55 protein-coding genes (2 of these 55 cut by a window edge) are annotated in these 57,671 nt (G+C 43.9%); 39 read left to right on the top strand and 16 right to left on the bottom strand.

Annotated elements, in window-relative coordinates; translation table 11 throughout:
- The 9 genes from V6C11_RS17545 to V6C11_RS17505 all read left to right on the top strand — a co-directional run.
- A protein-coding gene (locus V6C11_RS17545) for a DVU_1551 family NTP transferase (protein WP_333532493.1) crosses the window boundary here: on the top strand, positions 1 to 280 show its end. It extends 830 nt beyond the left edge of the window; only the last 280 of its 1,110 coding nucleotides appear in the window; its start codon lies beyond the left edge, outside the window; the stop codon is at positions 278 to 280.
- A gap of 19 nt (positions 281 to 299) precedes the next feature.
- Entirely contained in the window at positions 300 to 914 is a 615-nt protein-coding gene (cobC, locus tag V6C11_RS17540; protein ID WP_333532492.1) for an alpha-ribazole phosphatase, read from the top strand.
- 230 nt (positions 915 to 1,144) lie between these two features.
- A complete protein-coding gene (gene modA / locus V6C11_RS17535; RefSeq protein WP_333532491.1) occupies positions 1,145 to 1,942 on the top strand; it encodes a molybdate ABC transporter substrate-binding protein in 798 nt (265 codons plus the stop codon).
- 11 nt (positions 1,943 to 1,953) lie between these two features.
- The gene (modB, locus tag V6C11_RS17530; RefSeq protein WP_333532490.1) at positions 1,954 to 2,622 is read left to right on the top strand and encodes a molybdate ABC transporter permease subunit; all 669 of its coding nucleotides are present in this window, start codon (positions 1,954 to 1,956) and stop codon (positions 2,620 to 2,622) included.
- A gap of 11 nt (positions 2,623 to 2,633) precedes the next feature.
- Positions 2,634 to 3,302, top strand: a complete 669-nt coding sequence (locus tag V6C11_RS17525; RefSeq protein WP_333532489.1) for an ABC transporter ATP-binding protein — start codon at positions 2,634 to 2,636, stop codon at positions 3,300 to 3,302.
- 420 nt (positions 3,303 to 3,722) lie between these two features.
- Entirely contained in the window at positions 3,723 to 4,214 is a 492-nt protein-coding gene (locus tag V6C11_RS17520; protein WP_333532488.1) for a TIR domain-containing protein, read from the top strand.
- Between the two features lie 15 nt (positions 4,215 to 4,229).
- Complete coding sequence (locus V6C11_RS17515) at positions 4,230 to 4,637, top strand: hypothetical protein (protein WP_333532487.1); 408 nt, start codon at positions 4,230 to 4,232, stop codon at positions 4,635 to 4,637.
- A gap of 35 nt (positions 4,638 to 4,672) precedes the next feature.
- Positions 4,673 to 5,872 (top strand): toll/interleukin-1 receptor domain-containing protein, encoded by a 1,200-nt coding sequence (locus tag V6C11_RS17510; protein ID WP_333532486.1) that lies wholly within the window; start codon positions 4,673 to 4,675, stop codon positions 5,870 to 5,872.
- 164 nt (positions 5,873 to 6,036) lie between these two features.
- Positions 6,037 to 7,059, top strand: a complete 1,023-nt coding sequence (locus V6C11_RS17505) for a hypothetical protein (protein ID WP_333532485.1) — start codon at positions 6,037 to 6,039, stop codon at positions 7,057 to 7,059.
- A gap of 294 nt (positions 7,060 to 7,353) precedes the next feature.
- Here the strand turns inward: V6C11_RS17505 and V6C11_RS17500 are convergent, their stop codons facing one another.
- Positions 7,354 to 8,319 (bottom strand): ABC transporter substrate-binding protein, encoded by a 966-nt coding sequence (locus tag V6C11_RS17500; protein WP_333532484.1) that lies wholly within the window; start codon positions 8,317 to 8,319, stop codon positions 7,354 to 7,356.
- Positions 8,320 to 8,628: 309 nt separating this feature from the next.
- On the opposite strand from V6C11_RS17500, the gene V6C11_RS17495 reads away from it, so the two are divergent.
- Positions 8,629 to 9,537 (top strand): 1,4-dihydroxy-2-naphthoate polyprenyltransferase, encoded by a 909-nt coding sequence (locus tag V6C11_RS17495; protein WP_333532483.1) that lies wholly within the window; start codon positions 8,629 to 8,631, stop codon positions 9,535 to 9,537.
- Positions 9,538 to 9,539: 2 nt separating this feature from the next.
- On the opposite strand, the gene V6C11_RS17490 is transcribed toward V6C11_RS17495, so the two are convergent.
- The 6 genes from V6C11_RS17490 to asrA all read right to left on the bottom strand — a co-directional run bounded on the left by V6C11_RS17490 (position 9,540) and on the right by asrA (position 14,620).
- A complete protein-coding gene (locus V6C11_RS17490) occupies positions 9,540 to 10,298 on the bottom strand; it encodes an ABC transporter permease (RefSeq protein WP_333532482.1) in 759 nt (252 codons plus the stop codon).
- Positions 10,282 to 11,058, bottom strand: coding sequence for an ABC transporter ATP-binding protein (locus V6C11_RS17485; RefSeq protein WP_333532481.1), 777 nt, complete (start codon positions 11,056 to 11,058; stop codon positions 10,282 to 10,284). The genes V6C11_RS17490 and V6C11_RS17485 overlap by 17 nt, the downstream gene beginning before the upstream one ends.
- A complete protein-coding gene (locus V6C11_RS17480) occupies positions 11,045 to 11,704 on the bottom strand; it encodes a TetR/AcrR family transcriptional regulator (RefSeq protein WP_333532480.1) in 660 nt (219 codons plus the stop codon). The genes V6C11_RS17485 and V6C11_RS17480 overlap by 14 nt, the downstream gene beginning before the upstream one ends.
- 105 nt (positions 11,705 to 11,809) lie before the next feature.
- Complete coding sequence (gene asrC, locus V6C11_RS17475) at positions 11,810 to 12,796, bottom strand: sulfite reductase subunit C (protein ID WP_333532479.1); 987 nt, start codon at positions 12,794 to 12,796, stop codon at positions 11,810 to 11,812.
- Positions 12,797 to 12,810: 14 nt separating this feature from the next.
- Positions 12,811 to 13,614 carry an anaerobic sulfite reductase subunit AsrB gene (gene asrB, locus V6C11_RS17470; RefSeq protein ID WP_333532478.1) on the bottom strand — a complete coding sequence of 268 codons (804 nt, stop codon included), beginning with the start codon at positions 13,612 to 13,614 and terminating at the stop codon, positions 12,811 to 12,813.
- Positions 13,604 to 14,620, bottom strand: coding sequence for an anaerobic sulfite reductase subunit AsrA (gene asrA, locus V6C11_RS17465; RefSeq protein ID WP_333532477.1), 1,017 nt, complete (start codon positions 14,618 to 14,620; stop codon positions 13,604 to 13,606). Before asrA ends, asrB begins: the two co-directional genes overlap by 11 nt.
- Positions 14,621 to 14,926: 306 nt before the next feature.
- Between asrA and V6C11_RS17460 the strand changes: the two genes are divergently transcribed.
- On the top strand, positions 14,927 to 15,307 hold the full coding sequence (locus tag V6C11_RS17460) for a hypothetical protein (RefSeq protein ID WP_333532476.1): 381 nt from the start codon (positions 14,927 to 14,929) through the stop codon (positions 15,305 to 15,307).
- A 212-nt stretch (positions 15,308 to 15,519) separates the two neighbouring features.
- A complete protein-coding gene (locus V6C11_RS17455) occupies positions 15,520 to 16,569 on the top strand; it encodes a YeiH family protein (RefSeq protein WP_333532474.1) in 1,050 nt (349 codons plus the stop codon).
- A 138-nt stretch (positions 16,570 to 16,707) separates the two neighbouring features.
- On the opposite strand, the gene V6C11_RS17450 is transcribed toward V6C11_RS17455, so the two are convergent.
- Complete coding sequence (locus V6C11_RS17450; protein WP_333532473.1) at positions 16,708 to 17,652, bottom strand: selenium metabolism-associated LysR family transcriptional regulator; 945 nt, start codon at positions 17,650 to 17,652, stop codon at positions 16,708 to 16,710.
- Positions 17,653 to 17,845: 193 nt separating this feature from the next.
- On the opposite strand from V6C11_RS17450, the gene V6C11_RS17445 reads away from it, so the two are divergent.
- From V6C11_RS17445 to V6C11_RS17395, 11 genes are all read left to right on the top strand, one after another.
- Positions 17,846 to 18,643 (top strand): electron transfer flavoprotein subunit beta/FixA family protein, encoded by a 798-nt coding sequence (locus V6C11_RS17445; protein ID WP_333532472.1) that lies wholly within the window; start codon positions 17,846 to 17,848, stop codon positions 18,641 to 18,643.
- A gap of 22 nt (positions 18,644 to 18,665) precedes the next feature.
- Positions 18,666 to 19,994 carry an FAD-binding protein gene (locus tag V6C11_RS17440; RefSeq protein ID WP_333532471.1) on the top strand — a complete coding sequence of 443 codons (1,329 nt, stop codon included), beginning with the start codon at positions 18,666 to 18,668 and terminating at the stop codon, positions 19,992 to 19,994.
- Positions 19,987 to 21,282: an FAD-dependent oxidoreductase gene (locus tag V6C11_RS17435; RefSeq protein ID WP_333532470.1), complete on the top strand. Its 1,296-nt coding sequence runs from the start codon at positions 19,987 to 19,989 to the stop codon at positions 21,280 to 21,282. Before V6C11_RS17440 ends, V6C11_RS17435 begins: the two co-directional genes overlap by 8 nt.
- Entirely contained in the window at positions 21,282 to 21,599 is a 318-nt protein-coding gene (locus tag V6C11_RS17430; protein ID WP_333532468.1) for a ferredoxin family protein, read from the top strand. Before V6C11_RS17435 ends, V6C11_RS17430 begins: the two co-directional genes overlap by 1 nt.
- Positions 21,600 to 22,044: 445 nt before the next feature.
- Positions 22,045 to 23,505 carry a sigma-54 interaction domain-containing protein gene (locus V6C11_RS17425; protein WP_333532467.1) on the top strand — a complete coding sequence of 487 codons (1,461 nt, stop codon included), beginning with the start codon at positions 22,045 to 22,047 and terminating at the stop codon, positions 23,503 to 23,505.
- 339 nt (positions 23,506 to 23,844) lie between these two features.
- A complete protein-coding gene (locus V6C11_RS17420; protein ID WP_333532466.1) occupies positions 23,845 to 25,059 on the top strand; it encodes a thiolase family protein in 1,215 nt (404 codons plus the stop codon).
- Positions 25,060 to 25,111: 52 nt separating this feature from the next.
- Positions 25,112 to 26,398, top strand: a complete 1,287-nt coding sequence (locus tag V6C11_RS17415) for a CaiB/BaiF CoA transferase family protein (RefSeq protein ID WP_333532465.1) — start codon at positions 25,112 to 25,114, stop codon at positions 26,396 to 26,398.
- A 68-nt stretch (positions 26,399 to 26,466) separates the two neighbouring features.
- Entirely contained in the window at positions 26,467 to 27,327 is an 861-nt protein-coding gene (locus tag V6C11_RS17410) for a 3-hydroxyacyl-CoA dehydrogenase family protein (protein ID WP_333532464.1), read from the top strand.
- A gap of 134 nt (positions 27,328 to 27,461) precedes the next feature.
- Positions 27,462 to 28,241 carry an enoyl-CoA hydratase/isomerase family protein gene (locus V6C11_RS17405; RefSeq protein ID WP_333532463.1) on the top strand — a complete coding sequence of 260 codons (780 nt, stop codon included), beginning with the start codon at positions 27,462 to 27,464 and terminating at the stop codon, positions 28,239 to 28,241.
- A 70-nt stretch (positions 28,242 to 28,311) separates the two neighbouring features.
- A complete protein-coding gene (locus tag V6C11_RS17400; protein ID WP_333532462.1) occupies positions 28,312 to 30,066 on the top strand; it encodes an acyl-CoA dehydrogenase family protein in 1,755 nt (584 codons plus the stop codon).
- Positions 30,067 to 30,153: 87 nt separating this feature from the next.
- A complete protein-coding gene (locus tag V6C11_RS17395; RefSeq protein WP_333532461.1) occupies positions 30,154 to 30,768 on the top strand; it encodes an acetate uptake transporter family protein in 615 nt (204 codons plus the stop codon).
- Between the two features lie 97 nt (positions 30,769 to 30,865).
- Here V6C11_RS17395 and V6C11_RS17390 read toward each other — a convergent pair whose 3' ends face one another.
- Entirely contained in the window at positions 30,866 to 31,702 is an 837-nt protein-coding gene (locus V6C11_RS17390) for an amidohydrolase family protein (protein WP_333532460.1), read from the bottom strand.
- 156 nt (positions 31,703 to 31,858) lie between these two features.
- Here V6C11_RS17390 and V6C11_RS17385 point away from each other — a divergent pair, with 156 nt between their 5' ends.
- The 4 genes from V6C11_RS17385 to V6C11_RS17370 all read left to right on the top strand — a co-directional run bounded on the left by V6C11_RS17385 (position 31,859) and on the right by V6C11_RS17370 (position 36,793).
- A complete protein-coding gene (locus tag V6C11_RS17385) occupies positions 31,859 to 32,803 on the top strand; it encodes an AAA family ATPase (protein WP_333532459.1) in 945 nt (314 codons plus the stop codon).
- Between the two features lie 2 nt (positions 32,804 to 32,805).
- Positions 32,806 to 33,903 carry a DUF58 domain-containing protein gene (locus V6C11_RS17380; RefSeq protein ID WP_333532458.1) on the top strand — a complete coding sequence of 366 codons (1,098 nt, stop codon included), beginning with the start codon at positions 32,806 to 32,808 and terminating at the stop codon, positions 33,901 to 33,903.
- Positions 33,904 to 33,920: 17 nt separating this feature from the next.
- Positions 33,921 to 35,198, top strand: a complete 1,278-nt coding sequence (locus V6C11_RS17375) for a DUF4129 domain-containing protein (RefSeq protein WP_333532457.1) — start codon at positions 33,921 to 33,923, stop codon at positions 35,196 to 35,198.
- Between the two features lie 197 nt (positions 35,199 to 35,395).
- Positions 35,396 to 36,793, top strand: coding sequence for an MFS transporter (locus tag V6C11_RS17370; RefSeq protein ID WP_333532456.1), 1,398 nt, complete (start codon positions 35,396 to 35,398; stop codon positions 36,791 to 36,793).
- Positions 36,794 to 36,850: 57 nt separating this feature from the next.
- On the opposite strand, the gene V6C11_RS17365 is transcribed toward V6C11_RS17370, so the two are convergent.
- Positions 36,851 to 37,777, bottom strand: a complete 927-nt coding sequence (locus V6C11_RS17365; RefSeq protein ID WP_333532455.1) for a LysR family transcriptional regulator — start codon at positions 37,775 to 37,777, stop codon at positions 36,851 to 36,853.
- A 241-nt stretch (positions 37,778 to 38,018) separates the two neighbouring features.
- On the opposite strand from V6C11_RS17365, the gene gcvH reads away from it, so the two are divergent.
- The 10 genes from gcvH to V6C11_RS17315 all read left to right on the top strand — a co-directional run bounded on the left by gcvH (position 38,019) and on the right by V6C11_RS17315 (position 48,618).
- The gene (gene gcvH, locus V6C11_RS17360) at positions 38,019 to 38,417 is read left to right on the top strand and encodes a glycine cleavage system protein GcvH (RefSeq protein WP_333532454.1); all 399 of its coding nucleotides are present in this window, start codon (positions 38,019 to 38,021) and stop codon (positions 38,415 to 38,417) included.
- Positions 38,418 to 38,462: 45 nt separating this feature from the next.
- Positions 38,463 to 39,311, top strand: coding sequence for a hypothetical protein (locus V6C11_RS17355; RefSeq protein ID WP_333532453.1), 849 nt, complete (start codon positions 38,463 to 38,465; stop codon positions 39,309 to 39,311).
- Between the two features lie 40 nt (positions 39,312 to 39,351).
- A complete protein-coding gene (locus V6C11_RS17350; protein ID WP_333532452.1) occupies positions 39,352 to 40,794 on the top strand; it encodes an aryl-sulfate sulfotransferase in 1,443 nt (480 codons plus the stop codon).
- A 64-nt stretch (positions 40,795 to 40,858) separates the two neighbouring features.
- On the top strand, positions 40,859 to 42,235 hold the full coding sequence (gene lpdA, locus V6C11_RS17345) for a dihydrolipoyl dehydrogenase (protein WP_333532451.1): 1,377 nt from the start codon (positions 40,859 to 40,861) through the stop codon (positions 42,233 to 42,235).
- Positions 42,236 to 42,267: 32 nt separating this feature from the next.
- A complete protein-coding gene (lipB, locus tag V6C11_RS17340) occupies positions 42,268 to 42,963 on the top strand; it encodes a lipoyl(octanoyl) transferase LipB (protein WP_333532450.1) in 696 nt (231 codons plus the stop codon).
- Positions 42,956 to 43,807 (top strand): lipoyl synthase, encoded by an 852-nt coding sequence (gene lipA / locus V6C11_RS17335; protein WP_333532449.1) that lies wholly within the window; start codon positions 42,956 to 42,958, stop codon positions 43,805 to 43,807. Before lipB ends, lipA begins: the two co-directional genes overlap by 8 nt.
- A gap of 152 nt (positions 43,808 to 43,959) precedes the next feature.
- On the top strand, positions 43,960 to 44,607 hold the full coding sequence (locus V6C11_RS17330; protein ID WP_333532448.1) for a Crp/Fnr family transcriptional regulator: 648 nt from the start codon (positions 43,960 to 43,962) through the stop codon (positions 44,605 to 44,607).
- A gap of 220 nt (positions 44,608 to 44,827) precedes the next feature.
- Entirely contained in the window at positions 44,828 to 46,255 is a 1,428-nt protein-coding gene (locus V6C11_RS17325; protein ID WP_333532447.1) for an aryl-sulfate sulfotransferase, read from the top strand.
- A gap of 60 nt (positions 46,256 to 46,315) precedes the next feature.
- Positions 46,316 to 47,704 carry an MFS transporter gene (locus V6C11_RS17320; RefSeq protein WP_333532446.1) on the top strand — a complete coding sequence of 463 codons (1,389 nt, stop codon included), beginning with the start codon at positions 46,316 to 46,318 and terminating at the stop codon, positions 47,702 to 47,704.
- Between the two features lie 209 nt (positions 47,705 to 47,913).
- Positions 47,914 to 48,618 carry a Crp/Fnr family transcriptional regulator gene (locus tag V6C11_RS17315; protein WP_333532445.1) on the top strand — a complete coding sequence of 235 codons (705 nt, stop codon included), beginning with the start codon at positions 47,914 to 47,916 and terminating at the stop codon, positions 48,616 to 48,618.
- Positions 48,619 to 48,734: 116 nt separating this feature from the next.
- Here V6C11_RS17315 and V6C11_RS17310 read toward each other — a convergent pair whose 3' ends face one another.
- The 3 genes from V6C11_RS17310 to V6C11_RS17300 are packed head-to-tail and all read right to left on the bottom strand — an operon-like array spanning position 48,735 to position 52,159.
- A complete protein-coding gene (locus V6C11_RS17310) occupies positions 48,735 to 50,720 on the bottom strand; it encodes a CoB--CoM heterodisulfide reductase iron-sulfur subunit A family protein (protein WP_333532444.1) in 1,986 nt (661 codons plus the stop codon).
- Between the two features lie 19 nt (positions 50,721 to 50,739).
- Positions 50,740 to 51,594, bottom strand: a complete 855-nt coding sequence (locus V6C11_RS17305; RefSeq protein WP_333532443.1) for a CoB--CoM heterodisulfide reductase iron-sulfur subunit B family protein — start codon at positions 51,592 to 51,594, stop codon at positions 50,740 to 50,742.
- Position 51,595: 1 nt separating this feature from the next.
- Positions 51,596 to 52,159, bottom strand: a complete 564-nt coding sequence (locus V6C11_RS17300; RefSeq protein WP_333532442.1) for a 4Fe-4S dicluster domain-containing protein — start codon at positions 52,157 to 52,159, stop codon at positions 51,596 to 51,598.
- A gap of 302 nt (positions 52,160 to 52,461) precedes the next feature.
- Here V6C11_RS17300 and V6C11_RS17295 point away from each other — a divergent pair, with 302 nt between their 5' ends.
- The gene (locus tag V6C11_RS17295; protein WP_333532441.1) at positions 52,462 to 53,229 is read left to right on the top strand and encodes an alpha/beta fold hydrolase; all 768 of its coding nucleotides are present in this window, start codon (positions 52,462 to 52,464) and stop codon (positions 53,227 to 53,229) included.
- A gap of 115 nt (positions 53,230 to 53,344) precedes the next feature.
- On the opposite strand, the gene V6C11_RS17290 is transcribed toward V6C11_RS17295, so the two are convergent.
- The 3 genes from V6C11_RS17290 to dsrA all read right to left on the bottom strand — a co-directional run bounded on the left by V6C11_RS17290 (position 53,345) and on the right by dsrA (position 55,949).
- The gene (locus tag V6C11_RS17290) at positions 53,345 to 53,560 is read right to left on the bottom strand and encodes a hypothetical protein (protein WP_333532440.1); all 216 of its coding nucleotides are present in this window, start codon (positions 53,558 to 53,560) and stop codon (positions 53,345 to 53,347) included.
- Positions 53,561 to 53,627: 67 nt separating this feature from the next.
- Positions 53,628 to 54,692 (bottom strand): dissimilatory-type sulfite reductase subunit beta, encoded by a 1,065-nt coding sequence (gene dsrB, locus V6C11_RS17285; RefSeq protein ID WP_333532439.1) that lies wholly within the window; start codon positions 54,690 to 54,692, stop codon positions 53,628 to 53,630.
- 60 nt (positions 54,693 to 54,752) lie between these two features.
- Positions 54,753 to 55,949 carry a dissimilatory-type sulfite reductase subunit alpha gene (dsrA, locus tag V6C11_RS17280; RefSeq protein WP_333532438.1) on the bottom strand — a complete coding sequence of 399 codons (1,197 nt, stop codon included), beginning with the start codon at positions 55,947 to 55,949 and terminating at the stop codon, positions 54,753 to 54,755.
- A 664-nt stretch (positions 55,950 to 56,613) separates the two neighbouring features.
- Between dsrA and V6C11_RS17275 the strand changes: the two genes are divergently transcribed.
- A protein-coding gene (locus V6C11_RS17275; RefSeq protein WP_333532437.1) for an aminotransferase-like domain-containing protein crosses the window boundary here: on the top strand, positions 56,614 to 57,671 show its 5' portion. Its footprint extends 277 nt past the window's final position; the window shows 1,058 of its 1,335 coding nt (coding positions 1-1,058); the start codon lies at positions 56,614 to 56,616; the stop codon falls past the right edge of the window.

Raw genomic sequence — 57,671 nt, 5'->3', positions numbered from 1 at the left:
ACAACTGGGTTACCCCAGGGTGGCAGAAATCGTGCTGCAGCATATGGAACTCAGTTTAGATGAGGACAACATCAACGAAACCTCCGTTGTTTATCTGGCTGACAAGTTAGTGCAAGAGGATCGACCTGTTTCCCTAGCCCAAAGATTTCGAGATAGTCTGCAAAAGTATGGTTCGGAGGACGCTGCCTTAAATACAGTAATCCGGAGATTGCAGCAGGCCCAAAGGATTGAGCAGGAGATAGAGAAGGTGTTGACCGTTCCATTGGCAAACATCATATGAAATTTAAGGAGTATAAAAGATGGAACAAAGATATATCTATTTAATTAGGCATGGGGCCCTGGAAACGAAAGGGGGAAAAAGGTTCATCGGGCAAATTGATTTGCCCATGAGTGCAGATGGCCTTACCCAAGTGAAACGTTTGGGACAAGAACTTAGTTATGTTCGTTTCAGACAAATCTTCTGCAGTGATTTACAAAGATCTCGTCAAACGGCGGAAATGATTGCGGCTAAACACAAGCTGGCACCGAATGTTTGTCCGGAATTAAGGGAAATACATCTGGGGGAATGGGAAGGTAGGTATTTTGAAGAAATCCGTCGCAGGTTTCCTTCTGAGTTTATTCAAAGGGGTAAGGATATTGCCAATTTCTGTACCCCGGGGGGAGAAAGTTTTAATCAGTGTAACCAGCGGGTCCTAGCTAAGCTTGCAAAGATGGTAAGGACCACCACAGGCAATATCCTCATTGTTGGTCATGCGGGAGTAAACCGCCTCATCCTCTGTCATGTATTGGGCATGCCAATAGAAAACATGTTTCGGATTAGCCAGGATTACGGCTGCTTGAATTTGATTAGTTATAGCAACGAGAAGTACCGAGTAAACGTAATGAACAAACTATACCGGATGATGCCTGTTTAGGTATTGACCTTTAATCAAAAAATTAGTATCCTTGTAAATATATGTATAGGACTGTGTGATGGATTCATTGCTCAGTCACGAGGCTTGGCCGCTGTTCGATGGCAGGCTTTAGCTCGGGCACGAAAGGACACCTGTCCGCAAGGGCAAGGTGAACAAGTGAATATAAGTAATGATAAGTGAAACCGTTGCCTTGGGCAGCGGTTTTAATTTTATTAGGGGAGGATAAAATAATGAAAAAAATGCTGGTTCTACTTAGTCTGTTATTGGTTATGGTGTTTGGTTTAGCTGGTTGTGTCAATGATTCTGCCAAGGAAAAAAGCCCGGCTAAGGTTGAACAGGTTGAGCTTACGGTTTCCGCAGCGGCGAGCTTAAAGGAAGCAGCGGAAGAATTAAAAGTGCTCTATACCAAGCAGCAGCCTGAGGTAAAAATTGCCTATAACTTCGGCGCCTCCGGGACTCTGCAAAAGCAGATAGAAGAAGGGGCACCGGTGGATCTTTTTATTTCGGCAGGGAAGAAACAAATGGATGACCTGGCCGCAAAGGATCTAATTATTGAAAATTCACGGCAGGACCTGTTAGAGAATGAATTGGTACTGGTAGCTCCCAAGGATAGTACCATCCAGGATTTTACCGACCTGGCTGGAGCAGGGATTGGTAAGATTAGTATTGGTACGCCCGAGTCTGTTCCGGCAGGGAAATATGCCCAGGAAGCACTAACCTCTCTTAATTTATGGGATAAGCTGCAACCCAAACTGGTTTTGGCCAAGGACGTCCGGCAGGTATTAAATTATGTGGAAACCGGCAATGTTGATGCGGGACTGGTTTATCGCTCGGATGCTTTGATTGCGAAAGAGAGTAAAATCGTGGCAACCGCTCCGGCTGCATCCCACAAACCCATTGTCTATCCAATGGCCATCATCAAGGACACGAAGCAGCAAGCGGCCGTAGAAGCCTATGCAGATTTCCTGGCCAGTGCTGAGGCCCAAGGGATATTTGAAAAATACGGTTTTAAAATAGCTAAAAAGTAAAGGGAAGTCCTATGTTTGCACTTAACGACTGGTCGCCAGTAATTATTTCACTGCGGGTGGCAATCATTGCGGTAGTTATTGTTACCTGCCTGGGGGTGCCTCTGGCTAGGTTCATGGCTAGGGGTGAGTTTGCCGGCAAAGATTTGGTGGAATCATGCATAACGTTGCCCTTGGTGTTGCCCCCCTCGGTGATTGGCTATGGTTTGCTGATACTGATAGGCAAAAACGGCATGGTGGGCAGGGCATTGGCTGAAGCTGGCATAACCATTATTTTTACCTGGTGGTCCGCTGTGCTGGCAGCCACGGTGGTGTCCTTACCCCTGATGTATCAGAGTGCCAAGGCAGCCTTTAAAAGTGTCGATGTAAGCTTTGAGAAGGCGGCCAGAACCTTAGGGGCCAGTGAACTTAGGATTTTCTTTACCATCAGCCTGCCCCTGGCCTGGCCGGGGCTGTTAGCCGGCCTGGTGTTAGCCTTTGCCAGGGCCTTGGGGGAATTTGGTGCTACCTTAATGGTGGCGGGCAATATACCGGGGCAGACCCAAACGATACCAGTGGCTATTTTCTTTGCTGTGGATGCTGGGGACAACACGACTGCCAGAACCCTCGTGGCAATTGTTACGGTTTTCAGTTTTCTAGTCATTTTTTGGGTTAACCGCTGGGCCAGGCGACAGACATACTAAGGGGTGGGTCTTTGTTAGAAGTAAATTTGGTCAAAAACCTATGGCATTTCAACCTGGAGCTAAAGCTAAAGGCAGCCAATGAAATTGTGGTCCTCTTAGGACCTTCTGGCTCCGGGAAAACAACGGTCTTACAATGCTTGGCCGGGTTACTAAAGCCAAGCGCAGGCAGTATAAAAATTGACGACAAGCTAGTTTTTTCAGCAGAACAGAATATTAATGTGCCCACTCGTCACAGGGATATTGGTTACCTGTTTCAAGACTATGCCCTCTTTCCTCATCTGACGGTGAAAGACAATGTACTATACGGTCCCAAGAGCCGCCGGGCAGGGACTGATCTAGAATTAAACCCAGTGGAATTGCTTGATTCCTTTGGGGTGGGCCATTTGCTAAACCGTTACCCCCGGCAACTCTCCGGCGGCGAAAAACAAAGGGTGGCCCTGGCCAGGGCCTTGGCCACCCGGCCTAAGCTGCTCCTGCTGGATGAACCCTTAAGTGCTTTAGACAGAAACACCAGGCTTTCCCTAAGGCAAGAACTAAAAAACCTGCACAAAAGCTGGCAGGTTCCCTTTGTCTTAGTAACACATGATGAGGAAGAAGCAGAGTATTTGGGTGACCAACTAATCGTTATAGAAAAAGGAAGAGTGCAAGAAATAGCCGTGAGCCATGTTGTTGGAAAATAAAGCTCGATACTAAAAAACCCAGTTGTATACTAGCAAATAAAGCGGGTACTAAAAACCAATCATATTAAATAAAATAAAATGTATCTATACATTTAGAATGACCTCCATCCTTAAGAAAGATTGGAGGTCATTCGTTATTATTAGGATAGGGACTATATAGAGTTGCGTTTATGTTATTCGACACATTTCTCAAACATTTTCATACCCGGGATGATAAAATTCTATTATTAAATTAATATGTTGTTTCTTTTTTAATAATGGCGAATATGTCTATAATGCGAACCTAATACGAAATTCGGGATAATTTGGGTTATAGTAATGAGAAGATGGTGTGTGATTTAGTTATAGATACCAGTTTATACTACTGCAATGGTAAACGAAAAATAAAAAATAGTATAAATATTTTTTTGAAGGTGCACAATGGCACGCAGAGTTTTTTTCAGTTTTCACTATGAAAATGATATCAACAGGTCAATGACAGTTCGAAATAGTTGGGTTACACAAGGAAAAGAAGCCGCGGGTTTTATTGATACGGCTGCTTTTGAACAGATTAAACGCCAAGGTGACAATGCAGTACATGGATGGATTGATAGGCAACTTGAAGGCACATCGGTTACTGTTGTTCTTATTGGAGCCGAAACTCTTAGTCGGCCATTTGTCCAGTATGAGATTTGCCAAAGTTTGCAAAGAGGCAATGCAGTCATCGGTGTTCTAATTAATGGAATTAGAGATATGAACACTCGGACGACTTCAATTAAAGGCAATGTTCATACAATTATTGGTTACTATAACGATAAAACGCCAGCATATTTCGATGATATATGTGACGGTGTTTATGACTATTCAGCGCAAGATGGATATGCAAACTTGGGAATATGGATTGAATCTGCTGCAAAAGCTCGCAATAAGTAACGGGGGGACACTGTTATGGAGAACAAACGGAAACATCTGGAGCTAATACAAAACATCATAAGTAGAATGGCAAGCAACTCTTTTATGTTAAAAGGGTGGGCAGTGACTCTTGTTGCAGGCATTTTTGTGTTAGCTGGCAAAGATACTGATAAACTATACTTTTTGGTCGCATATATTCCAGTAATTGTATTCTGGGGACTTGATGCTTATTATTTGCTACAGGAAAGGTTATATCGTTCATTATATGATAAAGTTCGACATACTGACGAAAACAATATTGATTTTTCACTGAAAGCGACTCCTGAAGAATTTAATAGCTGTAAAAATAGCTTTTGGAATTGCCTGTTCTCAAATACAGAGTTGTGGTTTTATTTACCGTTGGCATTGGTTTGTACCGGAGTCGCTTTTGTTACACATATCTAAACCGTCAAACATCAGTAAAAAGAGAAGGAGATCATATGCCAGGGGTAACAAAACATATTTATAACCATGAAATAAGAGATATTATGACGATGTGGAACCATCAGATAAAATCAATACAATTAGTATTACCAAAATATTATACCGAAGACGATATAGTTTCCACCCTGAAGCACTACTATCCTCATGAGTGGAATTCTGTTGAATTTAAATATTCTTACTATCAAACAAAAGATAACTATTTGAACAACCGTTTTGGAAAAATACGTTTTTGTATGAAGAAACCAGAAATATTGATTCTAAACGTTTCAATATATAAAAAAATTGTGTTGCCTGAATACCGGAAGGTCTACTCGGATAATTATTCAGAAAAAGAACGTGCTTTTGCAGAAGAAAAATTATGGGCAAAAAGAAAACCAAAAATAGGAAAAATAGATCAAAAAATTCAAAAAGCATTAATTAAAACTCAGCAGGTAACGCCATCTTTTATTGACCAGCTGCTTGGCCTATATGAAAGAAAAAATACTAGCCAGAAAGAAAGACTGTATATTCTTTTGGAACTCAAAAAATATTACAGTCCTAAGATTGTTCAATTCTTCTTCAAGCTGAACGATACAGAGCTAAACAAACAATTGCGCGAGGAAACGTTTCATCATTTGCAGAGCTTTAATTATCAGCCACGAGCAAGAAGGCAAAAGTATATGCAAGTGCATACAAAAAACGCTAGAAGAAAAAAGTTTTTAAAAGATGTTTATCCTTATCAAACATACACTATTCCCCAAAATCCAAATGAACTTGAGTACCGAATAGAGAATTCAAAGGATCAAAAGCTTAAGGAGTTCGATTATTTTATTTCACATAGTAGCTACGATAGTGTTTCGGTGCAAGAATTAATAAGGGCTGAAAATCAGCAAGGAAAAAACGTATTCTGTGATTGGATAAATGATGTAGATTATTTAAAACGCCATTTATTATGCAGTGCCACACTAAAGGTTATAGAAAAAAGGTTAGAACAATCAAAAGCTTTGATTTTTGTTTCATCAGAAAATTCCCGAAATTCTATCTGGTGTAAATACGAGTTGAATTATTTTAGGGAGCTTAACAAACCAATGTATACCATTCGGATAGAAGATATTGGTAGTAATATCTTTGATCTTAAACTACTAGAAAGTAGCTCGTACATTGATTCAGCTTATAAGAACCTAGCATTATTAGAAGGTTCACGCGTTATTACATGATCTGCCAAATAATGGTGAGTTTCCAATTATGTTTATACTTGGATGCATTGAACTTCAGATATGGCTAATAATGGGCAGTTCTATAATGGTCTTGTTATAGCAATAATGCGAAATTCGTGTAAGGTTGGCAATGGCTATAACACCGCAGGAAGGGAGCTAATCAGATGAAACATATTGAACATCTTGTAGACAGGTGCTCTGATGATCACACGATAAAGCAAGCATTTCAAAATTACAAGCATTTGTTCTGGGTAAACACCTTTTTAAGCCATCTAAATAAAGCACTAGAAAAAGTGTATCAAACTAACAAGAGAGCATATAACGACTTTGTACAAAATAAAATTCCTGCTGTAAGTGGTGCTAGTTTCAATAAGCATTCATTAATATCCTCGTTATGCGAAATAAGCATAATGAACACTTTCATTTGTCAAAGTGAATGCCCCGAGTCCCTTTTATATGAGCCTAAATTGCGTTCAGACAACAAAAAGAATGTTGAATTTTCAATACAAATCAAGGGTGTTAAATACAATATTGAGGTTAAGTCCCCAAATCTAAGTAATTACTACAGTGATTTGGAATCCAAAATAGAAAAACATGGCGTTGTAACAAGATTTGACACCCGTGCCTTTGGAAAGCCGGAGCAAGTTGATCAAATGCCTTCTCCTGGTATCAGGGTTAAAGACTTTTTAGTCGATGCAAGTCTAAAATTTCCAAACAGCAATCTGCCTAAGCAAGTCAACATTTTATTTATAGCTTGGGATGACCATACAGACCAACCATGTATTGAATTGCAGCATCCAATTCACGGATTGTTGACACAAAACTCATGGCATAAAGATAACGATGGACACCCCATCCTATTCTCTAATATAAATCTGATATTCATTTCAGATTTATATCAAAACATTATTGCACATTTATCTAGCGGAGATATTCCGTTGCCGAGTTTTCTTACTGGAGTACCTTATTTTGAACGTAATTGCAGATTTCCACCTAATCAAGTTAACCCATTTTTTCTTCCTTATTCCAGAAATGTTCTAGTTAAACCTACTGTTGATCTTGAAGACCCACAAATAAGAGAAATCATTTTTAACATTCCTGTAGCCTTTAGTGATCAATCAGTTGATATGATTGATGAAGAATACGTTGCTAAATACGGAACAGATATCAAGATTTCCTTCAAATAAAAAAAGATGCCATTATCAAGATAAGATAGGGCTCTTGTCTGAGACTGAGTTGCAAATCATGTTTATAACATGTTAAACAAACATAAGTTTTTAGTTTCGCATTATCCATATAATGTTCAGAGGATTGAACCAAATAATGGCTCAAATCCATCATTTGGTTCAGCACCATCAAAGATTGAAAATTTAATGTCCCCTAAGCAACAGCGAGGGATCTTAAGACTAGCCTTCCAAATGAAAGAAAAGATCCTTCGCTACCACTAAGGCTAACAGGCTGACGGCTTAAAGCCCACGGCCCTAAATCTTTTGCACTAAATCAGTATATTTCAAGTCGTGTTTCAATAGGTTTTTCTCCTTCATCCATTGGAGAATGTTGTTAACATCTTCCTCGGTGGGTACCTGGGGTTGGGGATAATGCTGTAGGCTGTAATCCTTGGCTATTGGTTCGGGAATGTTTACATTTTCCACCATTAGCTGCTTGTATTGTTCCGGGTTGTTGTTTAGATCTTCCACTGCCTTGGCATAGGCCAAGTAGAAGCTTGCCACAGCGTCTTTCTTTTCAGCCAGTGTTTTTTGGTCAAAGAGTATCACCGCTTGGGAAAGATTTCGGCTGGTATCCTGGGCGATCACCTTGGCACCCTTGAACTCGGCAAAGGTCACCATTGGGTCCGGTACGGTAATGGCATCAATTTGCTTGCTAAAAAGCATTTCCATACGGATAGGGATTTTGGGAACGGAAGTTTTCTTAACCTCTGAGGGGTCAATTCCGGCATCCTTTAACAAGCCATCGGAAACATATTCAATAATGGAGTTGTTGGAAATCCCCAGGCTTTTTCCTTTTAAATCTTGCAGTGTTTTAATATCAGACCCGGGGGCGGCCACAATGGCAAATCGACCTTCTTGGGGAGTGGCCCCTAGGGTGATGGAGGTCATCTTTAAATCCAAGCCGGCATCTTTCATCAGGGTTGCCACAATCATGTCTGTAACCATCCCATTCAGGCTGCCTGATTGCATGGCGTTACCCTGCTCCACGGCACTTTGAAAGCGGACTAATTCTACCTGAAGATTTTCTTCGGCAAAGTAGCCGTTCTTCTCTGCCACCACCATCGGCATAATATCCTCAATGGGTAAAACGCCGATCTTTAATTGCTCCTGTGCTTCTCTTTGGGGCGTTTTCTTTTCCTGGGTGCATCCAGCCAATAAGGACATGGCCAATAGCAAGACCAGGGCCATTAATAATTTTTTGCCAAATTTCACCTTCATTAACCACCTTCCTATAACCAATACAAAGAATGAACCAACATTCATTTTATTATTTTTATCTTAATTATTCCTAAACCGAAAGTCAATAGCTTTATGCTAGTTTGGGTGTTCTAGGTTGTAACAAATTGTGCAGCATAAGATCCTAAAAAAACAGGCATAAAAGCCCATGGCTTTCACCCAAGATTTCGAATGCTGAAGGCTGATGATCGACGGTTGACAGCTGATTTTTTCTTTAGAGAAGGAAATTGTCATAAAAAAACGAATTCCATTAAACCATATACTATACAACTCTTAAGGGGATTATTTGCTATGTCACAATCTACCGAAAACCTAAGTGCCTTTAAAATCTGGATGCTGGCCATCCGACCCAAAACTTTGCCAGCGGCCATGGGACCTGTTGTTGTGGGTGCATCCCTGGCCATTGGTGAACAGGGTTTTGCTTTTTTTCCAGCCCTAGCAGCTTTGTTGGTGGCACTGCTGCTGCAGATTGGTTCAAATTTGGCCAACGATGTATTTGATTTTAAGAAAGGCGTTGATACCAAAGAAAGAACCGGGCCCCTAAGGGTTACCCAGGCAGGACTCTTAACGCCTGGTCAGGTTATGGTGGGCATGTGGTTGGTCTTTGCCCTTGCCTTTGCTCTGGGACTTTATCTTACCTGGGTGGGCGGCTGGCTGATCCTTGCCCTGGGAATTGCCGCCATCATCTCGGCCATTGCCTATACCGGCGGACCCTTTCCCTTGGGCTACCATGGTTTAGGTGAAATCTTTGTCTTTATTTTCTTTGGGCCGGTGGCTGTCTGCGGTACTTACTATGTACAGGCTGGTCATGTCAGTACCGCTGCTTGGTGGGCCTCGTTACCCGTGGGGTTTTTAATAACAGCTATTTTAGTGGTTAATAATTTCCGGGATCTGCCTACGGATAAAAAAACAGGCAAAAGAACCATGGCAGTTCGTCTAGGACCAGTGGCTACCCAGTGGGAATACTTTCTCCTGTTGGCAGCTTCCTTTGCTGTGCCACTTCTTATGTGGCTGCAGCACCTTGCTTCGGCTTGGGTGCTTTGCGCTTGGCTGGCGATGCCCTTTGCCCTGCCGCTGATTCAGGATATGAAGACCAAAAAGGGGCGTCCCCTCAATGCTACATTGGCCGGAACTGCCCGCTTGTCGTTGATTTTTAGCATTTTGTTCTCAGTGGGTTATCTTTTAGGTGAACTTTTGTAAGTTTATAAATTAACCCAGGAGCACAGGATTTTTTCTGCCTGGTCCAATAGGACATAAAGGAAGAAACCCATAAGGCCCATGGCGATAATGCCTGCAAACATCTCCTCATAATTCATCCGGCTGAGGGAGTCCATGATAAAAAAGCCGATGCCAGTTTGGGTGGCGTAGGTTTCGGCCAAAAAGAGCACCGCCATGGCTGTACCTAAGCCCAGCCTGAGGGAGGTGAGGATGGCCGGCAGGCAACCAGGCAGATAAACGTGGCGGTAGAGGTCCCAGGAGGTGGCACCGAGGGACTTTAGGGAAAAAACATATTCCTTCGCCATGTTTTTGGCTGCATCTCTTGTAGTCACTAAGATTTGATAAAAGGTGATTAAAGTAATCAAAAGTATTTTTGAACTATCCCCGATTCCTAATATTATTAAAAAGACAGGCATAAAGACCACTTTGGGAATGGGGTAGGTTATATAAAGCAGGGGTGCTATTTTGGCATCCATTTCCGGGTTTTTGCCCAGCAGGAGGCCCAGTGGCACAGCCAGGATGGTGGCCAGGACCAGACTAATAAGTACCCGGTAGAGGCTTACTCCCAGATGGATCAGAAGATTTCCCTGGATGTTTTGGAGAAAGCTTTGCAAAGCATCCAATGGCAGTGGAACGGCGGGGCTTTTTAATAGGACGGCAAGCAGCCACCACAGCAGCAGGAGTAGGGCCACTGACCAGAGGAAAGAAAATATCTTTTCGGTATTTTTAAATACCCGCCGCATACTGGTCCCTCCTGTGCAAAAACGAACGTAGGAAATTACACATTTCTAAAAAGGGAATCTTTCCCCGCAGGTCGGAATCTCCGGCCATTTCATTTGCTGCTACTTGAACGATCTGACCCGGACCAGGTGACATGACAAAGATTTTTTGCCCTAAAAAGACTGCTTCCTCAATGTTGTGCGTGATTAATAAAATGGTCAACTTCGTTTCCCGCCAGATTTCCAGGAGGAAATCCTGAATTTCTTCCCGGGTCAGGGCGTCCAGGGAGGAAAAGGGCTCGTCCATCAGAAGCAGCTTGGGTTCCAGTACTAAGGCCCGGGCAATGGCCACCCGCTGTCTTTGGCCGCCGCTCAGTTGGGCCGGGTATCTTTTAGCCATTGATAAAAGCCCAAGTTTACTGAGCATTGTTTCGGCTTGGGTTTGGATTTCCTGAGGTGTTTTTTTTCTCAGTTGCAACCCTAAAACGACATTTTCCCAAACTGTTTTCCAAGGCAGCAAGCCGTAGTCCTGTAAAATAAGGGCTGTTTCCCCACCGCCCCGGGGTGTTTGCTGATCGATCAGGACCTGGCCGGTATATTGGGTATTTAAACCTGCCAGCACATTAAATAGCGTACTTTTACCGCAGCCGGAGGGGCCGATGATGACCCCTGTTTTACCCTGGGGAAGTGAAAGATCAACTGAGTTCAGCGCAGTGACAGTCTTTCCCCTTTGTATATAACTGACACTTAAGGATTTCACAAAAAGATAATCAGCAGCTGACATCGGATTTCCCCATTCCCCTCAAGTTATATTTCATTAAAGTCGTACAGACCTCTTCCAGATTTTCTGGTTTACCTTGCCGCAGCCAATTGATAATTACCTGACGGAAACTCCCCACAAAGGCTAAGGCAGTGATAAAGGTATCCTCATCCGGTATTCTGCCCTGACTTTTTAGCTCGTCCAGGTCTTCCTTGGTTAGTTTGATGAGTTCATTTTCAATTTCAATTAACTTAACATTAAAGGCATTGTTGACGCCTGGGACCTGCACCAGAAGGATTTTAGCCATGTTTTTTTCCTGAATGAATAGTTTAATACAGGCTTCCATAGAAGCTTGCAGCTTATCGAAACCGTCTGTGTAATTTGCTCTCTCCCTTTTGATATAATCCAGAAGCTCATGAAACATTTCTTCAACAATCATATTAATGAGGGCATCTTTGTTGGTAAAATATAGATAAAAGGTGCCAGTGGCTATTTTTGCCTTTTTAGCGATGGCTTTAATGGAGGTCCCCTGGTAACTGTTTTCCGCAAAGACTTCCCGGGCAGCCCTCAATATTTCCTTTTTTTTCGTTTGCAGTTTTTCTGTTACTTTAATTAGTTTGCCGATACACCATGTCAAAATCACCTCACGAAGAATAAAATGAATAATCATTCATTTTATTCTTCTATTTTATGCAGGTTTTGTGTTTAAGTCAATGAGACTTTGTGACAATGATAAAAGGCCGACCTCAACGGGAGATCGGCACAGAAATAAATATTATTCTAGGTGGGTACTACGATCGTACATATAGCCGCCAAAGTCGATAAAGCTGGCAACCCTGGCTCCGGGAGGCAGGGTAACTCCTTGCAGGACCATTTCTTTAAAGGTAGTAAAGCCTGTACGATCTACAATATAACCCACATGCTCTTTGGCCAGGGAACGATCAATATATTGATCAATATAGGTATACAGGTTGGCACAGACCTTTAAAACGGTGTCGCGATCTACCCACTCCAGAAAACTACGGGCAATGCGGGGGTTTTTCTTGCCTGTACGGCCCATGATAATTACTCGGAAGCATTGCTCGCCTCTGGTCCAAGCGGCAGTGGGGCATTTTAAAACACATTCGCCGCAGCCAATGCAGCGCAGGGGGTCTCGCTTTACTTTGTAATTCTCAAAGGTTAGAGCCCCGGTGGAAACTTTTTTGCAGTTTTTGACACAGGCTTGGCAGCCGATACAGCGGGAGGCATCATAAATTGGCTCCACTTGACCAATGATACCAATATCCTGCATATGGGCCTTAATACAGTCATTGGGGCAACCTGTGATGGCAATCTTGACATGTGGATCATTGGGGTAGATGGTTTTCTCCACCTCCCAGGCTAGGGAAGTGGTATCAAAGGTGGCATTGGGACAAACCCGATTGCCAATGCAGGAAGAGACATTGCGGGTGCCAGCGGCAGGATATCCCAGGGTAGGATGGTCCAGGGATACGCCCCGGTCAATCTCCAGTTCTTGAATAATCGGTGCTAACAGGGCATTTACTTCTGCCATTTTGGTGAAGGGGATACCTGGTACTTCAAAGCCCTGCCGGGTGGTAATATGGATGGTGCCGTTACCAAACCTTTCGGCTATGTCCTGAATAAGAGGTAAGAATTTAACCGGCAGGTGACCACCGGGCACTCGGATGCGCAGACAGGTTCGATCACGGGTTTTGGTAATACGCCAGGCATTTTTCATAACCTTCTTGGTGTTTATATCCATTGCTTCTTACCCCCTTAGTCCAATAGACCCTTGGCTTTGGTATAGTTAAAGACCGGGCCTTCCAAGCATATATAGGTATCATCTATCTTGCAGTGGCCGCACTTGCCGATGCCACAGCACATTTTTCGCTCAAAGGAAACCCAGATGTTTTCCTCAGCAATGCCTCGTTTTAAAAATTCCTGGGCCGTAAATTTCATCATGATCGGTGGCCCTACGATAATCCCTCGCACATTGTCCAGGTTTGGGATGGGTATTTCTGGCACCAATTTGGTAATGAGGCATTCATGGCAGTTCAAAGGATTTTCCTGCCCGGAAATTTTATCAACCGAGAGGAATACGGGGAAAGCCTTGGACCAGTGGGCCAGTTCCTGTTGGAAAAGAACGTCGGAGGGGCTTTTAAAGCCAGCCAAAAGATTCATTTGAGCCAGTAGCCCCGGGTTGTGGTAAAAATAATTAATCATGCTTTTAACCGGTGCCAGACCAGTGCCGCCGGCAGCAATAATCAAGTGTTTGCCAGTGAACTGGGGCACAGGGAAGCCATGGCCATAGGGGCCACGGATAAAGAGATGATCCGCTTCGTCCAGAAGGTGAATAACATTGGTGACTTTGCCCACCCTTCGGATGGTCATATCAATGTATCCTTCACCAAAGTCGCTGATGGAGATCGGGCATTCGCCAACGCCGGGGAGGGATACTTCCACAAACTGACCCCACTGGGGTTTTATAGCACAGGCCAAACGATAGGTCCAGTCAATGTCTGTTTCTTTGGTAACACGGATAATCTCCGCTTTAAAGGGTAAATAGGGGTTATTGGTCACGGTTTTTCACCTCCTGCATGGCAGCTGCCAATTTATTTACACAATTGGCATAAGAAATGTATTCAGGGCACACATCATCACAACGGCCACACCCCACACACATGTGGATGCCAAATCTTTTCTTGAAATCATAGACCTTGTGCAAAACCTTGAAACGCATGCGTTGGCCCTTTTCTTGACGGAAGCTGTGTCCACCAGCCATATCGGTAAAACCATCGATTTGGCAACTGGCCCAAACCCGCCGTCTTTCGCCGCACTTGGGGTTGTCCTGATAGAATAGATCCTGCATGGTAAAGCAACTGCAGGTGGGACAGGAGGTGTTGCATCTGCCGCAGGCGATGCAGCGGGAATTATATTCATCCCAAATAGAAGATTTGGCCACAGATTCATCCAGGTTAGCCGGGATGGTGACAACCAACTGGTTTTCCCTGACAAACTGTGGTGTGACTTCGCAGGGGGTACCAAGGGAGTTAAAAAGTCCGTCCAGATCCTCCTTTACTTGGCAGAGGAAGTCGCCATTTTCTGGGCGAAGGGAGAAGCTGAAGTTTTCTGTTACATTGGTGCCCATGGAAACACAAAAACAACGATCAAAGCCTGTGGGGCAATCCATTAAAACAAACTTTAGTTTATTCCTGAGTCCTTCATAATAGTAATCAGCCTGGGGTCCATTGTGCAGCATGATTTTGTCCAGGCGAGAGACAGCGTGAATATCACAGGAACGCAGGAAAATAATAATACCCCTTTGGTCAATTTGTGGTTCACGATACTCCTCTTCGGTAAAATAAAAAAGGGTTTGATTAATTGGGTAATAAATTTCTTTGGGGGAAAAATAGGATTTGCGATCAAAGACCACATCTTCAATTTGCTTGATCTCACCATAGCCCACCAGATCCGTATCCGAGAAGCGGCCCTTACCCTTCAAGAGCACCGGGGCATATACGATGTAGTTCTTCTGTAGTTGGGCAAGAAGGTTGTTAAACTTTGTACTTGAAAACCGATAACCCACCTAGCATCCCTACCTTCAATAAATAGTTGATTATATGATAACACGAAAAATTGGAGGTTGCTGTGAGTTGGGTCACTTTTCAGATAAATTTGGACATATGTGGAAGACTCCCCCCGTCACACCCCCTCGGAGAGGGAGGTTTTTTAAGAATCCCCCTCCGAGGACAATGTTACGATAGTGACAGGGGGAGGCGGAACCTTTCTTTTTAATCTACGCTGTACAATATAATTGGAGGGAAATGGTTATTGTAGAAAGTCCTATTATTATTTATAATGAAAGAAAGGTTTTTCACAAGGGGGCGGTATTATGAAGCGAATGATAGATACCTTCTGCTGGTTTCTGGGACTAGTGGTTATCGCCAAGCTTCTTTTTAATAACCAGTCCTTGGGTTATTTTTGGTTTATCATCGCTGCCCTAAGTGTTTTCTTTGGCTGTCAGTCCGGTAGTAGATTAGAATTGGCCGAAAATGCAAGTGTACAGATAGCCGCCTGGCTGAAAAACTATCAGGAATTATCCTATTATAAACAACAGCTATATCTAAGCGAAGTCATAAATAACGCCATTCGGAGCAACCAGACCAAGCAGGCTTTAGAGTTTTTAGATCTTATCCTCAAGGCTGAACCGGATAATGAGACAGCGAAGACTTTAATGGTATCAATCTGGGGTGCTGAATTAATCAGTACATAGCCAATTAATGAAATGAAAAGGAGTGTCGCATGCTACTAAACAAGTAGTTTTGCGGCACTCCTTTTTTCTTTGTGGATGGGTTGCGAATTTAATTAATTTTCTGTCATAAGTTAAACATTATGGGGTTGATAATTTATAAGTATTTTACTTTAGTGTGACAACCTCGTAGAATTTAACATGACAAAAGAAATTGACATGAGGGGTTGGCATCGATGAAATTGGACAACAGCATCAGAAACAGTATCGTTCCAGGCATGATCTTAGCATTTGTTATTGCTTACGTATCAGAGTTTATTCACAAGAGTATTGTCATTGGTGGTCAAAAGCCGATCAGTGGTGTAATCATTGCCATTCTCCTGGGCATGTTGGTAAAAAATACGGTAGGTGTTAATAAGCTTTTTGAGCCGGGTATAAATTTCGCTATGAAAAAGGTCCTTAAAGCCGCCATCTTCTTACTGGGGCTTGGCCTAAGCTTTATCACGGTGGTTACCACTGGATCAAAGGCCTTAATGATTATTGTAGTCTGTGTTACCTTTGCCATTACAGCAACCTATTTCTTTGGTAGAAAAATGGGCTTACCGGATAAACTGGCTACACTGATCGGTATTGGAACAGCCATTTGCGGCAGCACAGCAATTGTGGCAGCATCTCCGGCCATTGATGCCAAGGACGAGGAAGTAACCTTCTCCGTTGCAACCATTACTATTTTCGGGGTTTTGGCGATCTTCCTGTATCCCTTAATCGGTAAAGTACTGTTGCTAACAGACATGCAGTTTGGTACTTGGGCTGGGGTTGCTGTCCACGAAACCGCACAGGTGGTGGCTGCGGGCTTTGCCTATAGTGATCCAGCCGGGCAAATTGCCACGGTGGTTAAATTGACCCGTACCGTGTTGCTGGCTCCCATTGTGTTGATCCTGGGTGTGATCTATACCAGGAGACAAAAGGATGTTGCCGGTGGCCAAGGTCAAAGGGTGAACTATTTTAGAATCTTCCCCTGGTTTGTGGTAGGTTTCCTGGCCATGGCTGGCCTGCGTACCTTTGGTGATACCATTTGGTTGAATAGCGCAGTGTGGACAAGCTTTTTAAGTAATTCCCAGATACTTTCGAAGTTTCTAATTGTTACCGCCATGGCAGGTGTTGGCTTGTTGACTAGCTTTAATGATATGAGAACCGTAGGAATCAGGCCCTTCATAGTTGGTTTAGTGGCATCACTAATCATGGCAGTGTTTAGTATCACCTTAATTTTTGCACTGGGTATATAAAATAAGCAATAAAAAGGGAGCAGCCAGCTACGAGCAAGTAGTTTATGGCACTCCCTTTTAGCCGTCAGCCATGGGCCTTTTTGTGCATATTGTGCTTAAAGGTCCTTAGCGCAGGGCTCATGGCCCGTTACGAGGGAATCAAGCAATTTGAATTTTTTGCCGATAGTCAAAAAGAAAATTGATAAATTCCTCCACCACTGGGGGTTTAAATTTATTTTGGTGATGAATCAGATAAAATTCCCTCCGTAGGGGCATTTCCTTGATCTGAACGGGCACCAGCGTGCCTAATTTTAGTTCCTTTTGTACGGCCCACTTGGAAAGAATCGTAGTACCAAAACCAGCTTCCACCGCCTCTTTGACAGCTTCGGTGCTGCCAAGTTCCATGACCATATTTAGCTTAGCCAGATTAACCCCCACCTCCTCTAAACGCTCCTCGGCAATTTTTCTAGTTCCCGAGCCCATCTCTCTCAAAACCAGCGGCAACTTCACCAGTTCTTCGATGGAGATATACTTTCGATTGGCCAACGGGTGGTCTGGTGAAAACACAATCACCAGTTCATCCTGCATAAAGGGAGTGACGATCAATTCTGGGGCATCTACGCCGTGCTCCACCAAACCTAGGTCCAATTCATGTTTTAAAACCATATTTACAATGTGTTCTGTATTGGTGACCAAAAGCTTTGCCTTTACCTGTGGGTGGTCCTTATTAAAGATACCCAGCACCCTGGGGATGACATATTCACCCACCGTAAAGCTTGCTCCCACGGACAAAGGACCTTGGATATGACCGGTAAAGTTAGAAATATCTTTTTCCGCCTGATCAATGAGGGTTAGGATTTTATCCACGTACCCGTAGAGGATACGTCCTGATTCTGTAATCGTGATTTGTTGGCTGGTGCGTTCAAAAAGCTTTGTTTTGAAATGGTCTTCTAAGGATCGGATATGCATACTGACGGCCGGTTGGGAAATGAATAAAGCCTGTGCCGCCCCAGAAAAACTATTCTTATCGGCTACGGTCTTAAAGACTTGAAATTGGTATAGACCCATATCTTCCTCCAGTTTGATGATTATCTTTGCTGTCAATATCTCCAAATCTAACACAAAGTATATTATATACGAGCGAAACTGTAAGGAGGATAAAATTTTCCAAAAGTGTGATAAAATTAACAGTTATATGACTCTGTTTTTGATAAAATTAATAAAAATATGAATACTAAGTATTGAATTGCTAATTTTTAAAATAATGATGCTTGTTTAATTTATAAGGGGTGATGCTATGCATATTCTAGTGTGTGTAAAACAAGTTCCCGATACCACAGAGGTTCGTATTGATCCAGAGACAAACAATTTAGATCGATCCAGTGCACCTGCCATTATAAACCCCTATGATAGTCATGCGGTGGAAGAGGCAGTTCGGATAAAAGAATGTTTTGGCGGAAAGGTAACCGTTATTTCCATGGGTCCACTTGCTGCCGTAGAGGTGATAAAAAGATGCATTATGTTAGGCGCCGATGAGGGTTATCTTTTAAGTGATAGGGCCTTTGCCGGTTCGGATACCCTGGCCACCAGTTATATTCTGGCCAAGGGTATTGACGTGATTAGCGGCAAGGAGCCCATTGATTTGATATTTTGCGGCAAGCAGGCCATTGATGGGGATACCGCCCAGGTGGGCCCAGGTATTGCCAGGCGATTAGGCCTGCCGCAACTCACCTATGTACAGGAGATTGAAGATGTGGACAATGACAAAAGGGAAGTAACTGTTCATCGCAAACTAGATGATGGTTATGAAGTGGTTAAGGCAAAACTACCCTGCCTGATTACCGTGGAAAAGGAAATTAATGAATTAAGATATGAAAGCCTGCCCAATCTCATACAGGCAGCCCGCTACCAACCCATTATCTTAGGAGCAGCAGACCTAAAGGCAGATCTTAGCCAAATGGGTCTGAAGGGTTCCCCAACTTCGGTTAATAAAATTTTTGCCCCTGCCCAAAGGGGTCAAGGGGAAATATTAAAGGGTTCGGAAAAGGATATTGTTGATCTTTTGGTGCAAAAATTATCTCAAAAAGTAGTTTAAGAAATACTAAGGGGTGATTAACATGGCAGTCAAAGTAACACCTGCCTGCATGGGCTGTCAGGCATGCATCACAGCTTGCCCCCATGAGGCACTTTTTATAAATGAAGACGGCCTATGCCAGGTAATTGAGGATAAGTGTATTGAATGTAGTGAATGTGTCGGAGTCTGTCCAGTCACTGCCTTAGAACTGGCCAAGCAGCTTGATACCACCGAATACGTTGCCAGCCAGAAGCTGCCTGAAAAACAAGAATCGGAAACAACTCCGACCACCGAAGCGGCAGCCCAGCTTAGTGGGGATTTAGGTAAATATAAAGGAGTTTGGGTGTTTATTGAGCAAAGGGAAGGTGAGATTGCGCCGGTTTCCCTGGAATTATTAGGGGCGGGACGGCAATTGGCCGATAAATTAGGTGTCGAACTTGCCGGGGTTATCCTTGGTTACCAAATTTGCGGTTCGGAAACTAAGCTTTATGAGTATGGGGCGGATAAGGTGTACCTTGTAGATGACCCGATACTTCGTTACTATCGGGCGGAAACCTACATGCAGGTTTTTGTTAAACTGGTTCAGCAATACTTACCGGAGATCATATTAATGGGTGCAACTACAACAGGACGTGATTTAGCCGGAGCAGTGGCCACCGAACTAGAAACCGGATTAACCGCCGATTGCACCGTGCTGGATATTGATTTGCAACAGCGCTTACTGTTAGCCACACGACCCGCCTTTGGCGGAAATATCATGGCTACCATTATTTCCAAAAATCACCGTCCCCAAATGTCAACGGTTCGTCCTAAGGTTATGAAGATGGCCAAACCAGTGCCTGGGCGGCAGGGTATTCTGATCAAATCGGAAGTAGACTTAAATGAGGCAGATATGCTCACCCAGGTGTTAAGGATTGTCCAAGATCAAGGGGATAAAATTAATCTCCAAGACGCTGAAATAATTGTGGCTGGTGGCCGTGGACTGGGGGATAAGGAAAATTTCCAGAAAACCTGCTATGGCCTGGCCGAAGCCATTGGCGGCAAAGTGGGGGGGTCCAGGGCTGCTGTGGAGGCAGGCTGGCTGGACCATAAATATCAGATAGGGCAAACCGGAATAACGGTGGCACCCAAAATTTATTTTGCCTTAGGTATTTCAGGGGCCATTCAACATCTGGTTGGCATTCGCGGCTCAGATGTCATTATTGCCGTCAACTCTGATCCGGAGGCTCTCATATTTAAGGAATGTACCTATGGCATTGTTGGGGATGCCACCAAAATAGTACCTTCATTAATCGAACCCCTCCGGGAATTATTTAAAGGAAAAGGTTCTAGGGACACGGCAAAGGGTGAAGGGGGGACTCGCTGTGCCTGAAAAGTTTGATGCGATTGTTGTTGGGGCCGGGGTTGCGGGCCTTGCCGCAGCCTATAAATTGGCTAAGGCAGGTTTATCTGTGGTGGTAATTGAGCGGGGTGATTACCCGGGAGCAAAGAATGTGATGGGCGGTGTTCTTTACCGTGCCATGCTGGAAGAATTAATACCGGAATTCTGGAAAGAAGCCCCTTTACAGCGACCAGTGGTTGAACAAAGGTTTTGGCTAATGGACGAAGATTCAGTGGTGACCACTGGCTATAAAGGTCAGTCCTGGGCGGAAGAACCCTATAACTGCTTTACGGTTTTTCGGGGCCAATTTGACCAATGGTTTGCCCGCAAGTGCACCGAAGCAGGTGCCCTCATTATTAATGAAACCACGGTGGAATCCTGCATTGTCGAGAATGGCAAGGTGGTAGGGATTCGAACCACTAGACCGGACGGGGATCTTTATGCCAATGTTGTGGTGCTGGCCGACGGAGTAAACTCACTTTTAGCGAAGGAGCTGGGTTTTCATAAGGAATGGCAGCCTCAGCAAGTGGCTTTGGCGGTGATGGAGGTATTGAAACTTCCTGCCCAGGTTATTGAAGAACGGTTCAACCTAGAATCGGGCATGGGAACCACCATCGAAATCTTTGGCAGTGGTACCCTGGGCATGGTGGGGACATCCTTTATTTACACCAACAAGGAGCATATCTCCGTTGGTGTGGGGGCACTGCTTTCCCAGATGCGGGAAAGGCAGATCCGGCCCTATGACCTGCTGGAAAATTTAAAAAATCACCCGATGGTCCGCCCACTGGTTCGGAAGAGTGAGCCGGTGGAGTATTATGCCCATTTAATTCCTGAGGGAGGCTATAACGCCATTCCCAAAATGGTGGGGGATGGTGTTGTGGTGGTGGGTGATGCGGCTCAACTGGTCAATAGTATCCATCGGGAAGGCAGTAATTTAGCCATGACCTCGGGTAAATTGGCAGCAGAGGCAATCCTTAGGGCCTATGAAATTGGTGAATTTAATGAACGGGCCTTGTCTCACTATCAAGAAAAACTATGGGATAGCTTTGTTATCTCAGACCTGAAAAAATATAAAGATACCGCGGAACTGTTTGAGAACAGGCCCCAATATTTCAACCAGTATATACCAGCAGCAAATATGGCTCTGCGTGAAATGCTAACGGTGGATGGTACCAGCAAAAGTGACAAACAAAAGCTTGTTGCCCAGAAATTCTTGGGCGGCAGATCCATGTACTCTATGGCTAAAGATATTTATCGAGCTTGGAAGGCGGTGAAATAATGAGTGAGCCAAGGCAAGGTTTAAAGTACCTGGATAAGGAAGTTAATATTGATGATAAATTATATCTAAACCGCTGGAAGCCTGACCAACAATCCCATCTGGTCATTAAAGACCAATCCGTCTGCGCAGAGAAGTGTTCGGAAAAAAGTTGTACCGTGTTTTGTCCCGCCAGGGTCTATGAATGGAGGGATGGCCGTATTGCCGTGGGCTATGAAGGCTGCCTGGAATGCGGTGCCTGCCGCATCGCCTGTCCCCACGATAATATTGAGTGGTGCTATCCCCGGGGAGGCCATGGGGTTCAGTTTAGATTGGCCTAGTATAGAAAATAAGCTTCGTGAGAAATGCCAGGGCCACAGATTTAAAGCTGGTCCCAGACCGGAAATCTAATTTGATAAGGTGTAAAAAACGTAAAAGAGGCAAAAACAGCCTCTTTTTATTTATCCGAAGAAGTAGGACAAAGTATTAGCTAAAATGTGGGTAAAATTTACCCCGGGAAAGGTATTGAAACATACCACAAATAGAGATAAATTTGGTAAAACAGACTTGCATTGTAGTTTTATAGGTCAATAAATAAATTCAAGTCGAAAACTAAAGTAGATTAAATATTCCAAATTATTGAAAACTTATGCAACCTGTACTATGATTTTAGTAATAAAATTATTGTTTGTACCAGGCCGATCAACTTATACTAAAGAAATTATTTTAATATATTTGCAGCTTGTGGATGGGTGTAATGCTTTTTCTTTGAATGGAGGAGATGAGATGGCTTCTAAATTCAATAGATCGAATGCTGCTCAACAACTCTATCACCAAAATAAATCAGTAAAAGAGCTTGAGAAAAGTGATTTGATTGATTTAGAGCAGGTATTTGCTAATTCGTATGATCCTATTCTTGTTACAGACAAAGATGGCTATGTTATTCTAGCTAATCCGTCAACAAGAAAAATGATGGGAATTAGTCATGATGAAATAATTGGCAGCAATGTGAAAAACTTGGTCAGTAAAGGTTTATATGACAGATCACCGGCCTGGGAGGCTTTAGAAACGCGATCGGTGGTTACGGCCATGGTAAGGACCTGCATGGGAACAAATTTAATGTGTACCAGCATACCCATTATTGATAAAGATAATAATGTCGCAATGGTAATTACCAATGCCCGGGACAATGATATTTTTGCGAAATATCGGGCCAGTTTAGAAAAGAAAAGAATAGAAACAGAAAGGTATAAATCCGCTGCGGAATACCTGGGTGAGGTAGATTTGGATTTAAGGCTGCCGGTGGCAAGAAGCAGAAAAATGCGTAAAATTATTGCATCTTGTAATGTTATCGCTAAGGCAGACAGCTCCGTTATCCTATATGGGGAATCTGGTACCGGCAAAGAGGTAATTGCCAGGTATATCCATCGAAATAGTCTTCGATCCAATGAGCCAATGATTCCGGTGAATTGTGCGGCAATTCCCAACGAATTATTAGAATCAGAGTTTTTTGGCTATGAGCCGGGTGCTTTCACCGGAGCAAACCCAAAGGGAAAACTGGGACTGTTTGAGGTTGCTGATAAGGGAACCTTGTTTTTGGATGAAATTGGTGAATTACCATTATCCATGCAATCAAAACTACTAAGGGTATTGGAAACGGGTGAGGTTAAAAGGTTAGGTAGTACCGTCATCCGCAGGATCAATACGAGAATCATTTCTGCTACAAATAGAGACTTAGAAACCATGATAAAGGAAAATACCTTTCGCAGTGATTTATATTATCGACTGAATGTTATCCCATTATATTTACCACCCCTCAGGGAAAGGATAGCGGATATTTGTGTTTTGGCCAACAAGTTTTTACAGGAACTAAATAAAAAATACGCATTGAGCAAAAAGTTTACCGACAAGACCAAAGAGGTCTTTCTTCATTATAGTTGGCCTGGTAATATACGGGAGTTACGCAATGTTACGGAAAGACTGGTAGTCACATCCATTAATGATGACTTGGCCTTTGATGATGATTTTATTTTGGGCGGCAAAGTAAAATCAAGTACGGTGGATGAGGATTATACAGAAAAAAAGATACCCTATAAGGGAACCTTGAAAAGTGTTTTAAAAGCGGTGGAGGAGGAATATATCAATCAAGTACTTACTGAATGTCACGGTAGAGTAGGGGAAGCGGCTCTGCGTTTAGGAATCCACCGAAGTATGCTTTATAGAAAAACCAAAGTCATGGAGTCCTAAGGTTGCATTTTTAGAAAATTGTATACGAATAGAGACAAAAAGTGGTAGACATTTTGCAACTACCTTAAGGGTTGGGTAGTGACTAAAAAAATAATTAGCGGCTTAATAGTCCAAATTTACTGTTTATTGAGTAAATTTGGACTATTTTTAATTCTTTTACATTTGAGTTTAAAATTGGTATGGGTTTTGCTCTTAATAGCTATTAACGAGTGCACTCAGATAATTTAAAAGGTGGTGATACAGGGCAAAACCAGTAAAGAGAGCCAAAAAGATGACGGCTAATTTAATAAGCGGTTAATTCTATTTTTGATAGATAACGATCCAAATGGAGGGAAAAGGATGAAAAAAGTTGTGATTACAAGTGCTGCCAGAACGCCGGTTGGGGCCTTCTTGGGCGGACTTAAGACAGTGCCGGTAGAAGACCTTGCTGCCATAGCCGTTAAGGAAGCAGTAAGACGATCGAATCTTGACCCCAAAGCCGTTGAGTCGGTGATCATGGGCCATGTAGAAGGTTCCATGGATGTAACCAACCTAGGACGTCATGCGGCTTTGCTGGCTGGTTGTGAAAACGCTCATGGCATGCAGGTTAATCGAATCTGCGGCTCCGGCTTTCAATCGATTGTATCCGGCTGGCATGAAATATTGACGGGTGTCTCAGAGATTGTGGTGGCAGGTGGTGCGGAAAGCCTTTCCCGTGCTCCTTACTATTTGCCCCTTAATGTGCGCTATGAAGGCTTCAAGAACAACTCTCAAAAACTTAAATGTGCCAATGAAATGTCCCATATGAATGCTGCTCCCAGTCAGATGTATCCTCAAGTATGGATGGGTGTTACTGCCGAAAATATCGTTGAGCGATATGAAATTTCACGGGAGGATCAAGACCTCTTTGCCTATGAAAGTCAAATGAAAAATAAAGCAGCGGTAGAGAGAGGCAGGTTTGAAAGGGAGATTGTTCCCGTTGAAATTAAAAGTAGAAAGGGCAGTACCTATATTTCCAAGGACGAACATGCGAAGCCAGACACTACCTTGGAATCATTGGCTAAGCTAAAACCAGCTTTTAAAAAAGATGGAACCGTTACTGCCGGCAATGCTACGGGTTTGAATGATGGTGCTGCTGCCCTTGTGTTAATGTCGGAAGAAAAGGCCAAATCCCTGGGTCTTGAACCCATGGCCTATATTGTGGATTATGCTATTGGTGTTTGTGATCCCATGGTTATGGGCTTAGGCCCGGCCTATGGAATTCCCAAATTGCTCAATAAAGTTGGCCTAAAGATGACAGATATTGACCTGTATGAAATTAATGAAGCCTTTGCCGGACAGGTTCTTGGTTGTTTAAGAATGATGGATGTATATATGAACGAGTCAGAGGTTATGTATCCTAAACTGAATGTTAATGGAAGCGGTCTGGCTATGGGTCACCCCTTAGGAATGACTGGCAGCAGAATAGCAATGACACTGGCCTACGAAATGATGGAGCGTCAGGTACGTTACGGTGTTTGTACCGCCTGCATTGGTGGCGGAATGGGATTGGCTATTCTGCTGGAAAGGCCTTAATAAAGGGATGTTTCAACCTGGTGGGAGGAAAAATTGCGAAGGAGCAAATCAAATGGAAAAATGGGAAAAAATTGAGCGTATTCCGGCACCCGCATTAGCTCCAGTATACGGACCTCTTTCAGGCATGAGAGTACTGGTTAGCGGAACGATAGTAGCTGCACCCTTTGCTGCAACGATGCTTAGTGATTTTGGCGCAGAGCTAATTCAGATCGAGCGACCGAAAATAGGTGATCCCTATCGTGGCCAGTCTCCACAGGTAACAAACGGCGATAGGACCATCAGTGCCGCTTGGATTCAGGGTGCTAGGAACAGATTGAGTTTTACTCTTAATACAAACATGAAGATACCAGAGTCAAAGGAAATCTTTCTTTCTCTGATCAAGATTTCCGATGTCTGGGTTGAGAATATGGTTTGGATCGAAAAGCTAGGCATTACCGACGAAATGTTATTTGAGGTTAACCCCAGATTAATTATTGCCCACATCAGTGGTTTTGGCAGACCTCAGTTTGGTGGTAATCCCGAAATATGCAATCGGGGATCCTATGATCCTATCGGTCAGGCTGAGGGTGGTTATATGTTTCTTAATGGTTTTCCGGAGCCTAGGCCCCCGCAGTACGCGGCCTCGTTTATCAACGACTATATAGCTGCCCTGATAGCAGCCAATGGAATTACGGCAGCTTACGTTCATGCCATGAAGACAGGCAAAGGGCAAGTTGTAGAAGTGGCCCAAGTCGAGGCCATGGCAAGGGTTTTGGATGATGCTTTTTCCTGCTGGATGAATGCCGGTGTATTAAAAGGTCGGTTTGGCAACAAGATACCGATTTTTCAGCCGGCTAACATGTATAAAGGGACGGATGGAAGGTATGTGTATATCGGTGCCTATGGTCCAGATGTGTATGGTCGTTTCCTACAGGCACTGGAGTTGGATCCAACCGAGTTCCCCTTTCAGGAAGCGGCTGCCTCACGGGAAGCAGTAGCGTCTCCCATTGGCCAAGAACTTGAGCGTAGGACACAGGCCTGGATGGAAGTGCGTACGGCCCAGGAAATACAAGATCATCTAAGTAAATTCAGGGTGCCCCTTGGCATTGCTAAAACCATTGCAGAAATTTATGAAGACCCGCACTGGCAGGCGAGGGGTATGTTCATCAATTATGAAGACCAGACCCTTGGTAAAGAAGTTAAAGCCTTTGGCTTTGTTCCTAAAATGAGTGAGACGCCGGGTACTGTGTGGCGCGGTTCGCCAGCCCTGGGACAGGATACGGAGACTATTCTCAGCAAATTACTTGGTTATAACCACAGTGAAATTGCTGACTTGAAGGGGAAAGGCATTATTGACTAAGTTGCTACTGAAGAATCAGGAGCATCCTTGCTAAATATATAAAAATACGATTGATGGAGGTATGTTAAATGGCTATTCAAAAAGTTGGGGTAGTTGGAGCCGGCTCAATGGGCGGCGGCATTGCTCATCTGGCAGCGATGAAGGGTTTTGAGGTGGTACTTTGCGACGTGGAACAGCGTTTTCTAGATGCCGCTCTGGGCAGAATGGGCAAGCTGATGGACAAGAACATCGAGAAGCAGAAAATGACCCTTGAAGAAAAAGTTGCAATACTAACGAGGATTATTACCACCACCAATTTGGAGGATCTCTCATCCGTTGATTATGTAATTGAAGCAGTTATTGAAGATTTGGATCTAAAGAAGAGTGTTTTTGAAAAACTGGATAAAATCTGTAAGCCCGAGGTAATTTTAGGCACCAACACTTCTTCTATGTCCATCACCGTGATTGCTGCCGCTACCAACCGTCCCGATAAGGTTGTGGGGGTGCATTTCTTCAATCCGCCCCAGGTTATGAGATTGGCAGAAATCATCAGGGGTCATAAGACCAGTGATGAAACGTTGATAACTTCATTTGAGCTTGCCGAGGCCCTTGGCAAGACACCGGTAGAGGTTAAGAAGGACACCCCCGGCTTCATCGTAAACCGGGTTATGATGCCCCAATTCCTTGAGGCTGTGCGCCTGGTAGAAGAGGGGGTAGCGACACCCAAGGATATTGATACAGCAGTCACCCTCGGCTTAAATTATCCAATGGGCCCTTTCACACTAATGGACTTTACCGGCATCGATATTTCTATGTTTGTTGCGGAGTATTTCTATAATGAAACCAAGAATCCGAACTGGAATCCTCCTTTCACCTTGAAATCGATCGTAAGAGCCGGACGCTTAGGCAAGAAGACCAATGCGGGATGGTACGACTACGATAAAAAATAAGGATCTGTGCTTTGAATTTTTATAACCATCCTTTTAAGCTGCCAAAGTAGGGAATCTGTAAGAGTAACCGATTCCCTACTGGGATTCTTTCGGCACAGGTCATTAAAATAAACTACCTCAAAGGGGGAAATTTCATGTCCTATGAAACAATTTTGTTAAATAAAGAAGACGGTGTGGCTGTTATTACCCTAAACCGTCCGCCCATGAATCCTCTGAACAGTAAAGTATACAGTGAACTAGCCCAAGCCGCCGACGAACTGCAGGCTGATGACTCAGTTAAGGCCGTTATTATTACCGGTGCCGGATCAAAGGCCTTTGCTGCCGGTGCTGACGTAGCAGAAATGGCTACCCTTACTCCGGTAGAGGTGTATCAATTTTGCCAGGGTTCCAAAACCTGTGTAGATAAAATAGAAAATCTAGGCAAACCGGTTATCGCAGCCATTCGTGGGTTTACTTTCGGGGGAGGCTGTGAGCTAACCTTGGCGTGTGATTACCGCTTGGCTGCCGACAATGCTAAATTCAGTTTACCCGAGACCGGCTTGGGTATTATCCCAGGTAATGGAGCAACACAACGCCTACCCAGGTTGATTGGTGCAGCCAAAGCGAAGGAATTAATTTTCCTGGGTGACATCATCGATGCTGCGTCGGCTGAAAAAATTGGCCTGGTAAATAAAGTTGTGTCAATTGATACACTGCTGGAAGAAGCCAAGGCAGTAGCCAAGAGGATGGCCGGCAAACCCACAGTGGCTATCAAGATGGCGAAGGAAGCGATTAATACAGGCAGCAATGTTGATATTCATGCCGGTCTGGCCTTTGAAATACAGGCATTTGTTACTGCCTTTGCCAGTGCAGATGCTAAAGAAGGTTTAGGAGCATTTTTAGAAAAACGCAAGCCTAACTATACAGGCAAATAGGTTGGATAAATCAAGTAAGCTGGCTATTTGGCAAACGCAGCCAGAGCAATTAAAAGGAGAGGTGAAATAAATGGGCAACTTACCGAAAGGCGGTAGTTTTCTCTTTGGTCAAACCGATCCACAGGATATTTTTACTCCCGAGGATTTTACAGAAGAACATAAAATGATTTATAAAACTGCCATGGGTTTTGTAAAGGATAACGTTTTGACAGTGATGGATGACTTAGAATACAAAAAAGATGGGCTTAACAAAAAGCTATTAATGGAGGCTGGTGAGCTGGGTTTACTGGGAACCGATGTTCCGGAAGAATATGAGGGTTTTGCCATGGATAAAATTAGCACCAGCATTATTGCTGAGTGCATGGGTTGGGCCGGTGGCTTTGCCATGACCCACGGGGGCCAGACCGGAATTGGTCAATTGCCGATCGTCTATTTCGGCACCCATGAGCAAAAACGAAAGTATCTACCGGGCATTGTCATGGGCGAAATCGCTACGGCTTACGCTTTGACTGAACCGGGGGCGGGTACGGATGCTATGGCCATCAGTACCTCCGCTGTGCTTAGTCCCGATGGTAAATACTATATCCTAAATGGTGCCAAACAATTTATTACCAATGCCGCATTTGCCGATGTATTTATTGTTTTTGCGAAGATAGACCGGGAAAAGTTTACCGGATTTATTGTTGACGCCAATTCAGAAGGTCTTTCAACGGGTCCGGAAGAGCACAAAATGGGTATCAAGGGATCTTCTACCAGAACCTTAATACTGGAAGATGTAAAAGTTCCGGTGGAAAATATTTTGTATGAAATTGGCAAAGGCTATGTCATTGCTTTTAATATCTTGAATATGGGTCGCTACAAACTGGCCGGCAATGCAACGGGTATTGCCAAACAGGCCTTGGAACTAGCGGCATCCTTTGCTAACGAACGCATCCAATTTGGCAAACCCATTGCCGAATTTGGCCTGATTAAAGAAAAATTGGCTGAGACGGCGGTTAGAACCTATGTGGCTGAGAGTATGGTTTATCGTACCGGAGGTCTGTTGGATGAAATGATGCATTCCCTGGATATTTCAGGCCATGACGGGGGTCAGGTGGCTGCCAGGGGTATTGAAGAATATGCCATGGAATGCTCCATGAATAAGGTATTTGCCACTGAAGTGCAAGCCTTTGCGGTTGATGAAGGGGTGCAAATTCATGGCGGCTATGGCTTCACTTCCGAGTACCCCATTGAAAGACTATACCGGGACGCCAGAATTTACCGTATTTTTGAAGGAACCAATGAAATTAACCGGGTTGTGACTACCAGCACCTTGGTTCGCCGTGGGCTCAAAGGGGACATTCCCTTGAAGGAAGCCATTGAACAGGTTCAGTCAAAAATTGCAGCGGGCATGGCGGCCTGTCAAAGTGAAGAGGACTTGGTACAGGCAGCGAAGGACATCTTCCTATATACTCTGGGGGCCGGAATTAACAAGTTTGGCAACGGACTGCTTAGTCAGCAGGAAGTCATCGGTAAACTGGCAGATATGTTGACGCAGGTGTTTGGCATGGAAAGTGCCCTGCTGCGGGCTCAAAAGGCCTTGGCCAGGGATGGTGCAGACAAAGCAGAACTAAAGCTGAGCATGGCTAAATGCTTTATCCATTCGAATATTGGTATGATGGAGCAAGCCGCTAAAAATATTTTGGCAACCGTTGCCGAAGGTGAAGAATTGACAAAACGTATAAGTGATTTGGAGTTGCTAGCCCAGTACACTCCCCAGAGCACCATTCTTATGCGGCAGGGGATTGCGGCGGTTGTTTCAGCAGCTGGCAAGTATGTGGTTTAATTTTCCCATGAAGTATGATTGGCTGAGCCATAACAATCCAGTGAGTTATCCAGCGTGAAAAATTTATATTAAATAGGGGGTTATTAAATGTCTCAAGGACAGGCAGCAAATCCAGGACCGGCTGGCCTGGTCGCACTGGCAATAGCGTGCTTTACCTTTTATGCTATACACACTGGAAAGGTTGATTCTTCTTGTGCACCGTTACTTGGTATCTGGCTAATAGGTGGTTTTGTCGTTCAAATTTTTGTTGCTACCATGGAATTGAAACATGGCAATATTTTGGGTGGTAATATTTTTCTCTTTTTTTCAGCCTTTTTTATGTTAGTAAATGGTCTGGAATTACTGCTCAAATTTTATGCTGCTAAGAGTGGTTGGGTTTTGGATGCTCGAATCGATGGTTGGGCCTGGATCGCCCTGATGATTGCACTGGTATCCTGGACGCCGGCATATTTTAAAACCCCACTAAGCACCATTCTAATGGTATTGTCACTTGATATAGCTGTGATTGTTGTAACCCTCTTGAATCTCAATGTAATTGGCCATGAATGGCATATCGTATCCGGAAATTTCATCGGTCTTGGTGGTGTCTTCGGCTTATATACTGCCTGGGGTATGATTATTAACACGGTATTTGAAAGAAACATTATTCCTCTTGGTGCACCTTTAATAAAACCGAAGCCAACTACTTCGGTAAACATGTAAAAGGTTGTTTAAATTATATCGTCCTCATCTTTATTTCCTCCTCAAGATGGGGACGATGTAATTCTTTTTAGAGCACAGTAAACAAGTAAACAAAGGCCTAGCTTAGGCCCATAAATTTCTTTGCATTAGAGCAGAAAATTTTCTCCTCTTTTTCCTCGCCCAGCACAAGGGAACGGATGTGCTCAATGGCCCTTTCCGGGGGGTAATCCATGACAGGAAAGTCACTGCCATAGACAATTCTATCGGCATAATTTTCTAGGGCTTCTCGCAAAAATTCCCTACTCTTATTCTTGGCATAGATTAAATCAGACCGTTGGTTGCCAAAAACATAGGCCGTATCCAAAAATAAATTTTCATATTTATCCAATAGCTTCAGATACGGATTATGAAATTCCGGTAAACCTAAATGAGCGACCATGATCTTTAAACCTGGGTATTCCCTCAATAAAAACCCGACATCATCCGGTCTGATGTAAGGTGAGTTGATCGGCATGGAGCTGGCATGAAGGACTAACCCTTTTTCTCGTTCAGCCAGTAATTGTAACACTTCTTTGAACCTTTCATCCAGGGCAGACACCCTTTGAACAAAGGAATGAATTTTCACACCATAAAAACGGTGCTGGTCCAAAAAGACTTTGAGCATCTTAGCTTTATCCATATCGTCCTGGTGTATTGCGGCATAGGGCCTTATTTCTGGATATTGTTTGGCCAGAGCGGCCAGCCATTCATTTAGCCCCTCACTGGTTCCTGCTTTATTTGTATAGCACAGAACCATCATTTCTGAAGTTCCGATACCCTGTAAATATTCAATATGTTTTTCAGCACTCCATTTAAAAGGCATTTCCCAGTTTTCTTCATTCTCAAACCAAACCAAAATTGCCTTCATTAATCTTTCAGGGAATAAATGCACATGACCATCAATTATTTTATACATAATAATACCCCCTTCTATTATTTTAATAATTGGACAATTCAGTGTTTTTCCCTTCTAGCAGCAAAACGATCCGTGATATAGTTCGTACGCCTTTTTTCGACCTTGTCTGCTATAATAGTAACTAACAACTTTATTGCACAAAAGAGGGGTAGACAAATGTTGGAGGCAGCTTTTAATAGGCTAAAATCAAATGTTGCAAAGGTTTTGATTGGCAAAGAGGATATTACGGAATTGTTATTAGTTGCTTTGGTGGCAGATGGGCATGTACTGATTGAAGATGTACCTGGACTAGGGAAAACCATGTTGGCCAAAGCCTTTGCCATTTCATTAAATTGTCGTTTTACAAGGATCCAATTTACGCCTGATTTAATGCCCACGGATGTTACTGGATTTTATGTATATAGCAAGCAAAAGGATAATTTAGTTTTTCGTGAAGGACCCGTGCTGACCAATATTCTATTGGCGGATGAAATAAACAGAGCGGTCCCGAGAACACAATCCAGTTTATTAGAGGCAATGGAAGAAAGGCAATTTACCGTAGATGGACAAACCATGCGCCTGCCTAAACCGTTTATTGTCTTAGCCACGCAAAATCCTGTTGAAATGGAAGGGACCTTTCTATTACCGGAAGCACAATTAGACCGCTTTTTAATGAAAATTAGTATGGGTTATCCAACTGCAAAGGAAGAAATTAAGATCCTCTTAAGTCATGGCTGCGGGAATCCTTTCGATTCATTGGAAGCAGTGGCAACGGCAGATGAAATATTGCATTGGCAGGAACGGCGGAGTCAGGTTAAGATCCATCCTTCAATTGTTGAATATATCGTTTTATTAATAGAAGAAACCCGTAAACACCAATCCATTGAATTAGGAGCCAGTCCCCGGGCCTCTTTAGCTTTATTTAAAGCAGCTCAAGCATTGGCCCTGGTTAGAAATAGAAATTATGTTATACCGGATGATGTTAAATTTTTGATCAAGCCAGTCCTCAAGCATCGCCTCGTATTAAAACGGGAAGAAAAACTAAAAGGTGTTTCTGAAAGCGATGTATTACAAGATATCGTTAATTATGTAGCAATACCAGAGGTCGAAAAGGATGAATAATCATGACTAGCCAGGAAACGCAACAAGGTATTGTCTCGTATTTTTCTATTGGACTGGTAAGAGTCATTCTGATAGTCGGTTTATTGGTTTTGTTATACAATACGATTTGGTTGCCAGCTATATTCCTATTGCTGGTAGTGGTAACCCTTGAAGGGGCCTCTTGGTGGAGTAAGGCCGGATTAAGAAATCTAGTAGTGGAAAGACAAGTCACCGTTTTACGGTTTTTTCCCGGGGAGATGACCAAACTAACCTTTAAGATAAGGAATAATAAGAGATTACCTTCAATTATTGGCTGGCAGCAAATTCTTCCTGCGGGGTTAACTGTGAAGGAAACTGAAACGATAGAGGAAAAAGCCATTATGTTAATGGGCAGGCAAAACTATTGCCTGACATATGATTTACAGGTTATTAAGCGGGGGGTTTGGCAAATTCCTGATTTGCATCTATTCTCCAGGGATGGTTTAGGGCTCTTTGAGCAGGCGAGGATAATAAAAGATCGTAAGTTGCTGATCGTTTACCCTCGGTTAGTACCTTTGGAAAAATTGGCTATCAAGGTATCTGATTTAATAGGAGAAAATAATGTGCAAAGACCCTTTTTGCCCGATCCTATTCGATTAGTTAGTTTACGGGAATATACTGATGATACACCGGCGAGACTTATTCACTGGAAAGCAAGTATGGGTAAGGATCAACTATATGCTAAAGTATTAGAACCCTCAGGGGATTACAAGATCTATATCTTAGTGGATGTAGAATATTTTTATCAGGATAATGATGAAGAAAAATATGAAAAGGCTCTTTCGGTGGCTGCCACAATGATAACGTGGGCCCAAGAGAGGAATATTCCCTTTGGCGTGTTGGCCAATGGGCGTCAAACCGGGATGGAGGGACCTTTATCGTTGCCTATTGGCAATGGTATGAATCATTTATTAATCGCATTGGAGCGGTTAGCGAGGTTAGAATTTTCACCCCTGGGTGATATAAATGATTTTTTACGATTGGAAAGTAAGGCGATACCACCAGGCACAAGTTATATTTCTATCGGCGGACACTTTAAAGACCTACCCAATTTGCTTCAGTATGACCTATCATTTGATTAAGGGTGGAGGCTTTTGGTATGACAAATAGAATACAGCTCACGCTATTAGCAATATCGGTAGAAATAGCCTATTTATATCCAATTTATTATCTTATTGCCTTAGGCATGAAAACACCCTTGTCAGCCATTACCAGTTTTGCAACCGTAATAGCACTTTCTATCATAACCGTTTTATTAAAGCATCTTTTAATCTCTAAAAAGTGGTCATATTTTATTATTTGGTCTGGTTATTTATTTTTTTATATCTTTATTGGGGGGCTGTTATTCAATAACGCTTTTCATCAACAGTGGTCAGAAGGTATTTTATTTAGGCTGCAAATGATGAATCTATTGGTATTTTACTTTTGGATTTGGCTAAGAACAGGCCTATTAGCAAGAAAAACATGGGACTACACGAAGGCAGTTAGTCATTTTGAAGTAAGCCTTGTTATCATGTTTATCGTTCTTATGATTGCAGAGTTGCTTGGAATGATGATTCCTCATTTGGTTATCTGCATGTTGTTGGTTCTTTTTGGTAGTTTTGTTATGTTATCCATGATAAAACCGGGGCATGAAAAAATAAAGCCTTGGGCAGTCACGTTATATTTTGGCGGCATCCTATTACCGATTATGATGGTTGCTAGTTTATTTCAGGCATATCTGTATGGGTTTTCAACTAACTTATTTGGGTTGGCCCAACCTTTTGCTACTTATTTGGTTAATATTTTGGCTATCATTTTGAAATTTCTTCTAGGAAAAAATGACATGGTACCGCAACGGACGGACGTAGTAAGTGAAAGCAGCACGACCGAGTTAAAAACGGAGTTTATGATGGATAAAACATCCGGTGAAACTAGTTTTGTTGTTGAGATCATGCTGTATCTATTAATTGCCGGCATGCTTATCGCCTTGATCGTGGGCATACTCTATCTTTTAGGAAGAATCTGGCGAAAAGCCGGTCAAACCCAGACACCCCAGAAATTTGTCCTACCCCGGGTAAAGATTATACCAATATTAATAAGCCTTTTAAGAAAAATATATTTATTGGCCTCTCTTTTTTTACCAGTAAAATATGGCGTGGGGGAAGCTTACTATTATTTGTTAAAATGGGCATCTCAAAGAAATTACCCCAAGGCAGAATGGGAGACGCCATACGAATTCTGTAATCGGCTTTGCAAACAGTTTCCCAGGCATATTGGTATCTTTAAAATAATTACCGATAATTACGTTCAGTACAGTTATGGACATAAGCAAATCACGTCAAAGGAGAGCCGCGAACTGAAAAGGATGATAGGAAAATTATATTTTAGCTTATAAAATCAGGGCTAAGGTAACAGTGTCAGACTATTGGCACTGTTATATTTTTGCACGACCTTCGATAAACCACAAGAATTTGTTGTGTCCACAACAATGAATGTTTGTTTGTCATGGGGGCGACTCCTGTGTAAGATTGTGTTAAAGATAATTATCACAATATCGTAGCATGATAATGCAATAGGGGAGAGGGTGCGCTTATGCAGAAAAATAGCAGTGCCAGTTTGTCGGCAGGAAATTTTTTGAGTAGCAGTAGTGTGGATGTAAATGCAGGTGTCATAATTAAAAACAATTACTTCGATGGTCTACCTGTTTCAAGGAATCATATGCGTCTTTTTGCACTAATTATTTTAGCCTACTTCTTTGAGCAACTAGATAATAATAACTTTGCCTTTGTGGCTCCAGCACTGATTAGGTCTTGGGGGATCACCATGGAGGACATCGCTCATATTACCTCCTTATACTTTGTGGGTATGACCCTAGGTGGACTGTTGGGCGGTGTTATTTCCGACTTTATTGGACGCAGAAAAACCTTTTTAGCAAGTATCGTAGTATTTTCAGTAGCATCTATCGTCAACGGATTGGCCAACGATTTAACCACCTTCGCCATTTCTAGAGCCATAACTGGTTTTGGTATCTTCTGTATGATGGTAGTTTCCATTGCCTATATCTCGGAAATGACACCTGCGGAAAGTAGGGGTAAGTGGCAAAATATGACTGCTGGTATTGGTTTCCTAGCTATGCCCTTAATTGGAGTTATCGCTCGGATAATCGTTCCTATTAGTCAAGATTCCTGGCGCTGGATATTTTATTTGGGTGGTTTAGGCTTGATTGGCTTCTTCCTTGGTTTGAAGTATCTGAAAGAATCTCCCCGCTGGTTGGTGGCCAAGGGACGTGTGGCTGAAGCAGAACAGGTTGTATTTGAATTATCTGGTCGCCAAGTGGATTTAAGTGAAGCTGCTAAAAAAGTACAACCCAGTGAAAACATGAAGGAAGTCCTGGTTGGTATGTTCAGTGGGTCATATATCAAAAGAACGGCAGTGTTGCTTGTATCCTTTATATGTCTCAACGTTCCGGGATTTGTCTTTATGGCTTGGACACCCACCTTGTTACAACAAAAGGGTTTTAGCTTAGAACAATCTTTATTTGCCAGTTCGCTGATTATTCTGGGTGCTCCCATTGGATGTTTCCTATCCTCCTTCGTCTCCGATAAAGGGGGTCGCAAAATTCCCATTGGGGTCATGGCACTTTGCTGGGCTGGACTAGCTCTGGTATATGCTAATCTTGGTAACACACTGTGGCTAATTATTGCTGTGGGGATGCTCATGAATGCCTTTAACTTAGGTGCCAGCTTTACTTTGTTTTCCTATGTGGCCGAATCTTACCCCACTAAAATGCGTAACACAGCCACTGGCTTTCATAATGCCATGGGACGTTTGTCTGTGGCAGGATCTCAATTGATGGTACCAGTTATTTATGCAAAGTTTGGTTTTGCAGGTATATTTACCACCATCGCTATGCTCCTGACAGTGGCAAGTTTTGCAGTATTAGTCTTTGGTGACCGTACTGGTGGTAAGTCATTGGAAGAAGTAGCATAATCATAGTTTTCTTTAATTTAAGAAGGCTGATAAGGGCAATCACCATCAGCCTTCTTGTTATTTTTTGCTGTTTAATAGTGTGGTTGCATGGGATTTCAGGATGGCTATGAACGCTTCAGCAGCATCTGACATTGAGCAGGAGGAAGGTATAAAACATCCATAGGACATCTTGACGGATTCCTTAAGGGGTATCGTAATCAAGGAATCATCGCGTAGCAGCCGGGTGTCTGTGGAAGAGGTTATACCCACTGCTTGACGATTAAGAATAGCATTTTTATATAGGTCTACGGAATTGGTTTTAACTAAAATATTTAGTCGGTTTAAATCTGGAAACATGAAACTGATGATCTTGAGATAAGGTTTAAAGTTGTAGATTGCAATTGGCTGCTGATATAAATCAGTTTTAGTTAGACTTTTCTTTTTAGCCAGTGGAGAATTGCCCGCTACCACTGCGAACATTTCATTTTCTAGGATTTTTTCGAAGGTGCCGTTGCAGGAAAGAATTTGTTCGTTGAACTCAAAATCTGGCAGAATAAACAGGCCGATATCGATTTCACAGTTGTTGATATCATCAATTATTCTATCAGGTTGTTTCTCCTGAACATGAACCTCCACTCCAGGAAATTGCTTATTATATAAATCCAGTACCTCTGGCAGCAAATTGCTGCTGATAAAGGGAACCGCACTAATGAGAAGCTTTCCTGATAAATTTTGCACGTTTATCTTAGCATAAGATTGCACAATGGTCAGTAATTCATCGTATTTCTGAAGAATTTCCTGGGCCTTAGCCACCACCACTTCACCTGCTTCAGTTAGGGTAACCCCTTGACGGTGGCGATTTAAAAGGGGCACTTTTAAATCGTTTTCCAGCCGCACCATAATTTGGCTTAATCCTTGTTGGGAAATGAAGAGCCGCTTGGCCGATAATGTGATGGATTTTGTTTGTGCCACATCAACCAGATAATGAAGGTGATTAATATCCATACAACCACACCTTTTTTATGGAAATTATTGCAACTAGATTAACACAACCCTTATAGCTAAACAAGTTAAACTAAATTGACCTCCATGTCAATCAAACGACAAATATTTTGTAACTTTCTGTTGCCAAGTAGTTTGCGCTACCGATTTGCTGAACGGGATATGCTAATCTTAAAACAATAAGACCGTGATAACTTTCCCAAAGTGGTGACTCAATAACTTAGAATTGAAAGGAATGTTGATAATGACTAAAGCAATTACAGAGTTGAATTTCATTGATGATATCCTCTACTTCCACGAGCATACCTGGGCCAAGGTTGAAGGTGACTTGGTGAGGGTTGGTATCACGGATTTCGCACAGGATCAATTGAGCAATATCATCTTTGTGGAACTGCCCAATGTTGGTGAAACCTATCGTAAAGGCGACGAATTTGGTCAGGCTGAGTCAGCTAAAACTGTTTCTGCCCTCTACATGCCTGTAAGCGGTGAGATTGTTGAGATTAATGAAGAACTAGAAGAAGCCCCCCAAAACGTCAATGAAGATCCCTATGGTACTGGTTGGATGATTGTTGTTAAGCCCGGTAACCTGGTTGAACTAAAAGAATTGCTGGCCAAAGAAGACTACCTGAATCAAATCAAATAATATCTTGCATTAAATATCCTTATCACAAGGAAGGGAGATGTCTTAATGAGTTTTACCATTTACACAGCCACTGGTTGTACCCGGTGCAAAATCATTAAACAGCTTATGCATGAACGGGGCATTGCCTTTGAAGAACAAGATATGAAAGCCGAAGGGAAAGAAGCCTTTCAAAAGTTTTATGCTGCTAATCGGAAGGCGATCTTCCGTGGTCCCGATGGTGTAGAATTTCCTCTCCTGCACGACACAGAGGCAGGGAACATTCATCAGGGGATTGGTGCCTGTGTGGCTTATCTTTATGGTGGTGGCAAACTGGATAGTTTCTTTAGTGTAGGAACTCTGCACAAAGAATGGGTGGATGGAATACATGTTTCTGGCGGGAATTCTGAGGATGCTAAAGGATTCCTGGAAGTATTACGTTACATTAAGAAAACCAACAACATGAAACTCCAGCTGGATACCAATGGTCTTAACAGTGCTATTCTTGAACAAATACTAGCTGAGGGTTTAGCTGATGTAATAATTATGAATGTATTAGGCCCTAAAGAATTGTACAGCCAGATCCTGGGCAAGGAGGTTGACACTGCAGAAATCGAAAAATCCTTGTCCCTGGTTTCTAAGTTCCCTGAGTATAAATTCCAGACTACTGTTACCCCGGTGGTTCGTGGGGACGGTGAAATTCGATACCTGACTACTAAGGAAGTTGGGGGCGCAGCCAAATTAATTGCCGAAGCCACTGGTAGCATGAAGAACCCTTATTTAATCAAATTATTTAAACCCAAAGAGTGTAGGGATGAGCGTTTTAAAGATATAGAGGCTATGGCGGCAGACGCATTATTACCTTACCGTACAGCCGCTAGGGCGCATCAAGTTTTTGTGGAAATAGAAAAGGCCTAACCAGCTTTTATATTAAAATATAACATTAGGAGGCAATAACATGAGTTATCCAACCGTATACCCAACTGGTGTAACTGTATACAATCCTCAAAAAGCCTGGAATGGCTTTACCATCTTCCAAGCCAGAGAAGTTGGTGCTATGCTTATTGATATGAATGGTACCGAAGTAAACCTCTGGCAAGGTCTGCACGGCTTCCCGAACAAAATGCTGCCGGGTGGTTATGTATTTGGGCACCTGGGCGAAAGAAACAATAACTTTGGTATGCAGGATCAAACGGACTTAGTACAGGTGGACTGGGAAGGTAATGTTGTCTGGAAATTTAACCAGTATGAGTTCATCGAAGATCCTGGTGAAGAGCCCCAGTGGATGGCTAGACAGCACCACGACTACCAGCGTCAGGGCAACCCCGTGGGTTACTATGTACCTGGCATGGAGCCGCTGGTAGACAAGGGCAATACCCTCATCCTCTGCCATAAAAATGTAAGAAATCCCAAGATTTCCGACAAATTATTGCTGGATGATGTTATTATCGAAGTGGACTGGGAAGGTAACATTGTTTGGGAGTGGGCTTGCAACGAGCATTTTGATGAATTCGGTTTCGACGAAGCAGCAAAAAATATCCTTTGCCGTGACCCCAACATGCGTTCCTCCGGCGGTGGCATGGGTGACTGGATGCACATCAACTCCATGTCGGTGCTTGGTCCCAACCGATTTTATGATGCCGGGGATGAAAGGTTTAATCCTGAGAATATCATTATTGACGGCCGGGAAACCAACATTATCTGCATTATTGAAAAGAAAACCGGCAAAATTGTTTGGCAGCTGGGTCCCAACTATGACAGCAGCGAAGAACTTAAGAAAATTGGCTGGATCATTGGCCAGCACCATGCTCACATGATTCCCAAGGGCCTGCCCGGGGAAGGCAACATCCTAATCTTTGACAATGGCGGCTGGGCCGGTTATGGTGCGCCGAACCCCGCTTCTCCCACCGGCGCAAAGAACGCCCGTCGTGATTACTCCCGGGTGTTGGAAATTGACCCCACCACCCTGAAGATTGTTTGGCAGTATACACCTGCGGAAGCCGGTTTCTTGATGCCCACGGATGCCGAACGTTTCTACAGCCCTTATATCAGCAGTGCCCAACGTCTGCCTAACGGGAACACCTTAATTACCGAGGGATCGGACGGACGTATCTTCGAGGTCACCGCCGAGTATGAACTTGTTTGGGAATACATCAGCCCTTATAAGGGTGAAAAAATGCCAACCAACATGGTCTATCGTGCTTACCGCTTACCCTACGAATGGGTGCCTCAGTTGGAGCGTCCGGTGGAAACAGCTATTGAGCCGGTGGATGTAACCACCTTCCGGATGCCCGGCGCAGCACCAATGGGTGCGAAGAAAACCACCACGATTGAAGGAACCAGACCCTACCAGGGCGACAGAGCACTCTGTGTAGCTGCCGGTGATGAAGCGGAAGAGTAGGGAACATAAATGGGGGCCGTCGCCCCCCCATTATAAATTAAGATAAGATAGGGAGGGCAAAAGCATGACGTATAAAGCAGTGGTTATTGGCGGCGGCCCCGGTGGCTATGTGGCTGCCATTCGTATCGCTCAACTGGGCGGTAAGGTTGCCGTGGTAGAAAAGGATAAACTAGGTGGTACCTGTTTAAATAGAGGCTGCATTCCTACCAAATCCCTGATTGCTGCTGTTGATAAACTAAAGGCAGTGGCAGATGCCGCTGAATTTGGTATTGAAGTGGGTCAGCCAGTAATTGACTTTGCCAAGGTTCAGGCCAGAAAGGCTGAAGTGGTGGAGAAGCTGGTGGGTGGTATTAACTTCCTGTTTAATAAGAACAAGGTAGAATTGTTTAACGGTACAGCAAGAATCAAAGCACCCGGTGTGGTGGAGGTTGAAAATAATGGTGCCATCCAGGAATTACAATGTGAAAACATTGTCATTGCCACTGGCTCCAGTCCGGCTTTAATTAAATCCCTGGGGTACAACGGAACCTCTGTCATTACCAGTGAAGAAGCCCTGCAATTGACGGAAGTTCCCAAAAGCCTGCTGGTAATCGGTGCCGGTGTTATTGGATGTGAATTTGCCCATATTTATGGTAGTATGGGAACGGAAATAACGATGGTGGAGGCAGCATCAAGCATCTTGTCTTTACAGGACAAGGATATATCCCGTCGGATGCAAACCGTTTTCAAGAAGAAAAAGTTTACGATTAAAACCAATGTAACCATTAATAAAATCGAAGAGACCGCCGGTGGCATTCAAGCCGAACTGGCAAACGGCGATGTGATCACCGCCGAGAAGGCCCTGATTTCCATTGGTCGTACCCTCAATACCCAAAACCTGGGCTTGGCAGAGGCCGGGGTTGTCCTTGGTGAAAGGGGCCAGATCGTGGTCAATGACCAAATGCAAACCAACGTCAAAGGTATCTATGCCATTGGGGATGTGGTTATGAAATACCAACTGGCTCATGTGGCATCGGCCCAGGGCATTGTGGTTGCCGAAGACATCATGGGTAAAGAGGCAAAAATGGATTACCGTGCCGTACCCAGCTGCATTTTTACCAGCCCCGAGGTGGCTTCGGTGGGTATGACCGAGCAGCAGGTGAAGGACAAGGGTATCCCGGTGAAAAGCGGCAAATTTAACTTCATGGCCAATGGCAAGGCACTGAGCATGGGTGAAGGGGAAGGGTTTGTTAAGGTTGTTACCAATGCTGAAACCGATGTGATACTGGGTGTACACATCATTGGACCCCATGCTTCGGACTTAATTGCCGAAGCCACCTTGGCCGTCAAGAATGGCCTAACTGCTAAGGATTTGGCGGCAACCATCCATGCGCACCCCACTCTGGCTGAGGCCATTATGGAAGCTGCGGAGAATGTGCATGGTTTAAGTATTCACGGCTAGATTTGTGGGCGGTTGTTTGAGGAGTGATAGGATTGAGGTTATTGGTTGCAGCATTGGACGAAATAGATTATATGGAAGCTTTAACCCTGCAGGAAAGACTTTTGCAATTAAGACAGCAAAACAGGGTACCGGATATCCTGCTCCTGTTGCAGCATCCGCCAACATTGACCCTGGGAACCAGGGAAAATCGCCATAATATCCTTACCCCCGAAGGGACGTTAGCTAGGCAAGGGGTTAAAGTCTATAAAATTAACCGGGGCGGTGATGTTACCTACCACGGCCCCGGTCAAATTGTCGGTTACCCGATTCTCAATCTAACTGGGTATGGTAAAAGTGTGCGGGTTTATGTGGACAAACTGGAAGAGCTTTTTATTCAGCTGCTGGAAGCGGAATATGGGATTACAGCCGGTCGGGACAGCCAGTATACCGGCGTCTGGACTGGCGGCGAGAAAATCACGGCCATAGGCTGTGCGGTGAAACGTTGGGTCACCATGCATGGCTTTGCCTTTAATGTGAATACCAATTTAAGTCATTTCAAATGGATTAATCCCTGTGGCATTACCGATCGGGGTGTCACTTCACTGCAAAAAATACTGGGGCAGCCCCAGGACATGGGTCGGGTGAACCAACAGGTAATTTCCCACTTTAGCCGGATTTTTAATTGTGAAACGGAGCTTATTGACCGGCCAAGCTTACAGAATATGTTAGGAGGGTGTGCCTATGAATAAGCGAAAACCAGAGTGGCTAAGGGTGAAATTACAGGGGGCGGAAAAATCTCATCGGGTCAAGGAGATGCTGGATCGGTTATCCCTACATACCGTCTGTCAGGAGGCCAATTGCCCCAATCTGATTGAGTGTTTTGGCCGTAAGACGGCTACCTTTATGATTTTAGGCAGTGTCTGTACCCGCAATTGTACCTTTTGTAACGTTACCAAAGGCCACACCCAAGCCGTTGACCCCCAGGAACCTACCCATGTGGCCGAGGCGGTTAAGGAGTTGGGTCTGAAGCATGCTGTCATTACCTCTGTCACCAGGGATGACCTACCGGACGGCGGTGCCGGTCACTTTGCCAAGGTTATTGAAAAACTCAGGGACACCGAGGTAATTGTGGAAGTGCTGATCCCCGATTTCCAGGGTGATCCTCAGGCACTGGCCACCGTGCTTCAGACCAAACCCCATATTCTTAATCACAATATTGAAACCGTACCCCGGTTATATCCCACTGTGCGCCCAAAGGCGAGCTATGCCCGTTCCCTGGAACTATTGAAAAACTCCAAGGAAATGGATGCCGGTATCTACACGAAATCGGGTATCATGGTGGGCCTGGGTGAGCAGGAAGCGGAGGTCCTGGCTGTCCTGCATGACTTGCGGGCCGTTGACTGTGACCTACTGACCATCGGCCAGTATCTGGCCCCCTCGGCTAAGCACCATGAGGTTATCGAATATATCCACCCGGATCAATTTAAAAAATATAAAGAAGCGGCTTACCAAATGGGTTTTAAATATGTGGCCTCAGACCCGCTGGTGAGAAGTTCCTACCATGCGGCGGATGTGCAACATATTATTGAGTAAGGACAAAAGGGTCAACCTAGGCGAAGTGCTAAGGGTTGACTTGTTGCATATAAAGGGGAGGCAGGAACCATTGTCAAAAGAGGGTTTCCCGGCCCAGTAGAAGGAAATTTTGCCATAGGTTTGGCTATGGAAAACAATGGGGGGATTTCTGTATGTCTGAAAACCCGAATGATTCCTTACGTTCTATTTCTCCCATAATTTCTGGTCCGTTTGATTTGTGTACCAATTCCTTAGCTCAGCGAACCTACAGTAAAGGTGAAATCATCATTCAGAGAGGGCAAAGGCTGAACTCTGCCTATTTTTTAAAAAAGGGTAAAGTAAAGCATGTTATCACAACGATCAATGGCGAAGAAAGAATCTCATTTTATTCGGTGGGGCCATGTTTAATTGGTGAGGTGCCTTTTTTGACAGGTTTTCCACCCTATGTGGATACGGTCGCTTGTGAAAAATCAACCGTTCAATTGCTTACAAGAGAAGAACTATTTTTAAATTGTAATTGGGAAACCTTATATACTACCTTGGCACTTAAATTACGCAGTCAGGCATTCCTGATTGAGGGTGACTGCCTGGCTGCCAATGAACGTATTTGCCGTTTCCTATATGTTTTAAGCATCACTAGCAGCAATAATATACTGAAAATTACCCAAAAAGAGATTGCAGATATCACGGGTTTACACCGTATTACCGTTAACGAAGTGATAAAGGATCTAGAGAATCGACAGGCAATTAGTAAATCGCGGGGGACCATCCGGTTACTGGATGCGGAAGGAATAAAAATCTTATCCGGTTTAGGTATTTAACATGTTAACCGCCCATGCAAAGGGAATTTGATCCCTGGCATGGGCGGTTTTTTATATAAATTTATTGCTTGGCAAGCTGCTGTGTAGCCTAGACTAACGTCTGATATAGACAAATTTGTTACATTAGACACAAGAAGCATTGTGAAAAAAGCTACGAGGGGTAAGACGGACCTTCAGGCTGCGCAGTAGTCGGGATTTGATTTCTAAGGAGGAACTTGATATGACCTACCCGAGTATTTATCCAACGGGGGTAACGGTGTATAAACCCGAAAAATGTTGGAATGGCTACACCATTTTCCAAGCCAAAGAACTGGGTGCCTTGCTCATTAATATGAATGGTGCAGAGGTTAACCTATGGAAGGGATTACATGGTTTTCCCAACAAAATGCTGCCCGGGGGCTATGTGTTGGGTCACTCTGGGGAGAGGCCCTCTAAATTTGCCCACCAGGACCAAGTAGATTTGATTCAGGTGGATTGGGAGGGTAATGTTGTCTGGAAATTTGACAAATATGAATATATCGAAGATCCCGGGGAGCAACCCCGCTGGATGGCCAGGCAGCATCATGATTATCAACGACAAGGCAATCCAGTTGGTTATTATGTACCGGGTCAGGAACCCCTGGTAGATCGGGGCAATACCCTGATCCTGTGCCACAAAAATGTAATCAACCCCAAAATTTCAGATAAGATGCTCAGTGATGATGTCATTATTGAAGTTGACTGGGAGGGCAATATTGTTTGGGAATGGTGCTGCAATGATCACTTTGATGAGTTAGGCTTCAGTGAAGCAGCCAAGAACATCTTATGCCGCGATCCAAACCTAAGGCATGGCAAAGGTGACTGGATGCACATTAACTCCATGTCCGCCCTGGGATCCAACAAATGGTACGATGCCGGTGATGAACGCTTCCACCCGGACAATATTATTTGGGATGCTCGGGAAAGCAACATTATCGCCATTATTGATAAAAGGACCGGTAAAATTGCTTGGAAAATTGGGCCGGATTACGACACCAGCGAGGAATTGAAGAAGCTTGGCTGGATTATCGGTCAGCATCATGCCCATATGATTCCCCGGGGTTTGCCTGGGGAAGGAAATATTTTAGTTTTTGACAATGGCGGTTGGGCTGGTTATGGACTACCTAATCCCAGTTCACCCACTGGTATAAAGGGTGCCCGACGGGATTATTCAAGGGTGTTGGAGTTTAATCCGATGACGCTGGAAATTGTTTGGCAGTACACACCCGCAGAGATGGGGCTTGTCATGCCCCATGATGCGAACCGGTTCTATAGCCCTTTTATTAGCAGTGCCCAAAGACTTCCCAATGGCAACACCCTCATTACGGAAGGATCCGGCGGGCGCATCATAGAGGTTACCGCAGAGCATGAAATTGTCTGGGAATACATTAGCCCCTATTTCGGTGGGGTGGTGAAGATGAACATGGTTTATCGGGCCTACCGATTGCCCTATGAATGGGTGCCCCAACGAAGTAAACCGCAGGAGGTTGCCATCGAACCGGTTGATGTTAAGGATTTTAGGCTGCCGGGGGCTGCACCGAGAGGGCCGGAAAAAGAAACAGTGGTGGAGGGGCTTCTGCCTTACACCTCAGAGGTGGGTTTTTGCGTGGCAACGGCGGATGAAGATTAGGTGCCGAATTTGAATAAACGGCTAAAGTGATTAAATAGCTAAATAAGGGGAGGTAGTAGTATGCGAGGTGTATGTAAGACGACATCATTGGTGGCAACGATGGATACCGTAGGTCCAAAGATTAAAAACAACTATTTTGATGGTCTTAAAGTATCGAAACAACATTTGTTCTTATTCATAATTGTTGCCGCTTCCTATTTTTTCGAACAATTTGATGGTAGTAACTTTGCTTTCGTTGCCCCTGCTTTTATGGCTTCCATGAATGTAGGACCCAATGTGCTGGCACAGATCAATTCGGCCTACTTCCTTGGCATGACCTTGGGTGGTTTGTTTGGCGGGATCATTTCAGATATTATTGGTAGGCGCAAAGCTTTACTTATGAGTGTATTTATCTTTTCCATTGGCTCGATTATCAACGGCCTGGTAACCTCGATACCACTGTTCATTATTGCCAGAGGTGTTACGGGATTTGGTGTTTTTTGTATGATGATTGTCTCAGTTGCTTATATGGCAGAAATGTCTCCGAAGGAAAGCAGAGGTAAGTGGGAAGGGTTGATCTCCGGCATAGGCTTTCTTTCGATCCCTTTGGTGGGCATTGTTTGTAGAATGATTATCCCGATTCATGCCGAAGCCTGGCGGTATATCTTTTACTTAGGTGGACTTGGCATAATTGCAGGGATCTTAGGTATTCTGTACTTAAAGGAATCACCCCGGTGGCTGGTAAGTAAAAATAGAATACCAGAAGCAGAAGAAGTTGTTTTTAAACTTTCGGGTGTTCCGGTAGACTTAAGTGATTCAATTCCCGCTAAAGCTGAAAAAATGCAGTTGGGTAAAGTTATCGCAGAGATGTTTACTCCTATCTATATAAGAAGAACATTGGTTTTATTAGTTGCTTCCTGTGGTACGGTTATTTGTGCGCAAGTAATTGCGGTTTGGGTGCCTACATTGCTCAAATTAAATGGCTTTAGCATGGAAGATACCCTTACACTCGCTACCATTTTTGCCATAGGAATGCCGTTAGGTCAATTTGGGGCAGCCTATTTCTCCGATAAGGGTGGCAGGAAGATACCCATTGTAGGGTTTTCCATTGTAGCTGCTATTGTAACCATAGGCTTCCTATTTGTAGGCAAGAACTTCCTATTAATGGCCCTTACCGGTCTTTTAATTAATGCTTTTCTGGTTGGCAGAAGTTTTATTATTCATCCTTACATCGCTGAGTCCTACCCAACCAAACTAAGAAATACCGTAGTGGGTTTAATCAATTCCGTATCCCGTTTTTCGATCATGGCGATTCAACTTATTATACCCCTGCTTTATGCCGGATATGGAATAACGGGTGTGTACGGAATGGTAGCAACCATTAGTTTAATTGTAGCAGTTGTAGTGGGGGTTTTTGGCTGGCGTTCTGCAAAAAAGTCATTAGAAGATATAAATGAAAAACTTGCTTAGTAAAAAGACCGGGTCATCCGCTCGATCAAATAAAAAGCAGACCCGCTATAAAGGTCCGCTTGATTAAAAAAACGAGGGCCAGCACGTTCAAGTGACGGTCCTAGTAATTGGTACACCTTCAATCATTCAGCAGTTTTTCAATTTTGGCAGCCATATTTCTTTGTGTTACAATAATGTAGTAAATAGGCTAGGCCGAGGAGGGAAGCGAGATGGGGGAACATGAAGCATTACTGACGACATCGCCTTGGGTAAAATCCCAATTTCTCAAATCCGAAAATATGAGTGAAGGGGACTTGGCCCTTATTCAAAGGGTTGGTGAAAAGAAAAATTACCCTAAGGGAGCGATTATCACCGGCATGGGCAATCGTGGTGAACGTATGTACTATGTGTTGAAGGGAACCATTCGGTCCAGCCTATTAAGTGCAGATGGTGTAGAAAAACCCGTTGTTTATGTTACCCCCGGCTGTTTTTTAGGGGAGGAAGCTTTTTTTCATAGGCAACCAACCATATACAGTGCCTTGGCCATTGAAGATGTTGAGGTTATTGAGATAGACTGCAAGTTTTTACCGGATATTGTGAATAGCCCCGGCTTAGCTCATATATTACTAAATTCCCTGAGTTTTAAATCCCGCATCCTAGCCAGCCAAATTGAGGACTTGGCCTTCCGCAGTACGGTAGAAAAGGTTTCCCGAATTTTGTATTGTATCTTAGCGGAGACCCCAGGGGGCAAAGAAAAACATGAGTCCATTCAGATCAGCCAACAGGAATTAGCTGCCATTGCCGGTGCCCATCGGGTCTCTATCACCAATGCCATTTCTCAGTTGAAAAAGGATGAGGTTATTAAAACCGCTAAAGACGGTTCGATTATTGTCATTGATTGGGAAAAGCTACGGGAGAAGGGATTTGGTATGTAGGCTGAGAAGGAAAGATTTTTGTCAGCCGGAAACGTAGGTGCCTGGCACCGTCGAATGACGGAAGCTAGCAGCTAAAACGGGGTCAGATTTGCAATAAGCAAGGCTGACCCCGTTTTTTAGTTATGGATTAGAGCTTTGATCTCGGACATGATCTGTTGGTTTGTAAAGCCTTTTAAGTCTGCTGCACCGCAGCGGCAGGTGGAGGAACAGGCACCGCAGCCCTGGCAAAGGCCGGTGTTAATGGCAGCAACTGTTCGATGGTTTTCCTTGCCACCTGTTTTATCAAGAATTGTTTTAGCCTCAATGGCATTGAAGGGACAAACGGCCTGGCAGGCTAAACAGCCGGTGCATTTGCTTTCATCGATCTGGGCTACCATTGGGTTGGTGGCCAGTTCATTTTTAGATAATAAAATGATCACTTTGGCTGCTGCTGCACTGGCCTGAGAAACGGTATCCGGGATGTCCTTTGGCCCCTGACAGCAGCCTGATAAAAAAATACCCCCGGTATTGGTTTCAACCGGCTTAAGTTTCGGATGGGCCTCCTGATAAAAACCGTCTTTATCAGTGGTAAAACCAACCACTTGGGCCAACTGGTCAGAGCCTAGGCTAGGTACCATTGCTGTGGCTAATACGACCAGATCCGCCTCAACCTCCACGGGTCGTCCCAATAGCGTATCGGCACCCCTGACCACTAATTTATTGCCCTTGTGATAGATCTTGGAAACCCTACCTCGAAGGTAACAAGCACCCTCCTCCACCGAGCGTTGGTAAAATTCCTCGTAGCCCTTGCCAGGGGTTCGCACATCCATGTAAAAGATATAGGCCCTGGCTCCTTCAATCTTCTCGAGCACTTGATGGGCATGTTTGGCAGTATACATACAGCAGGCCCGGGAACAGTAGGATTTACCCTTTGTTTCATCCCTCGAACCAACACACTTGATAAACACGACACTTTTGGGCTCTTTGCCGTCCGAGGGCCGAAGTATTTTACCACCGGTGGGACCGGAGGAATTCAACAGCCGTTCAAACTGTAAGCTGGTGATAACGTCAGGATATTTACCGTGACCATATTCGCCGTAGGAAAGGCTCCAATCAAATAAATCATAGCCTGTGGCCATCACGATGGCCCCCACTGCTACCTCAAAAAACTGATCACTGTCCTGATAATTGATGGCCCCGGCCTGACATACCTTCTGGCATACGCCACATTTGCCGCTTAAAAGCATACGACAGCCCTTAGGATCAATCACTGGTTTGTTTGGTACCGCCTGGGGACTGCTAATGTAGATGGCCTTTCGTAGGCCCATGTTCAAGTTATAGTTATCACTAACTTTGACAGGGCATTTTTCCCAGCAGGAGCCGCAGCCTGTACACTTTTCGTGGTCAACGTACTTGGCTTTTTGTTTAATTCGTACCTTAAAGTTACCAATATAGCCACCCACAGCATGGATTTCGGCGTGGGTGTAAAGCTTAATGTTAGGGTGCTGTACCACAGCAACCATCTTGGGGGTAACAATTCAGCCACTGCAATCCAAGGTAGGGAAGGTTTTGTCCAGCATGGCTGCTTTACCGCCAATGGAAGGTTCACGCTCCACCAGAATTACTTCATGTCCGGCATCGGCAATGTCCAGGGCGGTCTGTATCCCGGCGATACCACCACCAATTACCAGTGCCCGCTTGGTGACGGGAATCCGATCTTCATAAAGGGGTACCATATCGGTGGCTTTGGCCACTGCCCGACGTACCAGTGCCAGGGCCTTTTCCGTGGCCCTTTCTTTAGCATGGCTGTGCACCCAAGCGCATTGTTCTCTAATATTGGCTATTTCCAGCATGTATGGATTAAGGCCGGCCCGTTCCAGGGTTTGCCGAAAAGTAGGTTCATGCAGCCTGGGTGAGCAGGAGGCCAATACCACTTTATCCAACTGATGCTCCTTAATTTTTTGGACAATTAAATCTTGTCCGGGAACCGAACACATATATTTGTAATCGGTGCTAAAAACCACTCCGGGAAAGTTGGCAGCCTCCGCCGCCAACTGGGATACATTAACAACACTACTAATGTTGGAACCACACCAGCAGACAAAAACACCAATACGGTTCATTTTTTCACCCTCTCTGAAACTAGCGTATTTTGGTTAAGATGGATTGGGCGATATCTAAATCAATTCCCAGGCACTTCGGTTCGATCCCCAGGGATAAACCCAATAATTGTGTAAAGTAAAGGATCGGTATTTTTTTGTCGTTTTTATAAACCTTATTTACCTTGTCTTGCTTGACGTCAAGGTTAAAATGACACTGGGGACAAGCGTTAATAATACAATGGGCCCCGGCCTCCGCAGCACTGGTTAGAATGTCCTGAACCAGTTTGAGTGAAATTTCCTCATTGGTTACGGAGAGGGAGCCGCCACAACACTCCACCTTATGGGTCCAATCCACTGTATCAGCACCGACGGCTTTCATTAAATTATCCAAAACCTGAGGATCTTCGGGATCATCAATATCCACCACATTGGCGGGGCGCACCAGTAAGCAGCCGTAATATACGGCAACCTTTAAACCAGTCAAAGGCTGTACCACCTGGGAGGAAATTTTTTCGGCACTTAGGCTGGAAAAAACCTGAATGAAGGATTTAATTTGTACGTTGCCCTGGTAAGGTTGGCCAGTGGCTTCATTGATTTTATCCAGCAGGTCGGCATCCCCGGTTAGTTTCCAGTTAGCATAGGACAGTGCTTGATAACAAGCAGCACAAGGAGAGGTCACATCCAAACCCATTTCTTCGACTAAGTGTAAATTGCGGGCACATAGGGCCACTGGCAAATACTCACTGGAGGCGTGGGCGGCACTGGAACCACAGCAGTTCCAGTCCGGTATTTCTACTAGTTCCACACCAAGAAATTCACTGACCACTCGGGCAGACATATCATATTCTTTGGCCATAGATTGCAGGGAGCACCCGGGGTAATAGGCAATTTTCACGTTATTTCATCTCCAACTTTTTAATGTTTTCCATAATTTTCAAGACTTCATTGCTGCCTTTTATTTTGTGGGGCATTAGATTCAGCTTGCCGCGGGAGATCATGTCTAAGCCGAGCTTGGCATTATTAAAGGGGTTGTGTAAATTAAGGTTGTATTTTAACATCATACCCATCTCGTAGGAGCGGCCGTACTTACGCAAGGAATCCAGGAAAAGCTGGTTAAACAAAGACACTTTTCGGCCGCGGCCGTGGGTTTGAATACCTTGTTGGAGAGCCATGGTCCTTAAGCTATCCATTAGTTTGGCTAAATCAAAGCCACGGGGGCAGCGGGTGGAACAGGTCGAGCAAGTGGCACAAAGCCAAATTGTCTCCGTACGGAGTGCTTCATCGAGCATGCCTAATTGTAACATCCTGACAATTTGATTCGGTGCAACATCCATGGCAAAGGCCACTGGGCAACCGGCGGTACATTTGCCACATTGGTAACAATGTTGAATATTCTGTCCCAATTGATCAATTAACTGATTGTTCGTTGGATTTGTATCATTAAAAGTAATGATATCCATAAAAAGACCCCCCTAGCTTATAACTCAATATTCAAAATAGGTCATGAATTAAGATGTTTCACATTATTATACTATGATTTATGAATCTTGCTTACGTTTATAACTATTTTATAAGGTTAAAAAATTTTATTTAAGAAATTTGGAATGCTTTTGTTAGCCATGCAATGAGTATGGAAATAACCTATTTTTTGGATTATTTTGACAAGTAATGGACGAAAGTATGTTAGAATATTGTAAATATTATTATAAAAATTTTCTGCAGATATTCAAGTGAAAGTTTTATCCTAAAGGGGGTTTTGACAATGACCTTTGTCACTGTGAACTCGCTGCCATGTCACTATCAAAGAAGTACACCTGCCACTGAGCGGCCCCAACAAGCGGTGCTTTTTGTACACGGGGCCGGGGGGAGCCACCGGCACTGGCGTTTTCAACTGGCCCACCTGGGCAAGGATTGTTTGGCCATGGCGGTGGATCTACCGGGGCATGGGCTGTCCGAGGGGCATGCGCTGGATCGAATTGAGGCTTACAGTAAATTCATCAAAGATTTTTCTGATATAGTTATGGATTCGCCCTTCTTTCTAGTGGGACATTCCATGGGAGGGGCCATCGCTATGGATTTTGCCTTTAACCATCCTGAGCGATTGGCAGGCTTAATCCTAGTGGGAACTGGTTCCCGGCTTCGGGTCATGCCAAAGTTATTGGAAACCTATAAAAACAATGAATACTTTCCGGGCTTGGAGAATTTTATGTATAGTACCGATATCCACCCGACTACCCTGCAACAGGCCAAGGAGGAACTGGAGCGTGTCCACCCCTCCGTATTTTATGCGGATTTTACTGCCTGCAATCTTTTTGATGCCACAGACAGGCTGGAGAAGATCCAGGTACCAACCTTGGTCATAGCGGCTGATAAAGATGTTATGACACCTATAAAATACAGTCAAGGGTTAGTTGATAAAATACCTAACTCTAAGTTGACAATCATCCCCGGGGCTGGTCATATGATGATGTTGGAACGGCCAAAGGAGCTTAATCAAGCCATATTGTCATTCGCTGAAAGTGCTGAGTAGCCATTCATCCTCGTGCTAGACATTGCTTGGCGGTTTTGATGCATTTGGCATACTGTATAGGTAATTTAAAAAGAGCGGACGTGTCCGCTCTTTTTGAGTTTAACAGCATGTTAAATTAGTTGTGTTCAACGCCAGGTGTATGGTCTTTACCGGCTAGGGTTATATAAGAGGTACCGATATAAAGGTACTCAATTTTACCCTCTTTGGCCAATTCGGACACAGCCTTATCGACTTCTTTCTTTTTAACACCTATTTTTTCTGCAACTACACGGGGTTTTTCTTTGCTAACTCCTGCGAGGTAAGCTAAAATTTTTTCTTTAATTTCTTCCATTATTTACACCACCATTTCCTAGCATCCATTGGGTTGGGTATAAATGTCGGTATCAAAAGCTATATTCTTACCACTTGAATTGAGTGGTGGATCGAAAGGTAGTTTGTGCCAGGGTAAAGTCGTCAATGTGCTTGTCTGTAAATTCCAGACCGGAAACTTCGAAGAACTTCTCCCAGCTAATGCGGTCGATCCACTCTGCCATACGCTCACCAGGTTGTGCATTTTCAGCATATATCTCAACCAGGTGCTTAACTGCGTCAACAACTTCCGGCCAGCGTGGGGGGTTGTTGGGCAGGAAGGGAATAGCCAAACGAGAGAATCTGGGACCAATACGGCTGTTGGAAATCTTACCACCAACCCAGATGGACACGGCATCATTCTTAGCGTCGATGATTTGTACGGACGGACACATGGTGTAGCAGTTACCGCAGTACATGCAACGCTCGGCTTTAATGTCAACTGATTTCAGTTTGGGATTGGGACGGATAGCTGCGGTGGGGCAGCTAGCAGTCAGGGTTGGGATTTCGCACAGTTTGTGCAGGTTTTCGTGGTCAATTTTGGGTACGGTTCTGTGAATACCCAGGATCGCAATGTCAGAGCAGTGCACAGCACCGCACATGTTCAAACAGCAAGCCAGGGCGATTCTCATCTTGGCAGGCAGCTTCATGGTGGTGAAGTACTCAAACAGTTCATCCATTACGGCTTTAACGATACCGGAGGCATCGGTAGCAGGGGTATGGCAGTGTACCCAACCCTGGGTGTGTACGATGTTGGTAATGGAGTTACCGGTACCACCCACAGGAATACCCATTTCTTTCAGTTCGGCAATCAGGGGATCAATTTTGGTTTCATCGCTGAGCAGGAACTCAATATTGTGACGGCTGGTGAATCTCAAGAAACCATCGCAATATTTGTCCGCTACCGCGCAGACTTCGCGAATGAAGTAGATACTAATCAGACGCGGAGAACCAGCACGTACGGTATACAGCTTGGCTCCGGTTTCAGATACGTGTACGAGGACGCCGGGCTTTAGGATTTCGTGATACTGCCATTTACCATAGTTTTCTTTAATAATTGGCGGTAACATCTCTTTATAAAGCGGCGGTCCGATGTCCGTTCTTGCTTGTGCCAAAACAATTCACCTCTCCCAATCTCATTATTTTATGCAGCATGGGCCTGCATATTATTCAAATTAGTCCTGAACAGTTTCTTCAGGCCACCAGAAGAAGAAGGGGTTTGCACGAGGAGCAGTTACCATTTGTGGAATGGGCTCTCTGCCAATACCCCGTAGGAAGTTACGCATACCCAAGCGAAGGATCAGTTCACCAATACGCTCACGGGTCTTACCGTTTTCATCCCACCATTCCCAGCAGGTTTCAAAGAATTCCTTAATCTCATCATAAGGAGGCTCAACTTTCATAAAGGGAACAATTACCCAACCCATCATAGCACCTTGAAGAATGGGAGCTTTACCACCGACTAAGATGGTTGCACCACGATCGTCGCCAGGACGCAGTGCTTTGCACATCTTGTTGATACAGTGCATGCAACGGGTGCAGTTGGCATTGTCAATGGTCAGTTCGTTACCATCCCAAACCATGCATTTGGTGGGGCACTTGGAAATAACCAGTCCCTCAATATCAAAACCACCGGCCACATATTCACGAACAGCCTCTTGGTTGATCTTGATATCGTCTCTCCAGGTACCTTGAACGGAGAAATCAGAACGGGCAATAGAAGCCACACAATCGTTAGGACAGCCGGAAATCTTAATTTTTGATTTATAAGGCCACATTGGACGGTGCAGGTAATCCTGAAATTCATTGGTGAAGTTATGGCACATATCCGTGGCATCGATTAAAGCAAATTCACAGCGGGCAGGGCCGGCACAACAGCTGGGAGTCCGCAGGTTGGAACCGGAACCACCTAAATCCATCGGATGCTCTTCGAAGTTAGAAACTTCGTCAAAGATGGTTTGAATGTGTTCGGTTTTGGTACCAAGCAGAACCATGTCACCCGTGGCACCGTGTAAATTTGTCAGGCCAGAGCCATACTTTTCCCACACATCACATACTTGACGCAGGGCTTTCGTGTTGTAATACCAACCGGAGGGATGGTTAATACGCAGGGTGTGGAACTGCTCAATATTCGGGAATTGCTCCGGTAAGTCCGAGTAACGACCAATTACGCCGCCACCATAGCCCATAACACCTACCAGACCACCATGCTTCCAGTGAGCTCTTTTTTCTTCATAGGAAAGCTCTAACTGACCCAGTAAATCTTGGGCAGAAATGTTGTGGGCAGCTGCTCTTTTCATCTCTTTTACAAAACTGGGCCAGGGGCCTTTCTCAAGCTCGTCCAAGAGAGGAGTCTTCTTGTGTTCTGTCATTAAGTACACCTCCATTTTTTATTAGAAAAGCTTGGCTTGCGTCATACCCTAAAGGTCACAGGCAAGCGAGCCTTAGCTTTTCTTATACTATCATCCTTAAAATCTTATACTTTCTGATAGTATAAAAAAGGATAGTTAAAAATCTATCCTAAAATTATTGGCAAAGTCGGTTGCAGCTTCCAATACAGTTCTTGTATAAACACATAAATCTAGCTAATTAGGAAAAACTAAATTATTTATAAAGAGGTAATTCACTTTCACAAATTACACCTGTTCGAGCTTGCCAAGGCAATGAAAATGTTACATAATTTTCTTCTTTTAAAGAGATTGCTGAAGCTTTTTAGAATATAGATCACACTTTCTGTTACACTTAAAGTATAATTGAACCGTCAGATGTATCTCAACGCTGAAAAAGTTCATGTGTATTAATACAGAATGGGTAATCACATTGAATAAACACCGTATCACGGAACAATTCGTTTCAAAAGAAGGTAATCAAATGACCACTTCGATCCTTTAGTGTAATTCCGGGGGGATGAGCCCACTCCTCTTAGGCTGCAGCCGCCCCGCTATCCTCTTTACAGGATATATTTTAATTTAACGGTCGGATTTATCTCAACACGGAAAAAGCGCATGTGTGTTAATACAGAACCGGGTGATAACATTGAATAAATACAGTATGATTGAACAATGCATCAAGGATATGGTTGAGCGTAAAAAAATAAAAACCGGGCAAAAGCTCCCTTCTGTAAGGGAGTTGGCCGGCAAGCTTCAATGCAGTACAGGAACGGTTGTAAGGGCATTGAAAGAACTGGAACAGCAGCATATTGTCTATTCTGTTCCTAAGAGTGGCTATTATCTCGTTTCCAAAGATGGCAAGCAACCAAAGGAGCCGGGGCATACCATTGACTTTTCCACCGTTTTACCGGATATCGACTTAATCCCTTTTGAAGAGTTTCAACATTGCCAGGACCAAGCAATGAAAATATATAAGGAAGACCTGGCATCTTATGGGAATGCCCAGGGATTACCTTCCCTAATACAAACGATGACCAAGCAATTACAGGATTATCAAGTGTTTTGTAAGCCTTCGACCGTAGCCATTACGGCTGGTTCACAACAAGCATTGGATATTTTAGTAAAATTAGATTTCCCAAACGGTAAAGATACTATTTTAATTGAAAATCCCACCTATGAACCGATTATCAAAAACCTTGAAATGAATAAAATAAGAACAATCGGTATCGAAAAAACCTTTAACGGAATTGATTTAAATCAATTAGAGCGGCTTTTTAAAGAAGAACCGATAAAGTTTTTTTATACCATACCCAGATTCCACAACCCGCTGGGAAACAGTTACTCCAATAGCGTGAAAAAGTCCATTCTTAAATTGGCACAAAAATATGATGTGTATATCGTTGAAGACGATTACCTTGTTGATTTAGATACAAACAGAAAAAACGTTCCCATATTTTCATTTGACGACACCGACCGGGTAATTTACTTAAAAACATTTTCAAAAGTTCTTCTGCCCGGTTTAAGAATGGCTGCCGTTGTCTTGCCCGCAGCATTAGTAGCGTCATTTCTACAATTTAAGCAATGGTCGGATATTTATACATCCATTCTTCCCCAGGGGGCTTTAGACATTTTTATCAAAAATGGCATATTTGAAAGGTCAAAATTATCATTGCAAAGAACCTATAAGGAACGCATGCAGTTCCT

It is taken from the genome of Desulfotomaculum sp. 1211_IL3151 (genome assembly GCF_036763075.1).
Classification (GTDB): Bacteria; Bacillota; Desulfotomaculia; order Desulfotomaculales; family Desulfotomaculaceae; genus Desulfotomaculum.
This window is presented reverse-complemented; position numbering and strand designations above follow the sequence as displayed.

Excerpts from the sequence above, each read along its gene's own strand:
- modA (WP_333532491.1), top strand. The coding sequence starts at position 1,145 with ATGAAAAAAATGCTGGTTCTACTTAGTCTGTTATTGGTTATGGTGTTT.
- V6C11_RS17400 (WP_333532462.1), top strand. The coding sequence starts at position 28,312 with ATGGGCAACTTACCGAAAGGCGGTAGTTTTCTCTTTGGTCAAACCGAT.
- V6C11_RS17365 (WP_333532455.1), bottom strand. The coding sequence starts at position 37,777 with ATGGATATTAATCACCTTCATTATCTGGTTGATGTGGCACAAACAAAA.
- V6C11_RS17290 (WP_333532440.1), bottom strand. The coding sequence starts at position 53,560 with ATGGAAGAAATTAAAGAAAAAATTTTAGCTTACCTCGCAGGAGTTAGC.
- V6C11_RS17455 (WP_333532474.1), top strand. The coding sequence starts at position 15,520 with ATGAAATTGGACAACAGCATCAGAAACAGTATCGTTCCAGGCATGATC.
- V6C11_RS17520 (WP_333532488.1), top strand. The coding sequence starts at position 3,723 with ATGGCACGCAGAGTTTTTTTCAGTTTTCACTATGAAAATGATATCAAC.
- V6C11_RS17410 (WP_333532464.1), top strand. The coding sequence starts at position 26,467 with ATGGCTATTCAAAAAGTTGGGGTAGTTGGAGCCGGCTCAATGGGCGGC.
- V6C11_RS17300 (WP_333532442.1), bottom strand. The coding sequence starts at position 52,159 with ATGGATATCATTACTTTTAATGATACAAATCCAACGAACAATCAGTTA.
- V6C11_RS17440 (WP_333532471.1), top strand. The coding sequence starts at position 18,666 with ATGGCAGTCAAAGTAACACCTGCCTGCATGGGCTGTCAGGCATGCATC.
- V6C11_RS17415 (WP_333532465.1), top strand. The coding sequence starts at position 25,112 with ATGGAAAAATGGGAAAAAATTGAGCGTATTCCGGCACCCGCATTAGCT.
- V6C11_RS17330 (WP_333532448.1), top strand. The coding sequence starts at position 43,960 with ATGTCTGAAAACCCGAATGATTCCTTACGTTCTATTTCTCCCATAATT.
- dsrA (WP_333532438.1), bottom strand. The coding sequence starts at position 55,949 with ATGACAGAACACAAGAAGACTCCTCTCTTGGACGAGCTTGAGAAAGGC.
- V6C11_RS17490 (WP_333532482.1), bottom strand. The coding sequence starts at position 10,298 with ATGCGGCGGGTATTTAAAAATACCGAAAAGATATTTTCTTTCCTCTGG.
- V6C11_RS17395 (WP_333532461.1), top strand. The coding sequence starts at position 30,154 with ATGTCTCAAGGACAGGCAGCAAATCCAGGACCGGCTGGCCTGGTCGCA.
- asrC (WP_333532479.1), bottom strand. The coding sequence starts at position 12,796 with ATGGATATAAACACCAAGAAGGTTATGAAAAATGCCTGGCGTATTACC.
- V6C11_RS17390 (WP_333532460.1), bottom strand. The coding sequence starts at position 31,702 with ATGTATAAAATAATTGATGGTCATGTGCATTTATTCCCTGAAAGATTA.
- gcvH (WP_333532454.1), top strand. The coding sequence starts at position 38,019 with ATGACTAAAGCAATTACAGAGTTGAATTTCATTGATGATATCCTCTAC.
- V6C11_RS17320 (WP_333532446.1), top strand. The coding sequence starts at position 46,316 with ATGCGAGGTGTATGTAAGACGACATCATTGGTGGCAACGATGGATACC.
- V6C11_RS17380 (WP_333532458.1), top strand. The coding sequence starts at position 32,806 with ATGACTAGCCAGGAAACGCAACAAGGTATTGTCTCGTATTTTTCTATT.
- V6C11_RS17480 (WP_333532480.1), bottom strand. The coding sequence starts at position 11,704 with ATGATTATTCATTTTATTCTTCGTGAGGTGATTTTGACATGGTGTATC.
- V6C11_RS17350 (WP_333532452.1), top strand. The coding sequence starts at position 39,352 with ATGAGTTATCCAACCGTATACCCAACTGGTGTAACTGTATACAATCCT.
- V6C11_RS17500 (WP_333532484.1), bottom strand. The coding sequence starts at position 8,319 with ATGAAGGTGAAATTTGGCAAAAAATTATTAATGGCCCTGGTCTTGCTA.
- V6C11_RS17505 (WP_333532485.1), top strand. The coding sequence starts at position 6,037 with ATGAAACATATTGAACATCTTGTAGACAGGTGCTCTGATGATCACACG.
- V6C11_RS17510 (WP_333532486.1), top strand. The coding sequence starts at position 4,673 with ATGCCAGGGGTAACAAAACATATTTATAACCATGAAATAAGAGATATT.
- V6C11_RS17460 (WP_333532476.1), top strand. The coding sequence starts at position 14,927 with ATGAAGCGAATGATAGATACCTTCTGCTGGTTTCTGGGACTAGTGGTT.
- V6C11_RS17445 (WP_333532472.1), top strand. The coding sequence starts at position 17,846 with ATGCATATTCTAGTGTGTGTAAAACAAGTTCCCGATACCACAGAGGTT.
- V6C11_RS17495 (WP_333532483.1), top strand. The coding sequence starts at position 8,629 with ATGTCACAATCTACCGAAAACCTAAGTGCCTTTAAAATCTGGATGCTG.
- V6C11_RS17295 (WP_333532441.1), top strand. The coding sequence starts at position 52,462 with ATGACCTTTGTCACTGTGAACTCGCTGCCATGTCACTATCAAAGAAGT.
- V6C11_RS17425 (WP_333532467.1), top strand. The coding sequence starts at position 22,045 with ATGGCTTCTAAATTCAATAGATCGAATGCTGCTCAACAACTCTATCAC.
- V6C11_RS17405 (WP_333532463.1), top strand. The coding sequence starts at position 27,462 with ATGTCCTATGAAACAATTTTGTTAAATAAAGAAGACGGTGTGGCTGTT.
- cobC (WP_333532492.1), top strand. The coding sequence starts at position 300 with ATGGAACAAAGATATATCTATTTAATTAGGCATGGGGCCCTGGAAACG.
- V6C11_RS17430 (WP_333532468.1), top strand. The coding sequence starts at position 21,282 with ATGAGTGAGCCAAGGCAAGGTTTAAAGTACCTGGATAAGGAAGTTAAT.
- lpdA (WP_333532451.1), top strand. The coding sequence starts at position 40,859 with ATGACGTATAAAGCAGTGGTTATTGGCGGCGGCCCCGGTGGCTATGTG.
- V6C11_RS17420 (WP_333532466.1), top strand. The coding sequence starts at position 23,845 with ATGAAAAAAGTTGTGATTACAAGTGCTGCCAGAACGCCGGTTGGGGCC.
- V6C11_RS17355 (WP_333532453.1), top strand. The coding sequence starts at position 38,463 with ATGAGTTTTACCATTTACACAGCCACTGGTTGTACCCGGTGCAAAATC.
- V6C11_RS17485 (WP_333532481.1), bottom strand. The coding sequence starts at position 11,058 with ATGTCAGCTGCTGATTATCTTTTTGTGAAATCCTTAAGTGTCAGTTAT.
- lipA (WP_333532449.1), top strand. The coding sequence starts at position 42,956 with ATGAATAAGCGAAAACCAGAGTGGCTAAGGGTGAAATTACAGGGGGCG.
- V6C11_RS17515 (WP_333532487.1), top strand. The coding sequence starts at position 4,230 with ATGGAGAACAAACGGAAACATCTGGAGCTAATACAAAACATCATAAGT.
- V6C11_RS17370 (WP_333532456.1), top strand. The coding sequence starts at position 35,396 with ATGCAGAAAAATAGCAGTGCCAGTTTGTCGGCAGGAAATTTTTTGAGT.
- V6C11_RS17325 (WP_333532447.1), top strand. The coding sequence starts at position 44,828 with ATGACCTACCCGAGTATTTATCCAACGGGGGTAACGGTGTATAAACCC.
- modB (WP_333532490.1), top strand. The coding sequence starts at position 1,954 with ATGTTTGCACTTAACGACTGGTCGCCAGTAATTATTTCACTGCGGGTG.
- V6C11_RS17315 (WP_333532445.1), top strand. The coding sequence starts at position 47,914 with ATGGGGGAACATGAAGCATTACTGACGACATCGCCTTGGGTAAAATCC.
- V6C11_RS17385 (WP_333532459.1), top strand. The coding sequence starts at position 31,859 with ATGTTGGAGGCAGCTTTTAATAGGCTAAAATCAAATGTTGCAAAGGTT.
- V6C11_RS17375 (WP_333532457.1), top strand. The coding sequence starts at position 33,921 with ATGACAAATAGAATACAGCTCACGCTATTAGCAATATCGGTAGAAATA.